Source organism: Paenibacillus sp. Mc5Re-14 (assembly GCF_001049835.1).
Lineage (GTDB): Bacteria > Bacillota > Bacilli > Paenibacillales > Paenibacillaceae > Paenibacillus > Paenibacillus polymyxa_C.
Map to the genome: position 1 here is coordinate 1,535,441 of NZ_CVPD01000001.1, position 57,671 is coordinate 1,593,111.

Genomic DNA, 57,671 nt, shown 5'->3' on the forward strand with positions numbered 1-57,671 from the left:
ACTGCTGTGTTCCTTCGGCTCCTTCTCAAACGCAAATGGATTCTGGAAAATACCACGCCCAATCATAATGCCATCTACTCCATATTGCTCAGCGAGCTTCAAGCCGGTCTGACGGTCCGGAATATCTCCGTTAATGGTCAGCAGTGTATCTGGTGCCACCTCATCACGAAGTTTCTTAATCTCCGGAATCAGTTCCCAGTGAGCGTCTACTTTGCTCATTTCCTCTCTTGTCCGCAGATGAATGGACAAATTCACAATGTCTTGTTTCAAAATATGGGTCAACCAGTCGCGCCATTCGTCTACGGCAGTGAAACCGAGCCTTGTTTTTACACTGACGGGCAGTCCCCCGGCTTTGGCGGCCTGAATGATATCCGCTGCGATTTCGTGACGGCAGATCAGACCGCTTCCCTTCCCATTCTCGGCTACATTCGCTACAGGACAACCCATATTAATATCGATGCCTTTGAAGCCTTCTTTCGCCATACCGATGCTCATTTCACGGAAATATTCCGGCTTATCTCCCCAGATATGGGCCACCATGGGCTGTTCATCCTCTGTAAAAGTCAAACGCCCGCGTACACTTTTGTTCCCCTCCGGGTGACAATAACTCTCTGTATTCGCAAACTCCGTAAAAAACACATCCGGTCTGGCTGCTTCACTTACGACATGGCGAAACACAACATCCGTCACATCTTCCATCGGTGCCAGTACAAAAAAAGGTCGTGGCAACTCACGCCAAAAATTATTCGTCATATCAAAAACTCCTCTATAAATACCAGGACAAATCTTTGGCCCCAAAATGGTAAATCTAACCTGTTCATGTCCTTGCTTCTTCTTCACATATAACATGTTTAAGCATCGTAGTTCAAACAGCAGTATATGTTAAGCATAGACATCTAAATGAGTATATCATACTCAATAGAAGAGCATACTTCCCAAAAGCTCGCAAAAAAAGGAAGAGCGCCGCCCCTCCTTGCCATCTTCTATAACGTACTGCGCCGCAGTTCATAAAAATACTGCACGACATAACTTCCCCCAGCCTATGCCGTTCCCAAGCGAATGGCTTAAAAAAAGAGCCGAGGAATAATATCCTTGACCCTTTTCGTCAAATTCTACACATGAATACCCAAAATTTTCAGCTGTTCATTGATTTTGGCTTCAAGTTCAGCGATTTCTTTTTTATCTTGCTCTAAAAGCTTACTCACTTCGGCAAGATCAATGACTTGTTCTTCTTCAAACGTATCCACGTAGCGAGGAATATTTAAGTTAAACTCGTTTTCTTTGATTTCTTCAAGTGATGCCACGTGAGCATATTTATCAACATCTACACGATTTCGGTACGTTTCGATAATCTTATTGATATTTTTATCAGTAAGTTTGTTTTGATTTTTACCTTTTTCAAACTCATTGCTTGCATCGATAAACAAGATGTCTTTTGTTTTACGATTTTTCTTGAATACTAAAATCGTAGTTGGGATGGATACGCCGTAAAACAAGTTGGCAGGTAAGCCTATAACTGTATCAAGATAGTTTTTCTCAATGATCGTTTGGCGAATCGCACCTTCCGCTGCACCACGGAACAAGACACCATGCGGTAATACAATCGCCATTGTTCCAGTATCATTCAGATGATACAAGCTGTGTAAAATGAATGCATAATCTGCCTTAGTTCGGGGAGCGAGTTTACCATATTCCCTAAAACGTGGATCTTTGAGTTTCGTTTCGCTATTGTCCCAATGAGCAGAATAAGGAGGATTCGCAACTACAGCATCAAATGAGCGTGGGTGGTCAGTTCCTTGGGCATCTGGTCCATCAGGCCAATCGCTTTCAAGTGTGTCAGCATTAGACAGAGTCATGTTATTAAATGAAACACCATGCATCATCAGATTCATACGAGCCAAGTTGTATGTTGTCGTATTCTTTTCTTGACCAAAAAATTTAATCGCCCCGGGTTTATCTCCACCAGGCAGCTCACCTTGAACCGTTAATAACAATGATCCCGAACCGCAAGTCGGGTCATATACTGAAAAGGTATGTTCCGATTCTTCTACATCGTCCGTTACAATTTTAGCCAATACTTTAGAAACTTCATGAGGTGTGTAGAACTCTCCACCTTTTTTACCTGCACTTGCTGCAAATTGACCGATGAGGTATTCATAGATTGCACCAAGAATATCCTTGTTATCTTCACCCTTGTATTCAATGCCATGAACAAGCTTTACAATTCGGTTAAGTGATTTTGCACGTTCATTGGTAGAAGAACCTAGACGCGAGTCTCCAAGATTAATGTCGTTAAATACGCCACGAAAATCTTTCGCAGCTTCTTTATTTAATTCAGCGTTTCGATTGAAGTTATCAAAAATAGTTTGATAATCACTTGGAATCACCATGCTATTATCAATCTTATGCACTAAAGATTCCCAAGTATCAAGCGGTGCAATGGCATAGCCTAAACTTGCAGAAATATCTTCTAAGTAGTCATTCAACTCGTCACCATTCGCTTGTTCTAAGTAAGCACTATTGATCGATTCACCAGCGGCAACATCAATAACATTATTTTCAACTAAATACTGTTCTTGGTGTTCTGACAGATAACGATAAAACATAAAGGCTAAAATGTAGTTTTTGTATTCTGCAGCATCCATGCTTCCACGAAGCTCATTGGCCATCGCCCACAGTTTTGTTGTAATAGCTTGTAGATTATTGCTCATATTGTTATTTTCCTCCTAGATAAACATTTGTTGTAGTAGTGCTTTCTTCTGTTCTTGTAAGTGTTCCAGCTTACGCTGATGAAGGGTGATGAGGTGGTCGAGCTGTTTGAAAAAGGTACCGATTTGCTTTTGTTCGTCCATTGATGGAACAAGAATTTCTGCATCTTTTATATCATTAGAATTAATGGATTCAAAGGTAGACCCAGTACTATATTTTGTCCAATATCCATTTTGTTTCATATTTCCAAGCAGTTGAAAAATAAATTCATTTCCCTTGATACCAGCTACACCTCGGCCTAAAACCACATCAAAGTCAGTCTTACCAACATCCCCGACTGGAGCACGTACACTTAAAATTAAATCACCTTTATCAGCTTGTTTAGTAATTTGAGTTGTCCATACTCTAGGAAACACTTTTCCGTTTTTCATATCAGCATTTCCTTGGACAAGAATATAGTCATCAGGATTCTCTGTATAATTTTCCGAATTAGGTGATTGTCCCATCGTAATATGAACTTCATCCCCCAACCTACGCTGTTCCCAAGCGTCAGTGAAACCAGGGAAACGAACTTCAGGAAAATCCTCGCCATTTTTCGGAAACATTTTTTGAAGCAATCCAGCCTTCAAATTTCTCACGTTATTTAACTTACGCTGATGAAGGGTGATGAGGTGGTCGAGTTGTTTGAAGAATTTTCCGATTGTAATCTGTTCTTTAATTGAAGGAAGCAATAACTTGTACGATTGGAGGGTTTTAAAATATAAACGAACTCGTGTCCCACCCTTTTTTTGCATATGTGAAAAGTTAGCAAAATCTTTTGAATTATTCAAATTAGAAAGGATAAACTCATCAAAAGCTTCCTGATTGGTAGTAAACACAGGATATTCTTTGCTTACAAGAACAGGCGTACCCATATTGTTTTTGTTGAAATGAAAAGTAGAGTCGTCTGACATATGTCGATAAGTTATATAATTTTCTGGAACCAGATGAAAAACTAATGTTTCATCTATACCACTCCGTGCACCAATAAAGTATTCGTTTTGTAAAAACAATCCTTTACGTGATGAAGTAACTATTGGATATATTCCTCCTTTAGTAAACTCATTGTGTTCTTTTAATAACTCCCCCAACTCACGCTCTTCCCAAGCATCAGTGAATCTAGGAAATCTTAATTTAGGTACATTTTCTTTATGTTCGCTCATGACTGCTCTCCCTGTATGGTCTTAATTACTCTATCAAAATCAGAAACTATTTTCTGATGCTTATTGAATTCTTTATACTCGCCAATAGCCTTTTCCTTAGCCGCACTTTGTGAAATGTGCTCATTTCCATCCAGGATTTCATAGCGATTGAATGTTAAGAATTCATCAATACTTTTTGCAAAGTCCTGCATGCCCAGTAAGATCTCGTCTTCGAGCAGACGCTCTACATAGTCGAAATACGCGGATACGTTACGCTCCAGACTGCGAATTTGTTTTTCCGATAAATAATTCTTCGCAACGGATACGTCAGATTGTAAGATACGGCCATCGGGCGAGTTCTTCCAAGAAGTGAGACCCATGTGTTCTTTATCTTTATCGGCACTGTCATAAACAATTTCAGCAGCCGTTTTGCCTGTAATGGCATAATGAAACTTGTTTTGAACTGTCGCATAAAACTTCTTGGTGATCTCTGCGTTCCTGTCATAGTCGTATGAAATTTCCGCAAATACATCTGATATTTGTTGCCATATACGTCGCTCACTTGCTCGAATGGAACGGACAGTTTCAATCAGCTCACGGAAGTAATCCTTGCCAAAAACATTCTCACCTTGTTTCATCCGTTCAACATCAATTTTAAAACCTTTAAGGATGTATTCTTTCAAGACATCCATTGCCCATATACGGAACTTTGTTGCCTTTTGTGAATTTACACGATAGCCAACTGATATAATGGCATCCAGATTGTAACATTTAACAGTGTTCGTCTGTGTCTTTCCTTCTATTGCACCATGTTGAGTGGTATTTTCCAAAATAGAAATAACCACTTTTTCATCCAATTCTCCAGACTGGAAAATATTCTTCAAGTGTTTGCTGATGGCTGGAACTCCAACATCAAAAAGTTGTGCAATAATCTTTTGGGTTGCCCAAATCGTTTCATCTTGAACAAGCACTTCGACTTTTTCATCGGCATCATACATTAAAAATTGTATTTCGTTCATCACAATCTCCCATCTGCAACCCTTATTGAACAGTTTCGACCAGGTTAACTTTCTGCCAACTCATCCGCTAGCTCATAAATTGCGTCTCGCAAACCGTTGCGATATTTCATTCTAGCTAAAGACTGCACGTTCTCATCATGAGCCAGTGTCATGTAGTCAGAGCTGGCTTGAGCGATAATATCACGAATTTGACCCGTGTCATCCAAATCTTTCTCTCCGTAGCGATGACGACTAAACAACTCTCGCATTTGAGCACTTGTGATAATATCAGTGATTCCCCACTTCACTCGGAAGTCAAGAAACCTTCGATCCAGGCTGACGTTGTTTGCTTGCTGGATAATATGTTCACTGTCACTCAGCTTCACAGGATACTTGAAGTCAGAGCCTGCAGGTGGGAAGTGACCTTTGATAATTGCAGTAGCTGCATTCATAATTTTAGTCGCATAGTTACGATCATCCAACCCATTCGCAAATTGGTTGATTTTTTCTTGCGTCTTTTTGGCTTCTTCATCTTTGCCTTCGTGGACTTCGTTCAATAATCGTTCCACGAGTTCAGTAAGATAATCGTAGTCTACTTTAACATCCTTCACATGTGTCATGCGCAGTTCGATTTGATAGATAGGGATTTTCTTCTCTTTAGCAATATGTGACTTTAGTTCATTGGTTAATACTGTTGTCAACATGACTTCTTGATCTGAAGTCATCCCTAACTTCTCTATTAACTCATCTCGATCATCATAGTTAAATCCGACTTTTTCACCATCAACTTCATCTGGATCATATTGCTTTAATTTTGCCATTCCTCTGTTATATTCACGGAGCAAATCGAGCATCTCGTCCTTTTTCTTTTCAGATGGAGGCAACTGTTGAAAATCAGATGTTAAGCTACCTAGCTTCCCCACCACTTCTTTCACTCCATTAAATACATGTTCAAATGGTTTAGCGATGATACCATCTTTCTGATTAGATTCACGTTGTTCTTCTTCAGACAAAATGGCTGAGTCTTTATTGGCATAAACAGCAAGTGCTTTATTCATTAACTTCTCATTTTGAGCAGGCCATCGGTAATTCACCACACGTCCCCATGGCTTCTCTTGCATATCTGCAATACGATTCGTTCTTGAATAGGCTTGAATTAACCCAGCACCTTTCAAGGTTCGATCCACATAAAGTGTGTTAAGTTCAGGTGCATCAAAACCAGTCAATAACTGGTCAACCACAATAACCAAATCGAGGAAATTTTGATCGGTGACCGATTTATTTAATCGCGAAGTCACGTCTTGGGTATAGCCAGAAACATCATCCATTCCAAAAGATGTGCCAAATTCAGCATTATAAGCTGTCATGGCATGGTGCAAACCTTGATTTGTGGCAAGCATACTATCATTGTTTGACGTGTTTTGACTAAATGTCACCGCAACTTTTAATGTTTGTCCGCCATTCTTCTTATTTTCTTCGTTGACACGTTGAAACTCCTTAAAATACATCATTGCCATTGGCGTACTTGCTTTACCACCACCCACATGAGTTGTGAACAAAGCATTATACTTGCCTTCATTAGAACGATTACGCCAATTTTTGAAAATGTCTTGCACTACTAATTTAATATGATCCGAATTTTCATCGTAGAAACTGGGTTCAACAGCATCATCCATATCTTCCTGGGAAAGATTGTTGATTTTCTCTTGAATTCGTTCTTCATTCCAGTTGGGATAACGTTCACGGTAGAACGCAGGAAGATATTGTTCTTTCATTTGTTTTTCGTCAATTGTTGTCTCAAAATCCACCTTGAATCCTAACACATTACGGTCAGCAATCGCTTCACGAATGGTATATGCATGTAATAGTGGACCAAAAATATCTTCTGTTCGAAGACCAGTGGTCGTTTCATCAAACATCGGTGTTCCCGTATAGCCTACCCAAGCAGATTTCTTAAAAGCCTTTTGGATATTCTTGAATGAGTCACCGCCAGTTGAACGATGGGCTTCGTCCACGATAAATACGATATTCTTATCTGGAGCTTGAAAGGTTTTGCGTTTTACCAAGGTATCCAGTTTTTGAACCGAAGTAACAATAATGCTGTTGTCTTTACTTTTAAGCTTACGACTCAAATCAGTCGTATTGTCTGTGTTCTGAACGCTACCAAACGTGTCTTCTGTCGCATCAGGATCATAGGCATTGTAATTTTCATTGGTTTGCTTAGTTAAAGCAATTCTATCCACAACAAAGACAACCTTGTCCACTTTCGGCATACGACTTGCCAGCCATGCCGTTTTGAAGCTTGTGATCGTTTTACCAGATCCCGTTGTATGCCAGATATAACCGATTTTATTGGTACCAAGTTCAAAATCTGAACGTTTCAAGCCCTCGATCACATTTTGTGTCGCATACACTTGATACGGACGCATCACTTTCAACGTTTGTTTGTTCTTTGTTCCGTCCAAAATCATGTAGTTAGTAGCCATTTGATGCGCCATTGGAATCGAAAGCATAGAATCAGCAAATTCTTTCCAGTTACGCACGATGGTATTGTCACTCTTGCGTTGCCAGTTAAAAGCAAAATCCTTATTAAATTTATCTGCCGTCGTATTCGCCATATACTTCACATTATTTGGTGTCATTGCCACCAAAATTTGCAAGGTTGAGAAAATATCACGATACTGATGATCTGCAGCATATTGCTGCATCTGATTGAGCGCTTCATCGACATTACGCGTATCACGCTTTTCTTCAATTTGAATGATTGGTAGACCATTAATCAAGAGAGTTGTGTCAAAACGACATTCTCTTTTTCCTGTGATCACTGATGGTCGTTTGATTTGATTGACCACTTGATAAACGGTATCTCCAGCCCCTATTTGTTTTTGGTCAAATACAGTAAGAAACACATGACGTCCATCATCTAAATCTATTTCGATTTGCGAAACCCCATTTAAACCATATAAGAACTGCCCTGCTTCATAGGGGGTCTGAATATCAGAGATAATTTTCTTAACTTGATTAAATTCCACCACACTTAACGGATGGTCAAGCGTATTCTGATTGTGTTGTTCCAGGATCGCCTTGAAATTATTCCAGAGTTGTTCTGTAGATTTAATATGCGGTTCGTATTTCCATAATTTTGTTTTCACTATGTAGCCAGCACTTGATTCTTTGATATCAAAGTTACCCGTTCTTTCAGGATGTTCTTGTTCTACAATTGTGCGACTCGTCAGGTATTGAATTAATTCTGTTTCAAATTGATTCTCGGTCATTTATTGATTGCCCCCTAAGCTTTTCTAATACTATGGTAGTTTCCAAATTTGCCGCTCTAATTTTCAATGCTTCTAGTCGCAATTGGCTGAAATAGAGTTCACCGATTATGCGCTGTTTTTCTATTGTTGGCAGATCTGGTAGCTCAAGCTCTTTCACTTGTTTCAGTGTGTATTTTAGAACTTGAGACCCCTGTAGCCCCTTTTGAAACTGTTTCTTAATGAATTTATCTTCATTAAGTAAGTAAACAAGATATTTTGAGTCAACCTTTTCATCAGTTACTAATTTAACGTAGTTTTGCGTGTATAGATATCCCTGATGCTTCACACCAACTATAGTAGATTTTCCCGATATCAAACTAAAAACAATATCCCCTTGACATAGCGTACTGACCATATCCAAGGTCCGTACTTGTTTGCTGTCACTACCATTAGAATCAATACCAACCAAATCATCTTCAATATCTTGTTGTCCATAATAGGTATAAAGTGGTGCTTTATCATCGAACACTTCTATAATCCTAAATTGCGGTGAACCACTCACGAACTCTACTATACTATCTAACTTCTTCATATAAATTCGTGCCTTTCTTAAATTAACTTTCGTTGTCGATACTTGTATCTTATAAGAATGTTTTTGAAAATGCAAGCGATATTTTTAATTTTAAAAAATTACGTTTTCTACATGTGTCGAGGCGATGGAAAGGATATATTTAACCTTATTGTATTTTTTATCTATTATAATAAATAGCCCTCTCAATATGTCTGCCTTCTGCATAATACATTCTTGCCAACTGTTTTCACCTCATCGAAATATCTCAACTAAATCAAAGGTCTATACACCTGAGGCAAAAAAATACTACAATTCATTTTTTATACCAAATATTCCATAATTAATCTTTACTTATTATACAATATCATATTTATGTGTAATATATGGAACCGAAAAAGCCCTTGAATAATACCAAGGACCTAATTTATTGTAAAGCTAAAATTATTACTTTGACTATTCGAGTTTGTAGCAAAGCTAGACAATGAAGAGAGGCTATTCAATCAACATCGATTAAAATTATTATCAAAGTAGTTTTTCATGATTGCGTTTACTATATATAACTCGTCGGATTTCTACAATATCATCAAAAACAACGTAGAATACAATATAATTCTCAACAACAAGCATTCGAAATTCATCCTTAAGCTTAAAGTTGTTTTTATAGAGATGTCCAGAGAAAGGAAATTGTTCTAACTTTGAAATGGCCCTATCTAACTTATCAACAAGATTAATTGCAGCTTGTGGTGCAGAAAGTTGTTCGCTTATATAATTAACAATCTCTAGCAAGTCTGATTGTGCTAGGGTGAGGTAACGTAATTTATACTTCTTTTCCATTAGAGGACTCCTTTAATTTTGATTACGTATTATGAATTCCTAATTTTTCAAGCAGTACTTGCTTTTGTATGACAAATCTTTCTTTAGTTTCTTTGATTATTTCTTCATATTCCTGTTTGTTGTATTTGAGTTTCTCACCTACTTCATTCATTAATTCTATAGTAAATGATGGGACTTCAAGTTGCTCTAATTTAGAGGGATTAATTAGTTTAATTGTAGTACCAGTTTGTAGACCATCAATCATTCTACGTCCTACCTCACTTTGTAAAAATTCATACAAAACATATACGTTGTACCGTTTAGGATCCACTCGAATAATCGATAAATTCCCGCTAATAAATGCCTTTTTATACGGCTCTTCGACAATGACAAACTTGATAGTTGAGCCTTTGGAAGTAATTAGAATATCCATTGGTTGAATCGCAAACTTTTCCAACCAATCTGGCTTTTTATAAGTTATTTTTGACTCTTCATCATAAGTAATTCTTCCATCCTCTATATCTTTAATATTTAGAAGATAGTGTGTAGTAGCTATAGAAAGTTCTTCATATTCCTCTTTAGACAATTGAACACCACGTCTAATCTCAGAAATCTCACCAAGCTTAACTGTTTGGTGAAATGAATTTTTAAGAATATCAAAAACTAAATATTCTTTTGAATTAAGACTGTACTTGTAGTGTCTGATTTTTTCAACATCAATAAATCTACAAAACCATTCTTCTTCTGTCCCAGTCCAATAAGCGTCAATTATTTTACTTATTCCATCTTCAGTAATAGTATGTTGATTTCTATTAATCTTATATGAATGCTCACTAGCATCTATAAACAATATTTTTCCAAGTCTACTTTTCGGCTTAGCTTTATTAAAAATGATTAACTCCGTACTAATACTAGTCTTAGAGTAAAGACTCTCAGGCAGCGTGATAATTGCTTCGATTAAATCATCTTCAATAATTGCTTTTCTTATGTTAACCTCAGTGCTTCTAACTAATGTTCCTTTTGTCCCAACTACAATGGCCTTGCCTTTCTCATTCAGATGATATAAAACATTCTGATAAAATGCCCAGTCAGCAGAACTCCTTGGCGGAATACCATACTTGTATCTAGGATCATTACGAGCGCTCTCACTATTCCATTTAACTCCAAATGGGGAATCTGATAAAATAAAATCAAAGGTTTGCTGCTCACCTTCTTTGCTCACAATGTCTAAAACATCTTTATTAATGATAGTTGTATTTGGCACTCTATTTACAATCATTAATAGCTTTGATATCAAACATGCGGAAACATTTATCTCTTCTCCATAATATGACATGCGGCTAGCTTCCTCTAGTGTTTCTAAACGACGAGACATCTCAAGAGCTACACTAGAAATCCCCGAGCAAAAATCAGCAAATGACTGAATATATTTAAAATCTACTAAACCCAAAGACAGTTTAGTTATCGCATCCGGAGTTTCATGTGTGCCTTCCTCTTTACTAAATTCAAATGCCAATAAATTAATAAGCTGAACAATTTCTTTTTGATCAATAAATTGAAAACTTCTTAATCTGTCTATCACTATTCTTAATGTCCGCATAGTAGAGATGCTGGTAAATTGAAGGGACGAATCAATAAGCCCCGTGAATATTCCCTTTAAATCTTCATTATGGAACTCCAATTGTTTGATTTTATTGACTAGATTATCAACTATTGAATTTTCTACTGGCTGCACCCAGTTCTGTTCAAATTTCTTTGAATTATTTTGTTCGAAGCTATCCAGGTAATAACTGGATACTACGACTAATAAAATGCGAACAGATTGCTCACTAGTATACAATCCCCTTAACTCATCAAGACATGCCTGCATTAATTTATTTAATTCAATTTCTCTATAAATCACAAGCACTCTCCTTCCCCTTTAGGTATAGGTATACCTAATTAAAATATCAAAAAAAATAGGTATTTATATACCTAAAATATATCTTAACATGGTGTAAATTGGTTTGTCAAACACTCCCAATACCTTTTGTATCCATCATATCACTAAAAACCGAGAGCAATCCCCGGTTTTCATGACACAACTTATTCCTCTTGTTTGGTGCTAATTTTCATTCTTAATTTATTAAAGACCTCAGCGTGGCTATAACGTAATTTCGAACTATCTGCCTCTAGCTCTGCCTCTTTCAACTTTATAAAAATCTCGTTATCGTGCTGAATATTCTCATATTGCTCAATGCTCATGACAACCATATCGCCATATCCGTTTTTTGTGAGGAAAACTGGCTCACGGCTCTCGTGAACAATTTTTGATATCTCAGTAAAATTATTTCGCAGATCGGATACAGGCCTAATTTGTGGCATAGAATCCCCTCCTTTACATATCGTTATATTATCATTATTATGATAACACTTCAACAATTCTAATTCATTTTGTAACTAATTTTGACCCCACCTCTATAAAGCGTCCTAAAAGAATACCTTTCAATATGAATCCGTATATCTATACCACCGACTTCTCATGCTTTTGAATTAATAAAATATATTCCCACACTCAATCCTAAAACGTTATTTGGAATGCAGGAATATATTCAAGTTGCTCTTAAACCCTCGTTCATCAATGCTTCTCATCTCGATATATTACTACTACGCACTCCACATGCACCGTATGCGGAAACATATCTACGGGTTGCACTTCCACTGTACTATACCCGCCATCCTCCAATATCCTTAAATCCCGCGCCAGTGTGCTTGGATTACAGGATACATACACCACGCGCTTTGGCTTCATCTCCAGAATGGTATCGAGCAGGCGTGGATCACAGCCTTTACGGGGCGGATCGACGACGATAACGTCGGCGGTGATGCCTTGCTCTTTCCACGCAGGAATGACATCTTCGGAGGCGCCTACCTCAAACTTTACATTACGCATTTCGTTCAATAGCGCATTACTCCGTGCATCGTCGATGGCTTCTTTGACGATCTCCACCCCATACACCTGGTCCGCATGCTGAGCGAGGAACAAGGAGATCGTACCGATGCCGCAATACGCATCAATTACCGTTTCTTTGCCTGTGAGTCCAGCGTATTCGACGGTTTTGCTGTACAGCACTTCCGTTTGTACGGGATTCACCTGATAAAAGGATCGTGCGGAAATCGCAAACTGGACGTTTCCAATGTAATCGTAGATCACTTCACGCCCCCACAGTACACGAGTCTCGTCGCCAAAAATAACGTTCGTTCGCTTCGTGTTCACGTTCTGACATATGCTTGCCACGTGTGGGATATGCTCACGAATACTGCCGACCCACGCTTCTGCGTGCGGAATATCTCGTCCATTCGTGACGAGCACCAGCATCATTTCACCTGTGCGAAAAGCGGTCTTCACAACGACATGGCGCAACAGCCCGCGTCCGGTTTCTTCATTATATGCACTGATGCCCAGCATTCGGCCAATCTCTTTGACACGTGCGACAACTTCGTCATTGCGCTCGTCCTGAATGAGACAGGTATTCATATCCACAATGCGATGGCTGCCACGTGCGTAAAAACCGCCGACAAGCCCGCCCTCGGCGACACCAATCGGCACCTGCGCTTTGTTGCGGTACCGCCACGGCTCACTCATACCGAGTGTAGGATGCACGACTACGCCTTGTACACGCGACATGTGGTCTGCATTTCCATCCGCAGAGTCAGCCAAAACCTCTGCAGTACGCTCACTGGACTCCGTAGTCACACTCAGCTTCCCGATGCGTTCCAGCACATCCACCACATGCTGTCGTTTCCAGCCCAGCTGCGCTTCGTAGCTCATATGCTGGAGCTGACAACCGCCGCATTGATCGTAGATGGCGCACGGAGCTGCAATCCGGTCAGGGCTAGCCTGCGCAATATCCAGCAGCTTGGCATAGCCATATTGTTTTTTCGTTTTCAGCACCTTGACCCGTACCTTTTCCCCTGGTAACGCGCCCGGAACGAACAGCGTAAAACCCTCAACACGTCCTACACCCTCGCCGTCATGGTTCATGCCGATGATGTCTATCACGGCCTCATCGTTCTTTTGCACAGGTAGGTCGCTACGCTCTGCACTAGACCGTTTACGATTGGAAGCTTCCTGACTCCGTCCGTCGTTACTCCGTTCATTTTTGGAAAAACGACGAGGTTTTCGTTCATTCTCCCCTTTTTTCCGAGGAAAATCGTCCATATTTTCATTTTTATTTTCGGTTCCAGCCCGAAGCATTCTATTCCCAACTCCAACTCGTGACTGTTCCAGTTCTTTGTCTTTTTTCGCCTGCATGGTCTTGTTGTGCTGCTTTCCTGGAACTGGAGTTACTGTTGCTGTATTCCGGCGGCTTTTTCCACGTCCGCTACGGTTATTTGTCATGGTTGTCACTTCTTTCTGTTCTTCTTTTCTCACTTATCTTCAATTAGCCATATCATTCAAATCGTCATCTAGACGACGTTTAACATCAACTCGAAAATGCCGTTACTCCCCACGGAGAACGGCAAGGACCGATATGTTTCCTACAAAAAAACAACTATCTTCTCTACGCTCTGTATATCGAACTGCTCAAATCAACAAAAACAGAACTATTTCCGTTGATTTCCTCACCGGAACACATTCAAATGATGCGGCAGATTCCGGAAGGTCGCTGGCAAGGTGCCTCCTAATTCGCCATCCAGGTTAAGCTGGACATAGCCAGGTGAGGTCACTTCCATGTAATCTGTTCTGAAGTAAACGATTTTCTTGTCCTGCAAATGCTCCCCGCGCAGGGCAAGTGTAACCAAGCGGATCATTTCCGCCAAATTGCATTTCCGCACAGCGATGACATCTAGCAGTCCATCATCTATTGTCGCCCCAGGAGCAAGCTTTTCAAACCCGCCGACCGAATTTGTATTCGCGATCAGGAAAAGCATAAATTCGTCGTGAATCACTTCCTGACCCGATGCCTTGATGATTAGCTCCTGTGGAGCAAGGCTGACCATTTTCTCCATACCTTTGAAATAGTAGGCCAATTGGCCAATCATCGTTTTGAGTTTGCTTGGAACTTCATACGTAAGCTCGGTTAAAGTTCCGCCGCCTGCGATGTTGATAAAGTAGCGGTCATTGGCTTTTCCGATATCCAACGGCTTCGGATTTTGGCGAATAACGAGGTCACAATAATCCTCCCAATGCCTGGGAATGCCCAGTGCTCTGGCAAAATCATTCGTCGTTCCCAGAGGAAACACACCCAGAGGCGGGCGGTTTTCCCTTTCAGCCATCCCGTTAATGACCTCATACAATGTACCATCGCCACCAGCGGCAATAATCATATCATAGCCACGCTCAACGGCCTCTGTTGCGGCACGCGTTGCGTCCCCTTCTCCTGTAGTTGCATGGCAAGAGGCCTCAATACCACCTTCATCCAGGCGCTGCAAGACATCCGCAAGGCGACGCTTCATTTCCTCACGCCCAGAGGTCGGGTTGTAGATTAATCTAGCTCTTTTCATTCCGTTACGCCACCCGTATATTTAATGATATTTATATTCACATCGCAGTTCATCACATTCAGTCTGTACAAAATATCATCATACTGGAAAAAGACCTCTTTTACAATAAAAGAAGCCATTCACTATCCAAATAAGGGAATTTCAGGTTGGAAACACTATCGCCAAGTTCAGGTTAATTATTATCGGTCCTTGCTTGTGTCTTCATGCTCTGTAACAGCTCACGAATTTGTCTGTCCATCCAGCTTGTGAGCAAAGGATGCGGCAATATAGGGTCTCCTGAATAACGGTAATCCAGCCCCTGTAAGCGTTTAGGAATCATATGACTTGTAAAATATCCCGAACTCAAAAACAGCGGCGCCACAATAACATCATGACCCCGCTCCTGATTCCAGTACGCCGCCTTGTCATGCACACCCTCAGGATTTAGCAAAGCGTGGTCCGTGATGATCCCACTCACGTTTTGCACCGTACGGGCCAACGAGGAAATCCCTTGCTCCCAGCGCTGAAGAAAGCCGTTGTGCGCGCTGCCGTGTCCTACGAGTAAAATGACCTCTCGCGCAGGATCGACCGACAACGGGCGAACCTTGTCCCACACCATGCGGGCAACATCTTCGCCGTCATCCAATGGACTGCCAAAATGCACACGTGCCTTCAATCGAAACGGTTCCAAATCTGTTTCTTTGTCTGGTGCAGCTTTGACTCCCAGCGCATAGCTAATCTCATCTATATGCGTACTGCCTGACGACACAAACAAAGGAATAACCAGTATATCTGTTACACCCAAGGCTTCCAGACGATCAATTCCATTTTGAATCAATCTTCCTTTAACCGTTTCCAAAAATGAAACCTCTATCGGCATTTTTTCCGGCAATTGAAGCTTTGCAACTGCCTGATCCACCTGTTCCACCCAATATGGCTCTCTAGAGCCATGGCTGATGACTAGTATCCCAGGGCTCCGCATTAGCGACCCAGACGTTCCAGAGTCATTTTATACCCGTCATTCCCATAGTTCAGACAACGCTTAACACGTGAAATGGTGGCTGTACTGGCGCCTGTCTCAGCTTCAATCTGATTATATGTGCTGCCTTTGCCAAGCATACGGGCAACTTCCAGACGTTGGGAGAGGGATTGAATTTCATTAATTGTGCACAGATCATCAAAAAATACATAGCACTCTTCCAAATTTTTAAGAGTTAAAATAGCTTCAAACAATTGATCAATACTTTTATCATTAAGCTTTTTAAGCTGCATAGATTATCATCTCCCAAAGGTTACAATCTCTCCTCATTGTACTCGACAAATAGTCAGTTTTTCAAGCATTAACGGTTTCACGCATTACAGAACAACATTACATGACTACAGAAACATACTGTGCGAATGCCCAAATCCGCTTTTATACCTAATTTCGGGACACGCGCCTAAACCCACTGTGCGTTTGTAACATACAGTAGAGTATCAATCTGCAAAGGAATGTGATCTCATGCCTGGACATTACTATCATCGGAGGGCGCAAACGCGTTCCATTTCCGATCCGTATAGTTCAACTCCTTATCCTGGACTCGATCCATACAGCGAGGTTCCGCAAGTCGATTCCTCCGCCGTGGTGCCCTATGAGGCACCAGCGAGTATAACAGATTCCGCCGTGGTCACGCCAGACCCCGCCCCAGCCAAAGGAGGGCTGCTTGGCGGTCTTGGTAATCTCAACGATATTAAAGGTATTATTGACCGTATGGGCGGTATTGACGGGATTGTTGCTACGGTCGGCAAGGTACAAAAGATCATGTCTAGCGTGCAGCAATTTGCTCCGATGGCAAAACTGATTATGGGCTCGCTCCCAGCATTCAACAAAAACGCAAGCAAAAAAACGACAACACCAATTACTGAGGAACTGGATGAATATACACCACCACGCCGACGCCGGAGAAAGACACAGCGCAAAAGTACCACTACCCCACGCAGACGTCCGCGCAAACGCACAAGAAAGTAGGCTATTTTATTTAAACCAACCTCGACGCATAAACCACACCACCATCGCAACACTCAATAAGAACATAAAGAACAGTACGCCAAAATATCCATATTTCCAGCCCAACTCGGGCATATTCGAAAAATTCATACCATAAATTCCTGCAATCAGCGTCAAGGGCATAAAAACAGTCGTAATTACGGTCAGCGTCTTCATAATTGAATTCATGCGATTGGAATTAAGCGATATGTAACTGTCTCTCAGGTCGGCTGTCATCTCGCGGTCGGCCTCCAGCATGTCCGTCAGCTTCAATAAATGATCATAGATATCAGTAAAATAAGCCATATGATCCCCCTGACCCTGCACATGCTGTGAATTCAAAACTCGGTACATCAGATCACGCATCGGTACGATCGTGCGGCGCAGCTTGAGCAACCTGCCACGCAGGTCAAATACCTGCTTCATTAATTCCTCTACCGATTCGTGTGCACCCAAACCTTCAAGCTCGGCTAATTCATCCTCAATGATGAAAAGGCTCGGAAAATAGTTGTCAACCAGCTTGTCCATCACCGTATAAGCTGCAGCCAGCGGTCCGCGAGACCATATTTTGCGTTCGTTCGCATGCTCGACAATCCGCTCCCAGGCCTGATCCAGCTCCTCTAGTTCATGATGGTGATATGTAACCAAAAAACGGCTGCTAATAAACATATCTACCTCTTCCGCCTCTAATGTATCTACATCAAGCGCATGTACCACCAGAAACTGTACATTCTCGTAATAATCCAACTTGGGACGTTGCAGAACATGCATACAATCCTCTACAGCCAGCGGGTGAAAATGAAAATAACTCGTCAGCAGCTCCGACTCGCGATCTGTAGGCTCGTTAAAGTCAGCCCAGATCCATATGTAATCTTCCATGACAATCTGTTCTAACGGTTGTCCCACCGTCACCTGATGATCATGATCTATAGTCAATGTACGTATCACCGTATGTCCCCCTAGCTTAAATACTGCCGTCTTATATGTCATTTATATTTTATATAAGCCATTCCACATTATACAAATCTCATGCTCTATATTTCCATACACTAAATAAGAAAAGGATATGCCAGGTTCAATCCCCCTAACATATCCTTAAAATAATTGGTCGTTATCACTTAAATCTTTTTCATTTCTTATACAGTTGTGGGATGCCCGGGTTCCACCATTCAAATCGAATGATGCTTACTCGCTATATCCCTCTCGGCGCAGCAAGCAAAGCGCTGCGCCAATTCCTCTGCCTATCTCCACCCATTTAAAAGTGGCGCGGGCTTTTGCGAAGAAAGGAGTAGGTTCAGCAAGTCGTAGCGTAGCGGTCCATTTGAATCTGTAGAAGCGCCAGCGTTCGCCTTTGCCCTTGAATTTTCACCATATAGGTCTTATATAATCGAAAAAATTCATAGGCAACAGCGATCGAAAGATCAAATGGATTGTGGAGCGTCTCACAACGAGCACCCCGACTCACATTCACAACCCTATCCCACTTACAATACCTTCTCCAAGAAACTTATAGTCCGCTCGTTTTTCGGATTACCAAATACCTCTTGCGGTGTTCCTTCTTCCACGATGTAGCCACCGTCCATAAATACGACACGGTCGCTTACTTCTCGCGCAAAGCCCATCTCATGCGTTACGATCATCATCGTCATGCCTTCGCGAGCCAGATCTTTCATTACGCCGAGCACTTCGCCCACCATTTCAGGATCAAGCGCCGAGGTTGGCTCGTCGAACAGCATAATGTCTGGGTTCATTGCCAGAGCACGTGCAATCGCCACACGTTGCTTCTGACCGCCGGAAAGCTGTCCTGGCAACACATCTGCCTTATCGGCCAAACCTACACGATCCAGCAGCTTCATAGCCGTCTCCCGGGCCTGCGCCTTCGTCTGTTTGCCCAGCTCAGTCGGTGCGAACATAATGTTCTTGAGCACCGTCATATGCGGGAACAGATTGAAATGCTGAAACACCATACCTATATTTTCACGGACCTTGTTAATGTCCACGTTTTTGTCACCCAATTTGTAGTCATCAACGATGACCTCACCAGCTGTAATTTCCTCCAGCATATTCATACAACGCAAAAACGTACTTTTCCCTGAACCAGAAGGACCAATGACGCATACAACTTCGCCTTCCCGTACTTGCATGTCAATGCCTTTTAGCACCTGGTTACTGCCATAGCTTTTTTTCAGGTTTTTAACGATAATTTTACCCACGGCGAACTCTCCCTTCAAGACGGTTGGAAATTTTGGTCAGGACTGTAATGACGATAAGATACATCACCGCAACGACCAGCCAAATATCAAAGGATTGGAACGTCCGCGCAATAATGATTTTGCCCGATTGGGTCAATTCAACCAAACCGATAACTGACAAAATTGACGTATCCTTCAACGTAATAACCAACTGATTGATAAACGACGGGATCATGATTTTCACAGCTTGTGGCAAAATGATCTTCAGCATAGCTGTCCGGTATGGCAAACCAAGCGAACGAGCTGCTTCCATTTGTCCCGGATCAATGGACTGAATACCCCCACGGATAATTTCGGTCACATAAGCACCAGCGTTTAGGGATAACGTCAACACCGCCGCGACAAAAAGCGGCATTTTAAAATCGAGTGCCTGTGGGATACCGAAGTAAATAAAGAATGCAAGTACGATCAGTGGAATACCACGGAATACATCAACGAAAACAGTTGCAATACCGCGGAACACCTTGTTATGGCTAACTTTCATAAAGCCGAACACTAGTCCCAGCACAAAGGCTACGAGCAAGGATACCAGGGTGTACAACAGCGTATTTCCCATCCCTTTAATCAACGCAGGCAGCGAAGCGGAAATGAGCTCCCAGCGGCTACGTTCTACAGGGGCCACACCTTTGCCGGATTCGCCAAGATATTTGGACATAATTTTGTCATATTCCCCGCTGTTGCGAAGATTCACAAGCCCTGCATTAAATTTCTCCAGCAGCTCCGCATTTTTGCCTTGGTTGACAGCAAAACCGTAAGAACCGCCTTTTTCCTTATCAGTCACCAGCTTAAGACCATTATTCTGAGTCACACCGTATGCCAGTACCGGATAATCATCAAAGCAGGCAACCGAGTTACCTGTTTTAACTTCATCATACATCTGAGAAGAATCGTCGAACGGAACTGTAGTAAAGCCATATTTCGCCTTAATGGATTCCGCGAACGTGTAGCCTTCTGTTCCTGTTTTGACAGCGACACGCTGTCCTTTCAAGTCCTCATAGCGTTTAATCGTATCATTATCCTTACGGACCGCCATGACAACACCTGAGTCAAAATAGGGTTCAGAAAAATCAAATTTTTGCTTGCGTTCATCGGTAATACTCATCCCGGCAATGACACCATCTACTTGATTCGTTTCAAGGGCCTGCACTGCCGCGTTAAAGCCAAGTGGCTTAATGGTATACTCAAAATTCTGATCCTTAGCAATAGCTGCCAGTAAATCCATGTCGATTCCGACAAATTTCCCATTTACATCTTCAAACTCAAAAGGCGCGAACGTTGTATCCGTGCCGATATCATACTTTGTTTTATTTTCTGCGTGAGCCACCACACCGAAATTACCGGCCAGGGCAACCACAGAAAACAAACAAATCATGAGTGCTATTAGTTTTCTTGGTTTTTGCATAAGATCCTCCAGTCAGTTGAACGGTTCAAAGTTTTCTGTTTATTCTACAGGAGTTATTAAAAATTGACTACTTTGATGTCAGGTATTTTTTAAAAAACATCTCATGGAACTATCTGGATGTGTGAACTCTGAAGATGTATTTTTGCCCCAGAATGCCAATAAGCCCCTGCCGCAAAAAGCGGACGGAAGCTTATTGTGTATCCTATATTGTATGTTCTTTTTCAGGGATTCATGAAGAAAACTAGAAAAGAATTTTGAAAATTAAACCTGACAACAGCGCAGAAATTGGAATCGTTATTACCCAGGTAATTACAATACGACCAGCTAATGACCAGCGAACTGCGCTAAAGCGCTTCGCAGAACCAACCCCCAAAATTGCCGAAGTTATTGCATGTGTGGTACTTACTGGCAAATGGAGCAAGGTGGCTGTGAATATAACGGAAGCCCCCGAAACGTCGGCTGCGAATCCATTAATTGGGTCAATTTTAAAAATTTTGGTTCCCATCGTTTTGATGATCTTCCAACCACCAATAGACGTACCCAGTGCCATAGCGGTTGCAGCTGAAATTTTCACCCACATGGGTACTTCCAAATGGTCTTGATAACCTGCGGAGACGAGTGCGAATGTGATAATCCCCATCGCCTTCTGAGCATCATTCGTACCATGCGTAAACGACTGGATAGCTGCCGTAATGACCTGCATGGTGCGGAAACCTTTGTTCACTGTATGTGGACTGCGATAAGCAAAAATGTATTTCAAAATCATCATCACAATGTAACCGACAACAAAAGCAATCAACGGGGAGAAAATAAGCCCCTCAACAATCCCGATGAAGCCGCTCCAATTTAATTTATCCTGTCCCGCACCTACATACACCGCCCCTGCCAACGCACCAATCAATGCATGAGAGGAGGATGAAGGAATACCAAACCACCAGGTTAGAAGATTCCAGATAATCGCAGCGATCAGCGTCGCAATGACGATATCAATACCGTTGGTTAATTTGGTAGGGTCAGCAACACTTCCACCAATGGTTTTGGCAACCCCAGTGAACATGATGGCCCCAAGAAAGTTCATAACCGCAGCCATAATAATCGCACGTCGCGGCGTCAATGCACGGGTCGAGACCGAAGTCGCAATCGCATTCGCGGTATCATGAAACCCATTGATAAAATCAAATGCCAGAGCAAGAAAAATAACAATACCTAATACCAGTAAACTTGTATCCATGTAACAGGACTCCCTTACGAGTTACGCATAATGATGGATTCCAGCATATTTGCAACATCCTCGCATGAATCCGTTGTATTTTCAAGGCGTTCGTACAATTCTTTACGTTTAATCAGCTCAATAGGATCAGTTACAGTTGCAAACAGGTTTTTGATGCAAATACGCAATAATTCATCCCCCTGATTTTCCAAATCATTTAGGCGAATGGTGTATTCACGAATAGCCAACAATTTTTTCTGTGAAAGCAAATGTACAGCCTTCTGAATTTCGTAAGCTGATTGACGCAAAATATCAGCGAACTGCACAATATACTCGTCCGGCTCTGTAATGTTGTACATATAAAAACGAGAGGCTGTCGCTTCAAGACCATCCAGCACATCATCCATGGTCGTTGTCAGTTCCATGATGTCGTCGCGTTCCAGCGGCGTAATGAAGGTCTTGTTCAACTCAGTAATAATCGTGTGTGTGTAATCATCACACTTATTTTCATACTTCTTCATCTCATTGGTAAACAAAGTCACATCTTGAAAATTTGAAGTATGTTGGGCAAAATAATCGGCTGCTTGCACGATCGTATCTGCCATATTTTCCAACGTCTCGAAGAATATATCCTTTTTCTTCAATCTCATAACGATTACCCCTTTACGAAAATATCCGCAACCTGTTTCGACTGCAATAGACAACCTTTGCTATCTTATCACACTCATCAATGTTTTTGTAATGTTTGTAAAAGCAAATTTCTAGATATACGTATACAATGCCCGACATATAGAGTCATTATCCGACAATTTTTTCCTAAATAGGTGTATTACGTTTTCTAATTCGCTTCAAACGTTACATGTTCCGTTAGTGAAGTATCTGCAGGTACTACATGTATATAGGATGTACCTGGTGTTAACGGGATTTCAACCCCATTTTTCATAAACCGAATCGCATCGCCAGATGTATGCTGCCATTCAGCACGTATTAACTGTCCTTGTTGAAACACCATGGCCTCTCCGCTACCGTCCAGTTCAACACTTAGTCTGCCTACATCATCTAGCGTTCGATGCCTCGTGCTCATCACAATAACATTAGCCGCTGAGAGCTGTTGCTTATTATTTTGATCTAGATGTGACTTTTCGTTCACAAAACGCTTATATCGTTGATCGGCTTGATCATAGGTATAAGATACGCGATAGCTTTTTAGCAAAAACCGGATGTGCACAGATGCGGCACTCTCGTCCACCATAACTGGAGTTTCGCCGGTTTTAAGATAAGGATACACTGGAACTTCCGTCTGCTTGGTATATCCTTTGCTTTCGCTTCCTTTACGTAGCCTGCTCACATCTGTGTATAAATTATGTGGTGGACGACGGTCTTTGCTTCGCCAAAAATAAGCCCCTCCATTTGAAATCTCATCCAGATGCTCCTTCCGCTGCTGCTGTAAAATCGCATAGGCATCTGTACTTCCCCCTGCATGTATCGGCAACGCACCATAGGTTTCGCCCAGTTCAATCAAATACGGCCGAATACTGCGGACCGGACCGATCTTCACATCTCCACCATGACTTTGGAAAAAAGCTACCAAACGGGTAATTCCGCCTTCTGCAAGAACCTCATATACCATGTCTGCCTGGCTAAGCCCTGCCTGTGGACGCGCAGCCGGGGCATTGTTAATCATGACAGCCAGTGGCCGCTCCAAAACAGGCTGCTCCACCGGAAGCCCGGTAAGCGGAGCTGTAAATACCGGAACAGATGGCTCCTTAGGCGGTTCAAGCACCTTCTTCTCTGTTTCTTGCTGGGTCGGTTGGGGAACGGATTCAGATTCACCCGTATTGGACAAAGCAGAACAAGATATCATTGTCATGCATAACAGAGCTGAGGCCATCACACGCAACCAATGATTTCGTTGAAACATGGGCCCGGACAAGTTCATCCCTCCACATCGTTATTTTTCTCATTATAAGCTTTATTTCCTGTTTTTGTCTTGATTGAGGCATTACCTCTCTATAGAATACTTATCTAAAGACATTAAAATTTAAAAAATATTTAGAGTTTGTGATTTTTATCACAAATAACTGTAACTGAACCTAATACAATAAAGGTGTAGCAAAGATGATCATCCCAAACAAAATGAAATACAACCCATCATTATAGATTAAGAAAGAGGAGTGATTTGAATGTTTAACAACTGGTTACGTGAGAACAAAGTAGCAATGTGGCTGCTGACTGTAGTACGGGTTTATCTAGGTTATGAATGGATGACCCACGGACTTGAGAAGCTGACTGGCGGATTCGATGCAGGTGGATTTATTTCGGGGGCCATTGCTAAAACAGGCGGAGATCACCCCGCTGTACAAGGCTGGTGGGGATCGTTCCTTGAAGCCTTTGCCATGCCGAATGTCGGTTTGTTCAACGTCCTGATCCCATTGGGTGAGTTCTTGGTCGGGGTTGGCCTGCTGCTTGGTACATTGACTACACTGGCTACTTTGATGGCTATGGTTATGAACTTCTCGTTCCTGTTCTCGGGTACAGTAAGCACCAATGCAATCTACCTGCTGGTTGAAATCTTCCTTATCGTTGCTGGTGCAAATGCCGGAAGAATCGGCTTTGACCGTTGGGTACTGCCCTTCCTGCGTGGACTGTTTGGTAAAAATAAAGATACTTATCAAACGGACCCCAATCGAAAAATAGCTTAACTATCCAAAAAACAACCGTTATCCTCTGGAAAATGGTTGTTTTTTTGTTCAGCCATGCTGCTTCTCTTTAATGTGTGGCTATGCTGCACCCTCCTCTATTTAAGTGAACAAAGGAGTCCTCAAGTCCATCCTGACTTGGAGACTCCTTTTTCGGGTTCATCTTTCCCCCGAACGTTTACAAGTTGGATACAACATGGAATGTTCACGATACATTTACCCTGTACACTACAGTTACATCAAAGAACCTAATGGAGGGTTATACCATGAAAAAAATCACCAAAGCCTATCTCATGCTCGCAGCAGTAACTTTCACAGTACAGACGATCGGATTGGGATCTACGACATCAGCCAAAGCAGCGACATCTACTACAATATCTCAAGCAGAAGTTGTACAACATATTTTCCAAAACCTTCGAGCAGCTACTTCGCCAACCAGGCAAGCTACCTCAGGCATTCATTTATTTGCAAAAACATATTCAATCCATTCCTGCCTCTCAAGCTACCATCCTAGTGCTACATTTAGAAAATGCACAGAAACAGCAATTGGATTCATATGCACAGACCTTATATCCGACCTCTGTTCAAACTAAGATTAATCAAGTCTATAAACCCGGTGATTCGTTCACTAATGTAATCAGTCGGACAAACGATGCAAAACTGAAAAAATTACTCACTCAATCCAGAGATGCCGGCTACAAACTTGAAACCGCAGAAGGCATGTTTTACCCAGTCATCAACTATGAAAAATATAAAGTATTCGGAAATGACATTACCGCAGATATCCGCAGCTATATTGACATCATGGCAACGGAATCTGGACAGCCGGCTACCAAGGATGCGGCATTACACATCGGTTATCAACAGTTAGCCGGAAGGGTGCTGGCGCAAGAGTCATTTATAACCCAATATCCACATTCCAATCGTACACAGGCAGTGAAATCATTACATGATCTCTATTTCTTCTATACTTTTTATGGTACGAACAATACACCACTATTCGATGATGACACCGGGAAGATTCGCCCCAATGCCAAAAAAGGGTATCAGCTCGTCATTCAACGCAACAGGGATTCGAAGAGTACCTACATTCAAAAGCTGAAGGCATTTATGACACTATTGGATCAAAATGAAGATAAGCGAACTCCGAAAGTATCCGCCTGGCTAAAAAAGAACGTGCCTGCTAATTAATCACAGAAGAACACACCAAAAGAACTTCCAACCCCACACACCATGTGGTTTCGGAAGTTCTTTTTCTTACATTTACAGATCATTTTCTTGACCAAAAGCCCAACAATTGAGGCTCAATGAGCCAAGGACATACGACTGAAAAAGCTTACGCGCGGAGCGATCATGATCGGCAGCCCCCATCACGTAAAACAAAGGCGAAAAGTGCTCTATTCCATACGAAGGAACCGCCTGCTTGGCATATGGAGCCTTCTTGTCATATTGGAACAGATGACGCAAATTCCAGTCTTGAAGCTGCTGTGCAATCCAGTCATCATATTGAACGGCCCAATCGGCTGGCTCACTCGTCTGCTTGAGTGTCCGCAAGTTGTGGACCAAGCCTCCACTACCAAGGATCAAAATCCCTTGTTCACGCAGTGGCGCCAGCATCCGTCCAATCTCATATTGCTCCTGAGGATCGCGCCGTGAATCAATGGATAAGGGTACGACCGGTATGTCCGCATCAGGATATATATGCCGCAAAACCACCCATGCTCCATGATCCAGTCCCCGGTTCCGAACCGGCTGGTGGAACAGGTTATGCTGACTGAACAGATGCCCTATCTCCTCATACAGCTTTGGATCGCCTGGTGCAGGGTAATCAAGTGAGTACATTTCTTCGGGAAAGCCGTAGAAATCGTGCAACGCTGCATGCTGATCATCCGCGCCGATACATTGATCGGGGCTATCCCAATGCGCGGAAAAAATGATGATTCCTTTGGGTCGGGGCAGGCTCGCGCCCAGCTTTGCAAGAAAGCTGGTATATGCGTTATTTTCTACAGCCAGTGTCGGTGAACCATGCGCAACAAAAATTGAGGGTAATGTCATCGCTGCCAACCTCCACACGCCAGTATAGTGTTACTCTTTCATTTTACTCCGGCGGAGGCGCAATTTCCAATACAATCCGTTACACCCTGAAATCAGATCATCCAGTGCTGCCAATCCCGTTGAATATTTTCCTGTTCATCCAGCCATTCCAGTGTGCGGTCAATCAGCTGTTGCCGCTCTTTACCTGACGAGAAAGTGTGATCTCCCTGGAAAATAATCTCCTTATCACAGCGTCCCTCTGGACGCATCCAGAATACCTTTTGAAACAGAAATGCATAATCCACAGGAATGATATCATCCGAGGTGCCATGAATAACGAGCACATCACCGTTAAATTTAACGGCCTCTTGGAACGGTTGGAATTGAGCTAATGACTCAAAATAAGCTGGTGTGAACTTATAGCCCAAGTAGTCTGCATGACCGGTTTTAACAGACTCGTCGTACACGCTTCGCTCCGTAATTTTGACAATGTCGTTGAACGGATAGCCGACAGCTGACCAAAGGACCAGGTTTTGTACTCTCTTGTCCCGAACGGCTGTGAGCAGGGCAACAGCGCCCCCCAAACTGTGACCGATCAGCGTCACCTTGGTCGGGTCAATGTCCGCGCAATTCACGGCGTAATCCAACACTGTGCGTGTCTGATTGATCATGGATTCGAGCCCCTGCTTGCCGTATTCACCCGTACTTTCCCCACAACCGGCAAAGTCAAAGCGCAGTACAAAATATCCACCTTCGGCCAATTCACGCGCAGTCTTGACGAACAATCGATCGACTCCGATACGATTGCCCACAAAACCGTGACAAATGACAACGAGCGGAACTCGTCTCTGACGTCCTCCCTCATTCGTACGGTTTGGATAATGAATTGTTGCGGCCAGCTCCTCATGTTCAAAACGAATTCCAATTTGCCGTTCCATCCTGATTCCCCCTGTTTCAAGCTTCACTAAAGCATTTTATCATTCAAACTCATATAGTAACGTGGAATATCCATCCAGAATATTCATTCACTTTAATTCCGATAAGTTTAATAAGTTTTATAGTAAAGTCAGTCTATCATCGCCCTGCTTCCTTGTCAACCTGTCAGTTCATACCGGGATGGAAGTAAACAAATGGCGCTCCCCGATGTGATGCCGGAGAACGCCATACTACTCGCTTATTAGAGTGCATTCGCTACATTAGAGTAGACGACTTGCTACTCGTAGCTGTGCCTGAACATTTGGTGGGTTTCGACTCGTCCCTCCCACTCCAGTTTACAAGAGGCGCCGTTATTTTGATCCTCATGCCACAGGCTGCGGTAGCTCTGTTCACCCAGTTCACCTGCAAATTCTGTGTCCTCAGCCAATTCAGTATCGTCCAATATACGGTACGTTGGAGATGTCCCTTGAACGCTTCGGTGACTCACGTTTGCAAGCAAGGCTTCCCCGCTATTCCCGTTCGGAGCACCTGTCAGTCGTTTTTGGACCGAATAATCTGCCTGGTTCTCCAGTTCCATGATGCCACATCCTCTCAACGTTTTATATTCAGGTTGCTCCATGTGCTCACCCTTTATCCAGTTTGAGGAGAATGCAGCGGTAATATACATAATGGATAAAGCCTTTTGCCATCCGGCGTTTCCTCACGTATACTGTCTTTGTTACAAAATGGCGATTCCAGCAGCTTGGGATACGATCATAAAGCAGGAGGAAGCAATGAATAAAGCAAAAAATTATACACTTATTGCCTGGGTTGCCTTGTCCATGTTTTTCTTGACACAGGCGATTATTGGTTGGTTTATCACATTTACAGGCGGGGATATCAAACCTTTTGAAAAAATTAGCCTTTCCACCCTCATCATCATCGCCGCAGGTGCCATTCTGCTGGTTGAAGCACTGATGAATTTCATGGATCGTCCGGAAGAAGGCGAGGAGACTCAACAGCCAGACCATGCTCCCGCGAAGCCCCAAATGAATTTCAAATCCATCTTGATGTATGTAGTACTGGTTGTTGTCATTCTTGTCGCCGGACTTGCGCTACGCAGTGTGCTGCCGGTATTCAAAATCTCACCTTGGATGAATTTAGTGCTTGCGGCTATTGGCTTTATTGGACTCAAACCGATTTTTCTGCGTAAAAAACGTTCATAACCTCGCAATTCTCACAGTGCTGGAGCCGCCTCATTACGGAATCGTAGCAGCTCCTTTTTTATTTGCAATCAGCCATCTGACTCGAAGCTTGGGAATCGTCAGAAAAGCCGTATCCCCACCTGCAAGAAGATGCATGGGGAATACGGCTTGATGTACTTTCGCATTTATTTGGAAAATAGTTGTTCTGCATTATCCAATGCAATTTTGTGCCCCATCGCGGAATAGTCCAGCCAAGGCTGTCCGTTCAACATGTAGACATGACCTTGCTTCACAGCTTTGAGTCCTTGCCATACTGTATTTCCCTCCAGCTGCTTATATACCTTTTGGGCATCCGCACCTTTACTGATAATTACCAGGATGGCATCAGCATCGTAATCTGGCAAAACCTCTTGAGACACAACCTGGTAGGCCTTATTAATCTTTTCCACACCTTTAGCTGGCTTCAAGCCCAAATCCTGATACAATAGCGGTCCTACTGGACGCTTCATCCCCATGACACGAACTTCTTTCGCTGTGACACGTACAGCCATGACAGTCCCGTCTCCGATTTTGGAATGAATGAGCTTTTTGACCCGTTCCCTCTGTGTATCATAATCTTTCAGAAAAGTGTCTGCCTGTGCTTCATGTTTAACCATAGCAGCTATTTTTTTCAATTGATCTTTCCATGTACCTTCATCCAAATCAAAAACCTCGGTCGGTGCAATTTTTTCAAACTTGGCCACATCGGTTCCCGAATATTTTTTGTCGAGGAAAATATGATCAGGTTGAAGCTCCAGTACCGCTTCCATATCGGGGTCTGTGACAACCCCCAGCTTACGAGTATTTTGAAGACGATCTTTTACATGGGGCAAAAAATCCTTCACATCTCCACCAATAACCGAACCCGCTGGAGTAATGCCCAATGCTAGCAGATTGTTCGTCAAATGAATAGACATGGAAGCAATACGCGAATCCGCACTCATGGTGGTTTGGGCACTATCGGCTGCTTTCGTACTACTAGCTTGTTTGTCTGCTGTTTGCCCACAAGCAGACAGCATGATCATGCATGCAACAAGAAACAGGGCTATCCACGAACGTTTAAACCCTGAACCCTCAAATCTATTTTTTCTCATGAATATTCTCTCCTATACTATAGAAGCTCTATTTTTAATGTTCGATCCTCAACGCTTCTATTTCGTTGTTGTTTAGCATGCTGCATCATGTGCAGCTTTGGGTTTCATATGTAACCTAATCCTATTGTCATTTGGTTCGGGACAACAAGAATAAAAAATACGGAGCTCCTACCACAGCAACCACTACACCTGCTGGAATCGCATTCGGCTGAAATACCGAACGACCAATCGTATCTGCCGTGACCAGAATGACGACTCCAACCAAAGCGGCTACTGGCAACAAATGCTGATACATCGGTCCAACCAAACGGCGAGCCAGATGAGGCGCAATCAGCCCAATAAAACCGATACCTCCGGCCATGGATACGCTGGCGCTCGATAGAGCCACTGCTGCGCCCAGCAGTATCAAGCGCTGGCGTTTTACACTTGTACCGATTCCAGCTGCGGTCTCATCACCCAGCGACAGATTATTTAGGCTACGTGTCTGCGATAGAACGTAGGGCAATACAATGACAATCCATGGCAGTAAAGCCACTGCATGTATCCAGTCCCGTCCCCATACGCTGCCAGCCAACCAACGTGCGGTAAATGCGTACGTATCCTCATCCAACCGCAACGACCAATACAGCGTTATGGCGCTGAGCCCTGAGGCTACACCGATACCGGACAGGATTAGCCGCACAGGCACGATTCCTCTGCTGCCACTATAGGACAGCATAACTATCAGCACCGCTGCGACGACACCTCCTGCAAAGGTAAACAAGGGGATGAACAAGGCTGCTGATCCTTCCAGATCGCGAAAAAAGCTGACATACATCACCAGTCCTAAAGCAGCCCCCGCATGAAGGCCCAGCACTCCCGGATCTGCGAGTGCGTTTCGCGATAAGCCCTGCATGACCGCCCCGGCTGCACCCAGTCCCGCTCCAGCCAGTACCGTTACAACCATCCGCGGCAGCCGGTATTCAAACAGGACCATATGGTCACGTCCGCTGCCTCCGCCAAAAAGTGTATCCAGCACGCGTAGCGGTGGAATACGAATCGTTCCGGTATTCAAACCCAGAACAAGGACAGCAAAACTGATTCCAGCCAATACGAAGCAAACGAGCCAAGCCTTGGTCGTTCTTGTATCCCCTGCCCCTAGAGAGCGTCTCACTATAATTCCCTCCTTTCCTTACGGGCGAGAAAGAGGAAAAAAGGTACTCCGATAAAAGACACCATAATTCCAATAGCTAGCTCCTCTGGCGGATTCGCCATTCTCGCTCCCAAATCAGCCAGCACTAGCAGCACGGCTCCCAATAATGCAGACAATGGTACGATCTGGCGATAATCCACACCGATCAGCTTGCGAGCAATATGTGGCACGACCAAACCTACAAAGCCGATGGCCCCGGCAGCCGATACAGAAAGTCCAGCTAGGACCACCACAGTCAGTAGCCCCAGCAGCCGGATACGCCGGAGATTTAATCCCAGATTCAGCGCTACCTCATCGCCCATTGAAATCAATGAAATGGAGCGTGCGAGCCCCATAGACCAAGCGATCACAATAAGCAAAATCGGTGCAAGAATCTCGAGCTGCGACCATTTGATTCCGGCAACACCACCCGCATACCAGTAGGCTAGATCCTGACTTAGATCAAAATAAATCGCAATTCCCGAAGTCATGGAACCTAACAAGGCTGCTGTCACAGCTCCAGACACCGTTAGTCTCATGGGTGTCAATCCTCCCGGCGCGGAAGCTCCTAGTCCGAATACCAGTAAGGTACTCATCAGTGCCCCCAGGAACGACAAAACAATTAACGTCCCATAAGGTAGATCAGGGAAAAAAGCAAAGCTCACTGCAACTACAAACATCGCTCCTGCGTTAATGCCCAGCACACCTGTATCCCCTAGCGGGTTGCGCGTGATTCCTTGAATCAGAGAGCCTGCAACCGCCAGCGCAGCCCCAATGACAGCTGCACCGAGCACACGCGGCAATCGCAGTTCATGAATGATCTGATGGGTCGTCAGCGAACGATCATAGTGAAACACTGCTGACCACACCGTGCTTATGGTCAGATCCTTGGCTCCTAAGGAAATGGCAGCGAACATGGCCAAAGCCAATAATACAGCCGAAGCTGTGAACAACAACGCCTGCCGAATCCTGCCCGCTCGGAGCACCGGACGGGCTATAAAGGCTACTTCAGGAGCGTTCCTCTCTGTCGAAGCTGTATGTTTGTCCATGCTGTCTTTAGACTGCATTCGGTGAGGTCACTCCCTCCATACCTGAAAGCCATTACGACTTTCATTACAATAAACGCCAATGATAATGATTATCAACTTGATTCATAATAGCATGTTTCTATGACATTGCAAGCCAAAAACTGTTCCCCCGTGGGAGGAACAGTTTTTAGATATATCTATGTGAGATCACTTTTACGATAATTTCAAGTAACCCTCTATTTAGTACGTAGGCCAACCTGCCGAATCCCATTTCAAATCACTAATCAGAAGCTTTGGATTTCCGCCATCAGTGGCATCATAGGCATGACGCGCAATCACACTGTTGTTATAGACAGATTGTCCGCCTGGTCCCTTCCAGCGGTCATTCCCCGCATCCAATATCGTTCCACCGCCGTCCATCAGACTTTTTCCGCTCTTGTCCACATACGGCCCAGTGATACTGGTCGAGCGACCATAAATGATTTTGTAATTACTGTCTACGCCTTTGCAGCAGTTATCAATGGAAGCAAACAGATAATAATAGCCATTGCGGTATGTAACATGCGGTGCTTCCAAACCACCAGCCGTACGTCTAGCAATAGAATAAATCTGGCCTGTAGGCTTCATCGTATTCTTATCCAGTCGAGTCACTTTCAAGCCTGAATTCCATGAACCGAAGGAAAGCCATGGGTTACCGGAAGCATCAATAACCAGATTCGGGTCAATAGCATTATAATCGTCAGAATCCGTCGTACGCAGCACTAGTCCATCATCTCTCCAGCTTCCCGCGCCAATGCTCGTTGCTGAAGTTAAGCCAATGGCCGAAGTGCGCGATCCAAACGTAGAAATGGAATAGTAAACCCAGACACGTCCATTGTACTTTTGAGCATCCGGTGCCCATACATCATTAGTCTTTTGCTTAGGTACATACGATTTCCACCAAGATGGTGGCGACAAGAAGATTTGCGGCAATCTGTAAAAATTGCGTCCGTCATCCGATCTTTGAACCTGTATCCCCTGCCCTGTGGAGAAAATATACCATGCATTTCCTTCCTTGGTGATGGATGGATCATGTACTGCCACATCGCCTGTTAACGCCCAATGCTCGGCCGATGTGGACGGCACCACGGACAGCAACAAAGCAGCCGAAGTTACGGCAGCAAATGCTGTTCGGGCGAATTTACCCTGTACTGATTTTTTCCATGCTTTCAACATTCTTTCGCACCTCCAAATTAATATTCTATAATGAAAATCAGGTGATACGCTTATTACATTAGTGTTTATACTTATGAAGTTACCCATATATTAACCTATCAACTTCAGTTTTGTAAACGCTTTATTTCAAATAAAAAGAAATTTATAAACTACGCATAACATTGCATATACAAAAAAAAGAGCCCGTAGGCCCTTGTCAGATAAGCATATTAAACAAATTCTCATTTTTGTTCAATTCCGTATAGTTAAGCCCTTTGCGATTCATTCGTTCAATTAAAGGAAGATAGTCTTCCTTGTGTAACAATTCAATACCGACCAGCGCCGGGCCATTTTCTTTATCATTCTTTTTCGTATACTCAAACCTAGTAATGTCATCGTCCGGTCCAAGCACTTCCTGAAGAAACTCACGCAGTGCCCCTGCTCTTTGCGGGAAATTCACCATGAAATAATGTTTTAGCCCTTCGTATATTAGGGAGCGTTCCTTAATCTCCTGCATACGATCAATATCGTTATTGCCACCACTGACGATACAGACTACTGTTTTGCCTTGAATCTGCTCACGATACAGATCAAGTGCTGCTACAGGCAGCGAGCCCGCAGGCTCCACAACAATCGCATTTTCATTATACAGCGCCAGAATCGCTGTGCATGCCTTGCCTTCCGGTACCTTCACAATATCATCCAAGGTATATTTACAAATGTCATACGTTAACTGACCCACTCGCTTCACCGCAGCCCCGTCAACAAACTTGTCTATTTGCTCCAGTGTAACGACCTTGTTCAAACGCATCGCTTCCGTCATTGATGCTGCGCCCAGGGGCTCTACGCCGATTACTTTGGTGGTCGGACTCACAGTTTTAACATATGTGCTTACGCCTGCCGCCAAACCGCCGCCGCCAATCGTCACGAACATATAGTCCGCAGGTGTATCCAGACTCTCCATCACTTCCATCGCAATCGTACCATTACCCGCGATAATTTTCGGCTGATCGAACGGATGGATGAAGGTCATTCCCTGCTCGCTACACACCTTCATAGCCTCGTCATAAGCATCGTCAAATGTATCTCCGGTCAAAATAACCTCTACACTGTCTCCGCCAAAGCGACGTACCTGCTTCACCTTCTGATTAGGCGTTGTGCTCGGCATAAATATTTTACCGTGGATGCCGAGCGCGTTACATGAAAAAGCCACGCCTTGTGCATGATTACCCGCACTCGCACACACGATCCCTTTTTCCATCTGCTCAGGAGTCAAGCTGCGGATCATGTTGTAAGCTCCACGGATTTTAAAGGACCGCACAACTTGGAGATCCTCTCGCTTCAGATACACATTACAGTTATATTTGGCCGATAGGACGGCATCCCTCTGTAAAGGTGTACGAACAATCACCTCACGCAGCATATGATGCGCCCGTACAATATCCTCCATGCCAACGGTTGACGCCGTGGCCGGTTCAGTTTTCTGGGTTTCTGTTGGTTCCATAGGTTCTCCACGCTCCGCCTGAATATTTCTGTGTATTTGAAATCTTTCAAACATCATACCACGTTTACCTATAGCTTGTGCAGTTGATAGCCATGAAAATGAGAATGAAAATCATTGAATCCATAAAAAAAGCAGGTCGAGACAATGCCCGACCCGCCTTTCCTGACTCTATACATTTCAGTATTCAATCGACTCATTCAGCACCGTAATGATTACCCTTTTACCCCGCCTGCAGTCATCCCTTCAATAAAGTAACGCTGGAAGAACAGAAACACAACGAGAATCGGCAGAATAGCCAGGACTGATCCGGCAATCAACACATCATAATTGTTGCCATATGGCGTCAGCAGACTGGACAGACCGATTGGCAGTGTCAGCATGTCGTTAGTACGCAATACGATCATCGGCCACAGGAAGTTATTCCAACTGTTCATAGCCTGTAAAATAGCCATTGCCGCAAAGGCAGGTGCCATCAGAGGCATCATAATCCGCACAAAAATACCATACTCTGAACAACCGTCAACTCGTGCAGCATCCATAAAATCCTTGGGTACTCCGCTCAAATATTGACGGAAGAAAAAGATCGGAATCGGTGCAACGACAAACGGCAAAATTACACCCCATACCGTATTGATCAGCTTCATACCGATCATTAGTTTGTAAAGTGGCAGCATGATAATTTCTACCGGGATCATCATCACGACCAGCACCAATGTAAAAATCACATTTTTCAGTCTAAAACGATACATCTCCAGGCCATACCCGACCATTGCGGACAATATCAGACATAACACCGTAAACAAGACGGTAATGACAAGACTATTCCAGTACCATTGAAAATAATCCGTCGTCCCCTGAAAGATGAACGCATAGTTTTTCAAGGACATGATGGCCCACTCCAGCTTGAGATTCAAACCGTAGCGCAGCAGCTCCGTTGATGGCTTGAATGAGGCAAGCGTCACGGCAAATAGCGGAAACAGGGCGAACCCGGCAAATAGAATGAACAAGACAACGAGAAATGCGGATAACGGGCCATTTTGTTTCTGAGCCATCGCTTAATCCTCCTTCCGAAACATGCCAAAAAATTTGAGCTGGATCAGGTTCAGTACTAATGTGAATACGAGCAATACAATGCCGACTGCCGCTCCAAAGCCCATACTATTCTGTTCCAGACCTTGGCGATAGAGATAGCCAACAATCGTTAACCCAATATCATTCGGGGAGTTATTTCCGTTCCACAACATATAGCTCTCGGTGAACATGGATAACCCGGCATAAATACTAATCGTAAATACGTAGATCGTCACGGGTTTCAGCATAGGAATCGTAATCCGCCAAAATGAATCGAAACGACTGGCTCCATCAATCTGTGCAGCTTCATACAACTCGGGAGGAATGTTCTGGAGTCCCGACATGTAGTACAGCATATTTACGCCTAGCCATCTCCATAAGGCCAGCACGATCAACGCTAAAAAGCCGGTGTTCGCGTTCATTAGCCATTTGTAAGGCTCAAGACCGAATAACCCCAACAGAGAGTTCATCAACGAGCCGTCCAATTCCCCAAACATGAGTCGGAAGATTGTTCCTGCTACCACCACTGAGGTTAGTGCGGGTATAAACATCACGGAGCGAAACAGCCCTCTGCCCGGCATTTTAGGCGAATTCAGCAATACCGCCAGTACCAGTGGCAGAGGAATCAGCACGACCAGTGTAAGCAGCGTGTACAGGACGCTGTTTAATATCGCTTTTCCAAATGTAGGATTCATTAAATCCTTATAATTTTCCAGGCCAACGTAAGTTGTTATCCCCGGCAGAACTTCCTGAAAGCTCATAATGACCGTCGAGATGACCGGATACGCAAAAAACAGTGCAAAGGACAGTAAAAATGGAAGGACAAATACATACGGTGCCGTACGACTGGAATGAATAAATCGGCTCCATTGACTTCTGGTCGGACGCTGAGTTTTTGGCGGCTGACCTGTCGGTACATTAGCGTTCGTATGAACGGGCGTTGCCATGAATCTCACTCCCTTTCCTGTTGGGGTCTATCTCAGTTCATCTGCTAGCTCATGCAGCACCGTGGCTGGATCTTCGCCACTCTGTAGTGTCCGATAAAGTATTTTATTGCGTACAGCACTAGCGATGTCAGGCGTTTTCGGTCCGATATGCACCGCATTGATCTCATCTTTGACTTCGATCAGCGTGTCAAAAATATTCGTTCCGAAATACTCCGTAAATTTATTTTTGGCTTTGGCTTCCGGCATGGTCCACACTTCACTGCGGATGGGATCAAACCCTAGCTGCTTCCAAATCTCCACATTCCCTTGCTTGGACAGCTTGGCAAAGGCTAGAAAACGCATCGCCAAATCCTGGTGCTTTGACTGGTTCGTGACTACCGTTCCGGTCCCGCCCATACCTGCTGAGCGATAGCCGCCTTTTTCCCACGCCGGCATCGGTCTAATGATGATTTTTCCTTTCAAGTCAGGCATGTAATCCGTAAAACGTCCCATATACCACATCGGCATCCACACCGAAGCGGCCCCGCCTTTGTTCATAAACCCGTAGTATTCCTCCATATGATGCCCACCGCCCGGTGCGGGAATAGCGATCTTGTCTTTTATCATCTGTTGGATAAACTCAAGTGTTTTAATATTGGTTTCGTTATCCAGCGTCAACTCGCCCTTATCATCCAAAAAATCTGAATTTTGCTGTGAGATCATCGGCCAGTAGCTCCACAGGTCATTGGTCTCCAAGGTTGCCATCGGCTTGCCCGCTTTTGCCAGCACTTGCTTGCCAGCAGTAGCATAGTCTGCCCAGGTAACGATGGAATCCGGGTCTACCCCCGCCTGATCCATAATCTCTTTATTGTAATACATCACTTCGGCTCCAACGTGGAAGTCAATGCCGTAATACTTACCGTCTTTGCCGTAAATCTGTACTCTGGAAGGCACAATGTTATTGATCTCAGGGTCAATCACCGGATTGAGCGGGACCAGTTGCGGTATTCCTTTGAGGAAATTACCAATCTTGTTCACCTCAATATCCGCGATATCCGGCGCTCCCACCCCTGATTGCAACGCAATCGAGAGCTTGCTGTGGTGGTTGTCATAAGGAAATGTATTCGCTTTCAAATTAATCAATTCATCAGGGTGCTGTTGGTTCCATTGGTCAGCCATTTGCAGAAAAAACTTCTCATGCAGTTCATTGAAAGTCCACAATACAAGTTCTGTTCCCGGCCCATCCTTTTCATCGCTCTTGAAAGAACAACCTTGCAGCAGTCCAGCCATCAAAACCACCGCCATAAGCATCAAAGCCATGCTTTTTCTTCGCAGCAGCATATCCTTCCCCCTTCGCATGATGAAATCCTAATTCGTAAATGATTGCGCTTTCTTTTATTATTTAACATCAATACAAATTAGTTTACAACAACATTATTCAAAAAAATTCGTTTTTGTGTAAAACAGATCTCATTGCATTATAGGGGGAAAATGAATTGGATGGGAATATGATGATTTCTGCATAAAAAAAACGACCCAACTTCAATTGAAACTCGGAGTTGGGTCGCGCTATGTTAACTACTCTTGCGAATGTGCTGCTTCGTCTTTCACTTCTTCTCGAAATGATCTAATACTTTGTTTACGACGATTATTTTTTTCTTCGATCTGCTTACGCTCCTCATTGCTGATTTCAGAGGAAAATTCGTTTAGGTATCCTTCAGCCTCATGAAGATTCTGCAATGTATTCTGAATATTTTGTTGCAAATGCTCCACATTATCTGCTCGATTATCCGGTTTTGCCATCGGTTTAACGCCTCCTAATCATAGAATCGCTCACTAGAGCGCTAAACCGTAGCTTGATCGTTATCGAGTTATTTTATACATTAAAATGCTTTCCAAACCATAGGCCTGCTGCTTCGGCTTCAGTGCGAGTCAATTGATGACCATTGCGTTCCAAGTAGGCTTCCACCTGCGCTCCGGCCCCCTCCAGCAGGGCTTGCAGCTCCTGAGATTCCGCCGCTGGAACAATCGGGTCATTTTCACCAGAAGACAGAAATACAGGGACACCGTTCAAGTCCGGCAGTTGCAGCCCTCGCAATGGCACCATGGCATGATGGAGAATGGCCCCACGTAGCGCTTTTGCATCATGAAAGAGCATACTGGCCGCTATGTTGGCTCCATTGGAATAGCCCAGAGCCACCACGTTGTTACGGTCAAAATCATATTGCTCTGCAGCTGAATCTACAAATTCGCTTAGTTCTTTGGTACGAAATACGAGATCCTCAATATCGAATACCCCCTCAGCCAAACGGCGAAAGAAGCGCGGCATCCCATTTTCCAATACATTACCTCTCACGCCCAGCACAGACGCTCCCGGTGCTACCATATCAGCCAAAGGTAGCAAATCTTGTTCATTCCCGCCGGTACCATGCAACAGCAAAATAACCGGGGTTTGCGGATCATTTCCTTTACGAAAGACGTGTTTCATATCTATTCCCTCCTCTAATTAACTTTAAATTAAGAATCTTATTTTTTGTATAAATTGATTATAGCCCATTTCACTGCTTTATACAAACATAATTGACCTCGTTCATTTTTTCTAAAATGATGTCTTGTTCCATTGACATGTAGTATAGCTGTATTTTACTATGGTGTTAGATATTTAGAATATTATCTAAATATCTAAAGGAGGAAATGTATTTTGAACGATGCCTTCAAAGCTTTGGCTGATCCGACCCGGCGTACAATCTTGCAGCTTTTAAAGGAAAAAAGCATGAGCGCAGGCGAAGTAGCTGAACATTTTCAAATTAGCAAACCCAGCATCTCCCACCATCTCAATATCCTGAAGCAGGCTGGGCTGGTGCTGGATGAACGACAGGGGCAAAACATTATCTACACCCTGCATACAACGGTTGTGGCGGATGTGATCGGTTGGATGTTCAGTATCGCCCACTCCGATACCCCTGCGAAAAAAAATAGGAATCATATTAAGGATGGGGAGGAATCTGAATGAAATTTCGAACACCTTGGAGCTTGACGGATGTTTTGACAACTTTGATTGCCTTATCACCCGCCATAGGCGCTATACTGCTGTACGACCGACTGCCCAATGTTCTAGCCTCGCATATTAACTTTAACAATACAGCAGACGGGTATACGAGCAAAAGTGGTTCTATTATCATGCTCGTGTTGTTGGGCCTAGTCCCGCTGGTCATTCGATTGGCACGCCACATGGACCCCAACAGAGCTAATTATGAGAAATTTTCAAAAGCCTATGAAGTTACGCGTGCAGGTATTTCTGTAGTTCTCGCTGTAGCTGGATGGGGAATGCTGCTGTATAACCTGAATATACGACTGCAAATGAATGCTATAATTTTAGGGTTAATAGGCCTGATGCTGATGGTGATGGGGAATTATATGACTCAGGTACAGCCGAACTATACGTTCGGTATCCGCACGCCGTGGACTCTGTCTAATCCCGAGGTATGGCGTAAAACGCACCGTTTCGGGGGGCCTATGATGATGCTTGGCGGTGCTTCAGCGTTGGTGGCGGCATGGGTAGGTGGAATGGCGGGAGTAGTCATTTTCCTAACCGTACTGATCATATCCGTTATCTCTCCTGTACTCTATTCTTACTTGTTGTATCGTAAGCTAAACAAGTAAATAGACAAAGCCACACCTGAACCTAAAAAAGGAACCTCCCAAACCGCGATAAAAGCAGAATGGGAGGTTCTTTATACATCTACATATTCAATTAAAACAACAGTTTATCGGGATGGGTGCCTACACGCTCATCCAGATGAAGACCATTGATTCGGTCAATATCCTCAGTCGTCAGTTCAAAATCGAACAATTCGGCATTTTCGCGGATACGATGCGTGGTAACCGATTTGGGAATCGTCACAATCCCCCGATCCAGATGCCAACGCAAAATAACCTGAGAAGTCGTTTTGCCGTATTTAGCAGCAATCTCAACAATGTCTGCTTGCTCCGTCAGTTTCCCCTTCATCAGAGGACTCCACGATTCAAGCTGGATCTGATGCTCCCGGCAGTATTGATGCAGCTCTTGCTGTGTCAGACGCGGGTGAAGCTCTACCTGATTAATAACAGGCACAATATTGCTGTCTTTCAGGAGGTCTTCGAGATGGTGAATTTGGAAGTTGCTTACTCCAATTGCGCGTACACTTCCTTCTTCATACAGCCGCTCGAACGCCTTCCAAGTTTCCTTGTACTTGTCCTTGCCAGGCCAATGAATGAGATACAGATCAATAATGTCCAGGCCCAGCCGTTTGCGGCTTTCCTCGAAGGCACGCAGTGTTGAATCGTAGCCCTGATCTTGATTCCATAGCTTAGTGGTCACAAACAGATTTTCTCTGGCTGCTCCACTGTCACGAATGGCTTGTCCGACCAGTTCCTCATTGCCGTAGATCGCCGCCGTATCAATGTGACGGTAACCGACTTCAATGGCTGTTTTGACTGCTTCGTAGACCTCATTACCTTCCGCCTTGTACGTACCAAAACCAAGCCAAGGCATCTGAACTCCGTTATTTAGTAAAGCTGTATCCGCAATGTTCCCCATGTCTATCTCCTCCTATTCTTAGTTATATATTATCCAACAGGATAATTACAGTTTAGTCGCATCCTGAAAAGCATTCACTTCAAGTGGAGCAGCCAACAATTCTTTAGCAGCAGCAACAAATGCCTGGAAATGGGCAGACTTGTTATGGAAATCTACAGCAGCAGCATCCTTCCACTCTTCCACCATCGTAAATGCGTTGGGATCATTCAGATCCTGCATTAACGTATAGCGGACATTGCCCTCTTCAGCTTGTGATGCGCTGATCAACCCTTGGGTTTGTTGCAGAAATGTTTCTCTTTTTTCTGGTAAAACTTTCATATCGGCATGAATAATAATCATAATATTTTCCTCCTCGCATTATGTAACTATTTCTATTATAGACCATTCTTTCGATAGATTAAAAGTGCGGCCGTTTCTGAAATACAGTAAAATGAATCGTATTGGGGAGTTGATCGGCTGATCAACTGCTCCTATATTTTGTTTAGTGGCGGTGAAGGCATGTGCGTTTTCAGACAAAATTAATGGTATTCATATCCCTTCTAGTGCTAGTCGTTACCGGACTGTTGGGATTATCCTTGCGCTATATGATTACCTCCGCCTTGTATGAAGAGATTGGGAAAAGGGCGCTGACCGTAGCCAATACGCTTGCGGTAGATGCACAGGTCAGGGATGCTCTAGAACAGACCGATACAACGCAACTACGTGCGCGGATCAACGAGGCAGTGAAGCCCGTTCAAGCCAGCAGTGGGGCTGATTTTATTACAATTGCAGATCGTCATCTCATTCGTCAATGGCATGTTAACCCGGAACGCATCGGACAGCCTATGATGGACCCGCTGAATACTAAGGTGCTGCAAGGGCAGTCCTTTATTACGGAATCCACCGGCTCTCTCGGACCGTCACTGCGAGCCAAAACCGCAGTCTATAATGAACAAGGCCAAGCTATCGGACTCGTTTCTGTAGGTTTTCTGATGACAGATGTGGCGCAAAATATTCGTACATACACATATACATGGCTATGGTTCATGATAGGCGCGCTGATGATCGGCATATTAGGAAGTTTGATTATAGCACGACGGGTACGGCGCGAACTGCATGGGCTGGAGCCAGTAGAGATTGGACGGTTGTATCAGGAAAAGCAAGCCATTCTCGAATCCATAGGCGAAGGGATTATCGCGGTTAATAGCAGTGGACAAGTCACACTTGCCAATCCACAAGCCGTCCGTTTGCTGGGCCTTCCCCCGGAAACTAGCCTCTATGGATGCGAGCTTCGTCACTTGGCGGGCGCCGCAGATCAGCTGGCAGATGTGCTTGCTACAGATTTTATCGAGAAGAATCCAAGCATGAAGCCCGATCAGGAACAGAACGTATTCAATGAAGAAATTGAGATCCAACAACGAGTCGTAGTCGTCAGCCGTGTGCCGATCAAGGATCGATTCGGACGAATGCTGGGCACGGTTGCCAGTCTGCGCGACAAAACAGAGCTGCTTCGCATGACGCGGCAGTTGACGGAGGTCAAGGATTATGCGGATGTGCTGCGATCACAAACACATGAATATACCAATCGGCTATATCTCATATCCGGTCTGATTCAGTTGGAGTGTTATGACGAAGCAGTGGACTTTATTACTCAGGAATCGGAGGAGTATCGTGTACATCGTTCCGTTTCCTCTTCTCTTTCACCTGATTCAATCATCGCCAGCCTGCTGATCAGCAAGAAAAAACAGGCGTTGGAAAAAGGGATTGTACTTCATTCATATATTAAAGGAGCATTTTCAACTCCGTCTCCTACGTTGGAGTGGTCGCTTCTTGCTGCCATTGCCGGAAACCTGCTGGACAATGCTATGGAAGCAGTTGCGATAGGCTCTATACCTGACGGACAGGTATGGTTCCGGCTTGAAGAAATGACTGAAGCCATCATCGTCGAAGTTGCAGATAATGGATCGGGTATTTCAGAGGATATCCAGGAAAAACTGTTCGTTAAGGGAGCATCAACCAAAGCAGAGGCAGGACACGGATATGGCCTCGCTCTCGTGCAGGAGTACACCGAACGAATGAGTGGCTCCATAAAAGTACATGAACGGCCTGGTGGTGGTAGCATTTTTGAAGTGTACATTCCTTTAAATAGGACAGACACGGGGAGCAATAATGCAAAAGGAGGTTACGTCCATGAATGAGCGGGTTTTATCGGACATTGAGGTTCTTATTATTGAAGATGATCCGCGTATTGCGGAGATTAACCGACGATTTATTGAAAAGGTGGACGGGTTCACTGTATGTGCAATAGCAACGAACGAATTTGAGGCAAAGCTTCAACTAGATGTTCTGCGTCCGTCTTTAGCCGTGCTGGATGTTTATTTTCCCGATACGAATGGTCTAACCCTGCTATCGTTCATCAAGCAACACTATCCGGGTACAGATGTCATTATGCTGACTGCCGCCAAAGAAGCTGAAACTGTGGTACAAGCGGTTCGCGCAGGCGTATTTGATTTTATCGTAAAACCGCTCGTATTCGAAAGATTGCGAGCGACCTTAGAGGAGTATGCCCGTTTTCGCCGCCAAGTCACAACATGGCAAGAGGAACAAGCTACGGTGGAGCAATCGGAAATTGACCGTCTACTACAAAGCGCGGGCACGGGTCGGATGACGAGTAACGGAGTCGGAGACCTATGGGCCAAAGGCATTGATAAAGTCACTTGCGAAAAGGTGCTTGATCTCCTGAATCGACAAGGTGAGGTTACTACGGGTACAGTGGGAATTGAGCTAGGTATGAGCCGATCTACCGCCAGAAGGTATCTGGAGTACTTAGTGGAAAGTGGCGATGCGCACCATGATCAGGTATACGGGACTGTCGGCAGACCGGAGCGTATCTATCGCAGACGGCAGGAAAATGCATAATCCCCGAATTTTGCTGCCAGGTCTGTCCTTTCCGCGCTCCTCGTTGCTTGTGACTTTTATGAACTTAATTCATTTAATAGACTAAAATGGTTTAAATGATCACATTATTTACGTCCCTCTTCCCGGTTGCTAGAATGGTCAACAGTTAGTTAATTGATAATGATTATCAGTTTCTCTGGTAAGCATATTTGGAACGGGGGACAATACATGGCAACACCAAAACAGCCACTACCACTACGCACAGGCATGCTGCTTGCAGCGATTCTGGTACTACTGACAGCCGTTATGGCGGGATGTGGAGGCCAATCACAAAATAATAATGCAGCAGCACCTCAAACCATAGGCGACACTCGAACGATCAAACATGAGATGGGAGAAACCAAAGTTACAGGCAAACCTAAAAGAATCGTAACGTTGGAATTCTCTTTTGTCGATGCCGCTACCCAACTGGGTGTGATGCCTGTCGGCATAGCTCAGGAAAATGAGGATGATATCGATGGGCTGCTTGGAAAAAAAATCGACTTTACACCTGTCGGCACACGCAAACAGCCGAACCTGGAAACGATCAGCTCCTTGAAACCCGATTTGATTATTGCTGATCTAAACCGTCATAAGAGCATATACAAAGAACTAAGTGAGATTGCTCCTACCATTGTTCTTAAGAGCCGCAATTCCTCTTATGAACAAAACCTGGCATCCTTCGGCGTTATCGCTGACGCGTTGGGTGAGAAGGAAAAGGGTGAGCAAATTCTCGCAGCACATAAAGCTACCATGGCAAAGCTGAAAGAAGGCATCCAAGCTGGTGAGTCACGCAGCGTATTGCTTGGGGTATTCCGTTCGGATTCACTATCGGCTCACGGCGCTTCATCTTTTGATGGACAACTGCTGGAGCAAGCAGGCATCCACAATGCGCTTCAAAATACAAGCGAGCCTACAGTCAAGCTGACACTGGAGCAGATTGCACAAGCTGATCCAGATGTGATCTTCTTGGTGGAAGCCGATGAGAAGCTGCTTGCGGAATGGAAGCAAAATCCGTTATGGCAAAACATTACGGCCGTGAAAAAAGGGGAAGTTTACGAAGTAAACCGGGCACTGTGGACCCGGTACCGTGGACTCGGCTCTGCCGAGAAAATACTGGAGCAAGCGATTTCGCTTCTGTATCCCGCGCAAAATAAAGGAGACGGCTCCCGTTGATCGGACAAGCCTTACGCGACCGGCTAAATAAGCCGGTCGTCTTTGCACTTCTATTCGCGCTGCTGGCTGGACTGCTGCTGAGCGTGGCAATTGGCCCAGTCAGGATGGACATCCCCACCATGCTGACTGCGCTGTTCACCGAGCATCCGTCCAAGGATCAGCTCATTATCTTGACGATACGCCTACCACGTGCCGTCATTGGCCTGATCGTCGGCGCCGGGCTGGCCGTGGCCGGAGCGCTAATGCAGGCCATCACACGCAATCCGCTGGCTTCGCCGCAGGTTTTTGGAGTCAGCTCTGGCGCTTCGCTGGCTGTCGTCCTGTCGGTCGTGCTGCTGCCGAATATCGGGTCGTCCGGCAGCATTTATTTTGCTTTTGCTGGAGCGATCGCAGGCGGCTCCTTCGTATACGCACTGGCCGGAACGGCGGGCATGACGCCAGTCAAGTTGGCCCTTGCCGGGATGGCAGTGCATCTGCTGCTGGCCTCTGTCACTCAGGGACTGCTCGTGTTTAACGAGCAAATATCCGATGTACTGTATTGGCTCGCCGGAGCCATCGACGGGTCCACTTGGGCCGATACGCGTCTGGTGCTGCCCTGGTTCGCCGTCGGTATGATCCTTGCACTGGCACTGGCCCCCTCGCTATCTGTGCTTAGCCTCGGTACAGAGGTCGCACAGGGACTGGGGCAAAATGTACGTCTTGTCCGCTTACTGGCCTCAGCCTCAGTTATTATGCTGGCAGGCTCTGCTGTAGCAGTAGCCGGGTCTATCGGCTTTGTGGGCCTGATGGTGCCGAATATCATCAAGGTGTTTACAGGCGATAATTACAAACGGGTCATCCCCCTGTCTGCAATCTGCGGAGCTCTGCTGCTGACATATGCAGACGTGCTTGGACGATTTATTGCCTTTCCTTATGAATCGCCCGTTGGTATCGTAACCGCGCTGGTGGGCGCGCCCTTCTTTTTATATCTGGCGCACAAGAACGGGAGGGCTTCACGATGAAAAAGCTGTGGATTTTACTCGTGTTAATGCTGGGTGTTTCCTTTGTAGCTATCGGCGTGGGTAGCACCTACATTACACCCGCTGAGCTGATCGCCGCTCTGACTGACCGAAATGCCTCTTCCTGGTTCATCGTTCACCATTACCGACTGCCTCGTGGCCTGCTGGCCATCATGGCCGGTGCTGGCCTTGCAGTAGCTGGCGTGCTGCTGCAAGGTATGATCCGCAACCCACTGGCTTCGCCGGATGTGGTGGGTGTATCCAAGGGAGCCGGCTTTGCTGCGGTTCTCGTCATCGTGCTGCTCCCCTCATCCCCCGTGGCGCTATTGCCTGTAGCTGCCTTTGTCGGTGCCGGATTAGCTGCACTACTGCTCGTACAGCTTTCGATGAAGGGGGGCATGCGTCCTAACATGCTAGCCTTAACCGGGCTGGCGGTAGGTGCTATTTTTCAGGCTGCAACCGATTATATTCTGGTCAAATATCCACTTGAAGCCAGCGATACGCTGACTTGGCTAGCTGGAAGTCTGTGGGGCAAAGGCTGGGATGAAGTATATGGACTTTTGCCATGGTTAATTGTATTGCTGCCTCTAGCCTATACGCTACAGCGCAAGCTGGATATTATGAGTCTGGATGAGGAAAGCTCCGCTGGCTTGGGACTTAGCGTGAAGCGTATGCGCACAGGATTGCTGGCCGTATCCGTGGCCTTAGCTGCTTCCTGTGTCGCTGCCATCGGCTCCATCGGTTTTATAGGACTGCTGGCACCACATCTGGCGCGGCGTTTGTTTGGCAATCGCCACCGCTATCTATTGCCCGGCGCAGCCATGATCGGTGCCCTGATTCTCGTCCTTGCCGATGCGCTCGGACGGGGGCTGAAGCCGCCGCTCGAAATTCCTGCTGGCATCGTGACAGCCGTGATTGGCGCGCCCTATTTCCTGTATCTCTTGCTACGGGAACGCAAACAAAAAAGCAGCGGATAAAGGACAAGTTCTCCATTACAGCTAAATGCTGCACGATAACGTAGCGTTTAGCTGCATTACCTCCCAACCTGTACACCGATCTCAGATAACATAAAAAAGGAGAGTCAGCCTGTATATAACACAGGCTGACTCTCCTCACCCCTCAACACTTACGCTGGATAGGGTACTTCTGTTCCATTCAAAATGAGGTGCATCCGAATTTCCGCTTTTAAGGAGTCGGATACTGCACAATATTTTTCCTTACCCATCTGAATCGCTTTCCATACACGGTAGTCTGGAATATCTCCGTCCACGTGGAATGTCAGATCAATCGCTGTAAATCCCGTTGGCATTTGTTCCTTGCGCGTACCTTCTGCATCAATATCAATTCGCTGAATGTCCGACAAAAAACGATCCAAAATCATCGTAATATCAATACCGATACATCCCGCCAGACCCGCAAGCAGCAGTTCCATCGGTGTCATCCCTTTACCATCACCGCCATAAGCCGCCGTAGCATCCATCCCTACGAAATAACCGGATGGTCCTTCCGATGTAAACGCGCGTTTGCCGTGCCAAGTTGTAGATACTTTCATGTTCAATTGCCTTCTTTCCATCTTAGTAATCTATGATTTATTCTCGATCTAACTTAAAATTCGCTGATTTGACGCAAAAACTTTTGTGTCCTCTCATGCTGGGGAGCATCAAAAAATGCCTGTGGCGCAGCCTCCTCCACAATGATACCGTCCGCCATAAATACAACCTTGTCCGCCACCTCACGGGCAAATTTCATCTCATGAGTCACGACGACCATTGTCATTCCGTCTTGAGCCAACTCTCGCATAACCCCTAGCACTTCACCCACCAGTTCGGGATCAAGCGCCGATGTCGGCTCGTCGAAAAGCATAATCGCCGGGTCCATCGCCAGTGCACGTGCAATAGCTACCCGTTGCTGCTGTCCACCCGACAGACGAGATGGGTGTACATCCTGCTTATCCAGTAATCCCACCCGCTTCAATAGCTGTTGTCCGATAGACATAGCCTTGTCGCGCGGCATTTTCTTTACTGTCAGCAGTCCTTCAATGACATTGCCGATTGCTGTTTTATGCGGATACAAATTGAATTGCTGGAACACCATCCCCGTCTGCTTGCGAATATCACGAATGGCCGCTTGGCGGGCACGAACAGGAGATGTAGCATCAACCTCAATCCCGTTCACCTCAAACTTGCCGGAAGACAGCTCTTCTAGACCGTTCAGACAGCGCAGCAAGGTACTTTTACCAGAGCCGCTGGGACCGAGCAATACGACGATTTCACGAGCGGCAACCTGAAAATCTATGCTTTTCAGAACCTCTACCTGTCCGAATCGTTTACCTAATCCGTTTGTTGTTATCATCATCTATCATCTCCACCTTAATAAGCTCGAGCCAGACGCTTTTCCACCCGCTCCAGTATAGCGGAGAATCCAATGCTCATAATCCAATACATCAGGGCAATTTCGAGCAGAAACGGCATGTAGAGCAAATACTGCGCCTGTAAAAGCTGTGCCTGCCGCATCAATTCACTGACCCCGATAACTGACACCAGCGACGTTTCTTTAAGCATACCCACGAACGTATTTCCCATCGGTGCTATTGCAATGCGTACCGCCTGCGGAAGAATGATACGCCACATCGTTTGACCAGGCGACATTCCCGTAGCATAAGCGGCCTCGGTCTGTCCCTGCGGTACGGCTAAAATAGCTCCACGGAACGTCTCCGATAAGTACGCCCCTGTATTAATACTGAGCGCAAGACAAGCAGCCGTAAGCGATCCGAATGATATTCCGTAATCATCCAGACCATAATAAATGACCGCAATCTGCACCAAAACCGGCGTTCCCCGGATGATCGATACATACATGCGGGCCAGCCACCGAACAGGTCGATTCCCTTTCAATCGGGCTACAGCAACAACCAGACCAATGATTAGACCAAACAGCATAGAAACAATCGTTATATACAGCGTATAATAAGCACCCTTCAATAAAAAAGGCACGTTCTCCCACATTAATTCGAGCATCGGTTATATTCCCTTCTTTCAGACGAGTGGCCCCATGTCAGCATAAAAGCCAAGACTGGAGCCAGACGCCTGTAACAGGCTTACGTTATTCTTTTGGCTCCTCGCCAAACCATTTTTTAAAAATTGTTTTGTAAGTGCCGTCTTCCTTCATTTCCTTTAGAGCCTTGTTCAAGGCTGCCTTCAGCTCAGGAGTTTTCTGGTTAATAGCTACAGCCGCCTGATCCGATTTAATCGGCTCGCCTACAGCTTTAATTTGAAATCCGTTTTTGTCGATAATGGGCTTAAGAGCATACAGATTGTTAATGGTTGCATCAATACGACCAGAGTTTAGATCCTTCAATGAAGTAATGACATCATCATATGTTTTGATCTCAAAATCGCCTACCTTTGGCAGCACTTCGTTGCGCAGATAAGACTCATCATTTGTTCCCAAGCCGACACCAATCGTTTTGCCTTTAAAGTCTTCCAACGTCGTAATGTCATTGGTTTTACTGTTCACGATAATATTCACATTATTGGTGATATAGGGATCTGTGAAGTCAATGGCCTTCTTACGATCCTCTGTAATCGCCACCTGGCTAACCACTGCATCGAATTTTTTCTTTTGCAAACTTGGAATCAGTCCCGAAAATTCTTGTGCCGTGAACTCCGCTTTTACTCCAATCCGTTTCGCTAATTCTTTGGCAATATCCACATCAAACCCGTCCAACTCCTTGTTGTCGTTCAAGAAATTGTACGGCGGGTAAGTACCCATCATGCCTACCTTCATTACATCGGCCTTCTTGATGGCTTCGAGCTGATTGGCGGCTGCCTCGTTACTGCTGCCTGCTCCATTGCTAGTATTCGAAGCTTCTGGCTTTGTACCGCAAGCGCTCAGCACAAGGCTAAACAATGCCAGAGCCATGAGTGTAGTCACCAAGAATCCTTTTTTACGTGTTTTCATGTATCGTTCTCTCCTGTCTAGATGTAAATGTTTAAGTTTGTATGTGTAATTGGGCTATACTATTTGTTGCCCACTACTCATTCATGCGATGTTGACCGTCTAGCTTTGGCCTAATAGTCCGTAAAATTCAAAATTAGCAGCCTCTTCTGCCAATCTTGTAGCGGATACCTGCTTGATGTGGTCATGTGTTCCCTCTGAACCGAATAGCCAGCGTATAATGACACCTTCAATCATGCTCATGAGTAGTGCTGCCCTCAATTCGACATCTAATTCGGCAGGCAACATGTTCAGCTCGATCGCTCGCTCCATATTGCGCCGGAATGCAAGCTCCATCGCAGTCCTTGTTTCACGGATGCTCTGCCTCACTGGTTCATCGACACCACTGCCGATCAGCAGCAAACCCATCAGATAACGGTTCTCGAATGCAAAATGAAATAGCCGAACAAACAGCGCTTCCGATGCCTTAACCATATCAGCCAGCGTTCCCGCATCACGGCGATACCCCTGCCCGATCGCTGACAAAAGCTGTTCACGACCTGTAGCGATAATCTCCAGCGCCAAGGCCTCTTTACTTTTAAAATGCCAATAAAATGTGCCTTGAGCTACTCCTGCCTCCACCACGATATCTGAAATCTTCGTTTGGTGATAACCCTGCTCAGCGAACCGCTTTAACGCAATGTGAAGAAGCTGTGTTCTGCGGTCTGTTTCTTCTCCCCCGTGGTCAACAGGTGAGTCATTCGAAAGGGTTTTGGGCTGCTTCGCCTTGCGTGGCTGCATGGGTTTCCTCCTCCCGATTGATCAGTCAGTCAGTTTTGTATTTTTAATCCTATAGGATAAGTATACATTTGTCAAACGAAAAAGAGGACCTCCGAAGAGGTCCTCTGTATCCTATATATTGCTGTTATAGCAATGCTTTTGCCGCAATGTCTGTACGGTTTTGCTTGCCTTCAAAGGTAATATGAGCAGCCTGTTCGTAAGCTTTGTCCCGTGCCTCGGCAATGTCACGTCCCAAACCAACCACGCCTAACACGCGTCCGCCGTTCGTGACCCACTCACCCTGTTCGTTGATGCCTGTTCCGGCATGGAAGACGATAGCTTCGTTTGCCTGGTCCAGTCCGTGGATAGGTACTCCTTTGGCGTAAGCTGCAGGGTAACCCCCGGATGCCAGTACCACACACACCGCAGCTTCATCCTTCCACTCGATCTCTACCTGATCCAGCGTGCCGTTCACAGCAGCGAGAAAAATATCGAGCAAATCGGATTTTAGTCGAGGCAATACGACTTGTGTTTCTGGATCACCAAAACGTGCATTAAACTCAATGGTCTTCGGCTTGCCGTCCGGCGAAATCATCAGTCCAGCAAATAAAACACCACGGAACGGGCGTCCTTCAGCAACCATAGCCTTGGCCGTCGGCTTAATAATCGTCTCAATGGCTTCCTCAATAATGGAATTGGCTATGTGAGGCAGCGGGGAATATGTTCCCATGCCACCTGTGTTGGGTCCTTTGTCACCATCAAAAACCGGCTTGTGATCTTGCGCCGCTGCCATCGGCCGTACCGTTTCACCGTCAACAAAGGAAAGAATCGACATTTCCTGTCCAGCGAGGAACTCCTCGATCACGACCTGTGCGCCCGCTTCTCCAAATACCTTTGCCACCATAATATCGGACAGAGCCCTTTCCGCTTCCTCCATTGAGTAAGCGACTGTCACGCCTTTGCCTGCTGCCAGTCCATCGGCCTTAATGACCACCGGGATCGGCTGGTCCTTTAAGTAGGCATGTGCTTCCTCATAGGTATAAAATTTGCGATAAGTTGCTGTCGGAATTTGATATTTATGCAGCAAATCTTTCATGAAGATTTTGCTGCCTTCAATTTCCGCCGCATTTTTACGCGGTCCGAATACTGGGATGCCTTTGGCTTCAAAGGCATCCACAATGCCGTCTGCCAGCGGATCATCGGGGCCTACCACGACCAGTCCGACTTTTTTGGATTCCGCCAGTTCTGTCAGCGCGTCAAACTCACTCACCGGAATCGGCACACACTCCGCTAATTGTCCAATACCAGCATTACCTGGCGCACAATAGATTTGTCCGGCCTTGGGGCTTTTCTTCAGCGCCCACACAATTGCATGTTCGCGGCCGCCCCCTCCGATAACCAAAATATCCATTCAGGTGATTCCTCCCGCTCCCAGTATGATCGTTCAGGTGTGCTGCAACCACAACACTCACGCAACTTAGTGCTTGAAATGACGTACGCCCGTAAAGACCATAGCAATGCCATATGCGTTAGCAACCTTGATGGATTCTTCGTCTTTGATAGAGCCACCCGGCTGAATGACTGCCGTGATGCCTGCTTTAGCTGCCAACTCCAGCGTATCGCCCATCGGGAAAAATGCATCCGATGCCAGTACCGCACCTTTTGCTTTGTCACCGGCCTGCTCGATTGCAATCTTGGCTGCTCCGACACGGTTCATTTGTCCTGCGCCTACGCCAATGGTCATATTATCTGCCGCCAGTACAATGGCGTTGGATTTCACATGTTTAACCACTTTCCAGCTAAATAAAAGTTGTTTCAGTTCCTCCTCGGATGGCGCGCGCTCTGTTACAACCGTAAGTGCATCCGGGTCTACAGCATGAACGTCATTTTGCTGAACAACCATGCCACCTTCAATGGAAGTCACAACGAAACGGCTTTTCGCCTCAGACGGGGAAAGCTCACCCAGATCAAGCAAACGGATATTTTTCTTTTTCGTTAAAATCTCCAATGCTTCTTTCGTGAAGCCCGGTGCCAATATAATTTCCAGAAAGATTTCACTCAGCTTGTTCGCTGTATCACCATCAATAATCCGGTTAGCCGCAACGATGCCGCCAAAAATCGAAGTTGGATCTGCTGCGTAAGCTTTGCTGTATGCTTCATAAATACTGCCGCCAATACCCACACCGCAAGGATTCATATGCTTAACTGCAACTACTGTCGGCTCGCTGAATTCTTTGACGATTTGCAGGGCTGCATTAGCATCATTGATATTATTGTAAGACAACTCTTTACCGTGAAGTTGCTTTGCTGTTGTCAGTGTACCCTTGGCCGCCAATGGCTCACGGTAAAACGCAGCCTGTTGATGAGGATTTTCGCCATAACGCAAATCCTGAATTTTTTCATAGGTTACAGTATAACGCTCAGGCAGCGGATCGCCTGTCACATTCGACAAATAATCGGAAATCAAAGCGTCGTATGACGCCGTATGACGGAACACTTTTGCAGCCAAACGCTTACGAGTATTCAGCTCCGTGTCGCCATCCTTACGTATTTCCTCCAGTACAGTGCTATAGTCATCAGCATCGACCACTACACTGACAAAAGCATGGTTTTTTGCCGCTGAGCGGAGCATCGTTGGACCGCCGATGTCGATATTTTCAATCGCGTCCTCATAGGTTACACCGGGTTTGGCGATCGTTTCCGCAAAAGGATACAGGTTCACAACGACCAGATCGATATAATCCAATCCAAGCTCCTTCATCTGGCGCTGATGCTCTTCATTATCCCGAACAGCCAGCAAACCGCTGTGTACCGCAGGGTGGAGTGTTTTAACACGTCCATCCATAATTTCTGGAAATCCCGTTACCTCTGAAATACCGATGACAGGAATACCCTCCTTCGACAGCAAGCTGCTCGTTCCCCCTGTCGAAACGATCTCCACACCCAATTTGGACAACTCACGGCAAAACTCTACGATTCCCCGTTTATCTGATACGCTGACGAGCGCTCTTTTAATACTCACCCTGTCTCCTCCTTTAGCTCTTTCAGAATTTTGCAAATTTCTCTTCTATCAATTTATTTCCCGAGAAATATCGGAAAATGCCTGTACAGTATCCTTGTTAGGACAATGATATGACAAATTACAGTTATCTTTAGAGAAGTGAGTTCACCTTGCGGCCATTCAATTGGATTTTGCCTTGGGCCAGTCTGCCAACTACCTCTGGATATAGCTGACGTTCCACGGATTGAATGGCTACGGATAAGGATTCCGCTGTATCATGATCGTGAACTGCCACGACACGTTGGGCAATAATCGCCCCAGTATCCATCCCCCCGTCCACAAAATGGACGGTGACCCCACTTACCTTGACCCCATAGGCTAATGCCTGTCCAATAGCATCTTTCCCTGGAAATGCCGGAAGCAGCGACGGATGAATATTAATGATTTTCCCAGCGTACGCATCAACCATGACACTAGATAGCAAACGCATATAGCCTGCTAACACGATGAGATCAATCGATTTCTGCTCCAGCAAAGCCACTAATTCACGCTCATAGTCTTCTCGGGCAGGATAATCTTTAGGACGAAAAGTATGACAGGCAATTCCAGCTTTCTGTGCTCTAGCTACAGCAGGAGCCCCAGGCTTGTCACAGATGAGCAGTTCTACCGAGGCGCCGCCCAGTTCACCCCGCGCGGCCGCATCCACCAAAGACTGAAAGTTCGTCCCTTCGCCTGATGCAAAAACAGCAATCCGGTACTCGTTCATTACACCTCGGCTCCTGTAAAGGTCACGATAGAGCTGCCTTCCGTTACTTTTCCGATCACATACGCAGCTTCACCCTGTTCCTTCAGAACTTCCAGTGCGGTCTGTGCGTGCTCTGCACCGACAACGATCACCATTCCAATCCCCATATTGAAAGTCGTGAACATGTCTTTGTTGGAGATTTCGCCTTTTTCCTGCATGAGCTGGAAGATCGGAAGAATCGGCCAAGTGCCGTATTGTATATCCACATTGACGTGATCCGGTAACACTCTAGGGATATTTTCAATAAAACCGCCACCAGTGATATGCGCCATGCCTTTTACTTTTACCTTATCCAGCAATGCCAACACAGATTTCACATAAATTTTCGTAGGCTCCAGCAGTACATCGCCCAGTTTGCCATTCAAGCCTTCGATTTCATCATGCAAATCATAACCTTGCTGTTCCAATAACAGCTTGCGAACTAGGGAGAAACCATTACTGTGAACGCCACTGGAAGCTAGTCCGATTACGGTATCTCCAGGAGCAATGGAACTGCCGTTAATGATTTTGCTTTTATCTACAATCCCTACCGTGAATCCGGCAATATCATATTCGCCCTCGCTGTACATCCCCGGCATTTCTGCGGTTTCACCGCCGACCAACGCACAACCTGACTGGTGACAGCCCTCGGCAATACCGGCGACAATCGCTTCGATTTTCTCAGGTATAACCTTGTCACAGGCGAGATAATCGAGAAAAAAGAGTGGCTCCGCGCCCCCTACAACAATGTCGTTTACGCACATCGCAACTGCATCAATGCCGATGGTGTCATGACGATCCATTGCGAAGGCAAGCTTCAGCTTCGTGCCGACACCGTCAGTACCGGACACAAGTACAGGCTCCTCGTACTTATCTTTATTCAGACCGAACAATGCACCGAATCCGCCCAAGTCCGTGAGCACTTCTGGACGGAAGGTACGTTTAACGTGCTTTTTCATCCGTTCTACTGCTTCATTACCAGCAGCGATATCTACCCCTGCGTTTTTGTATGCTTCGGACATTCATGAACACTCCTTCAAATGATTGACCCTCCTAAGTCCTCCCTAGCAGGGAGGATTCCATGGGGCTGCTCCCCCTGGACCCCTCAAGAGTCGGTCAGATGCGTAGGATTGGGTGCTGCTTGGTGGTGGTTCGTGCTGTGAGTCGCGTGTTTTCCTTTGTGAGTTGCGGGTCTTCCCGCAATTCACAAGGACACGCTTTGATGCGTGGCCGCCTTTGGTAGTGACGGCGGCAGGGGCACGTCCCGGGCTGTTTGCTTTGCAAAGTCGGGGACGTGCCGGTCAAAGAAGTGAGCAGCGCCAACGGGCGGCTTACTTCTTTGACCCTTGAGGCAGGCAGCTGCGCCCTGCCTGTTAAAAACTCATGGCATGAATTAGTTATGCCATGAGTTTTTAACGGCCTTACCTATCCTCTTCCCTGTGGGAACAGAAGAGGTACAGGCACTGCTGCAAAATGCTGCACACCTGAGGAACGCAGCGATCGTAAGAACCTTCCACACGCGGAGTGGCCCCCTCAGAACCACCATCCCCATGCACCTCTGTACCTCTTTTGTTCCCTATACTAACAACTACACCCGAACTTTTCTTCGCCTTTGAAATCTACCTGTGTCGGATAATCGTTATCGAAACAAGCCAGGCACAAACCGCCCTTGTAATCCTGTTCGTTATGTCCGCCTACTGCGGCAATCAACCCTTCGGCGCTCATAAAGAAGAGCGAATCAGCGTTAATCTCTTGCCGAATTTCCTCTACGGTTTTGGACGAAGCGATCAGCTCCCGACGGTCCGGCGTGTCGATACCGTAGAAGCACGGGTTTTTGAAAGGCGGCGAGGTAATACGTACATGTACTTCCAGTGCGCCCGCATCTCGCAGCATATTTACGATTCGACGAGACGTGGTGCCACGAACGATAGAGTCGTCGATCATAATGACCCGTTTACCTTCAACCACACGGCGTACGGCGCTCAGCTTCATTTTCACACCCTGCTCGCGCAGCTCCTGACTCGGTTGAATGAAGGTACGACCGGTATATTTATTTTTAATCATGCCCAGCTCATAAGGAATACCTGTTTGCTCTGCATAACCAATTGCAGCCGAAATACTGGAATCCGGTACACCGGTCACCAAATCAGCATCGACAAAAGCCTCCAGCGCCAGTTGGCTGCCCATCCGTTTGCGTGCAGCATGAAGATTAGCTCCGTTCAAATCACTGTCAGGACGAGCAAAATAAATATACTCCATCGCACACAGCGCTTTACGCTGCTTATCTTCCGTATAGCGGTCTTCGTGCAGTCCATTTTTATCCAGTATCAACAGCTCACCTGGCTCGATATCGCGCAACAGTTCTGCACCAATCGTTTCCAGAGCACAGGATTCGGATGCAAACAAATAAGCATCTCCCAATCTGCCCATCGTCAATGGACGCAAGCCGTTGGGGTCAGAAGCCACAAGCAGCTTGTCATTGGTCATAATAAGGAAAGCAAACCCACCGACAATACGCTTCAATGCATCCTTGGCAGCCTCCACCAAATCCTTGGACGATCGGGCGATCAAATGAGCTACTACTTCGGTATCGCTGGTCGTTTGAAAAATAGACCCACCCTGCTCCAACTCATGCCGGATTTGCAAAGCATTTACGATATTTCCGTTCGTCGCTACCGCCAGATCACCATCACGATACTTGAACACCAAAGGCTGTGCATTTGTCAGCTTACTGTCTCC

55 protein-coding genes (2 of these 55 running past the window's edge) are annotated in these 57,671 nt (G+C 45.2%); 11 read left to right on the top strand and 44 right to left on the bottom strand.

Annotated elements, in window-relative coordinates; genetic code table 11:
* The 13 genes from BN1546_RS06955 to BN1546_RS07015 form a co-directional block, all read right to left on the bottom strand.
* A protein-coding gene (locus BN1546_RS06955; protein WP_090736805.1) for a tRNA dihydrouridine synthase crosses the window boundary here: on the bottom strand, nucleotides 1-753 show its 5' portion. The gene continues 237 nt to the left of window position 1, outside the view; only the first 753 of its 990 coding nucleotides appear in the window; its start codon is at nucleotides 751-753; the stop codon falls past the left edge of the window.
* Between the two features lie 359 nt (nucleotides 754-1,112).
* Entirely contained in the window at nucleotides 1,113-2,711 is a 1,599-nt protein-coding gene (locus BN1546_RS06960) for a type I restriction-modification system subunit M (protein WP_090736808.1), read from the bottom strand.
* Between the two features lie 15 nt (nucleotides 2,712-2,726).
* Nucleotides 2,727-3,911 carry a restriction endonuclease subunit S gene (locus BN1546_RS06965; RefSeq protein ID WP_090736810.1) on the bottom strand — a complete coding sequence of 395 codons (1,185 nt, stop codon included), beginning with the start codon at nucleotides 3,909-3,911 and terminating at the stop codon, nucleotides 2,727-2,729.
* Entirely contained in the window at nucleotides 3,908-4,909 is a 1,002-nt protein-coding gene (rhuM, locus tag BN1546_RS06970; RefSeq protein ID WP_176702327.1) for a RhuM family protein, read from the bottom strand. The genes BN1546_RS06965 and rhuM overlap by 4 nt, the downstream gene beginning before the upstream one ends.
* A 44-nt stretch (nucleotides 4,910-4,953) precedes the next feature.
* Complete coding sequence (locus BN1546_RS06975) at nucleotides 4,954-8,163, bottom strand: type I restriction endonuclease subunit R (RefSeq protein WP_090736815.1); 3,210 nt, start codon at nucleotides 8,161-8,163, stop codon at nucleotides 4,954-4,956.
* Complete coding sequence (locus tag BN1546_RS06980; RefSeq protein ID WP_090736817.1) at nucleotides 8,144-8,734, bottom strand: restriction endonuclease subunit S domain-containing protein; 591 nt, start codon at nucleotides 8,732-8,734, stop codon at nucleotides 8,144-8,146. The genes BN1546_RS06975 and BN1546_RS06980 overlap by 20 nt, the downstream gene beginning before the upstream one ends.
* Before the next feature lie 501 nt (nucleotides 8,735-9,235).
* Complete coding sequence (locus BN1546_RS06985; RefSeq protein WP_019686196.1) at nucleotides 9,236-9,547, bottom strand: type II toxin-antitoxin system RelE/ParE family toxin; 312 nt, start codon at nucleotides 9,545-9,547, stop codon at nucleotides 9,236-9,238.
* A 22-nt stretch (nucleotides 9,548-9,569) separates the two neighbouring features.
* The gene (locus BN1546_RS06990; protein ID WP_090736820.1) at nucleotides 9,570-11,429 is read right to left on the bottom strand and encodes an N-6 DNA methylase; all 1,860 of its coding nucleotides are present in this window, start codon (nucleotides 11,427-11,429) and stop codon (nucleotides 9,570-9,572) included.
* A gap of 182 nt (nucleotides 11,430-11,611) precedes the next feature.
* On the bottom strand, nucleotides 11,612-11,890 hold the full coding sequence (locus BN1546_RS06995) for a type II toxin-antitoxin system Phd/YefM family antitoxin (protein WP_019686194.1): 279 nt from the start codon (nucleotides 11,888-11,890) through the stop codon (nucleotides 11,612-11,614).
* A gap of 253 nt (nucleotides 11,891-12,143) precedes the next feature.
* Complete coding sequence (rlmD, locus tag BN1546_RS07000) at nucleotides 12,144-13,907, bottom strand: 23S rRNA (uracil(1939)-C(5))-methyltransferase RlmD (protein WP_090736822.1); 1,764 nt, start codon at nucleotides 13,905-13,907, stop codon at nucleotides 12,144-12,146.
* A gap of 224 nt (nucleotides 13,908-14,131) precedes the next feature.
* On the bottom strand, nucleotides 14,132-15,013 hold the full coding sequence (locus BN1546_RS07005; protein WP_025677329.1) for a diacylglycerol kinase: 882 nt from the start codon (nucleotides 15,011-15,013) through the stop codon (nucleotides 14,132-14,134).
* Nucleotides 15,014-15,185: 172 nt separating this feature from the next.
* Nucleotides 15,186-15,974: a sirohydrochlorin chelatase gene (locus tag BN1546_RS07010; protein ID WP_090736825.1), complete on the bottom strand. Its 789-nt coding sequence runs from the start codon at nucleotides 15,972-15,974 to the stop codon at nucleotides 15,186-15,188.
* Nucleotides 15,974-16,264: a YerC/YecD family TrpR-related protein gene (locus tag BN1546_RS07015; RefSeq protein ID WP_007428885.1), complete on the bottom strand. Its 291-nt coding sequence runs from the start codon at nucleotides 16,262-16,264 to the stop codon at nucleotides 15,974-15,976. Before BN1546_RS07015 ends, BN1546_RS07010 begins: the two co-directional genes overlap by 1 nt.
* Before the next feature lie 229 nt (nucleotides 16,265-16,493).
* Between BN1546_RS07015 and BN1546_RS07020 the strand changes: the two genes are divergently transcribed.
* The gene (locus BN1546_RS07020) at nucleotides 16,494-17,000 is read left to right on the top strand and encodes a tyrosine protein kinase (RefSeq protein ID WP_090736827.1); all 507 of its coding nucleotides are present in this window, start codon (nucleotides 16,494-16,496) and stop codon (nucleotides 16,998-17,000) included.
* Between the two features lie 6 nt (nucleotides 17,001-17,006).
* Here the strand turns inward: BN1546_RS07020 and corA are convergent, their stop codons facing one another.
* The 6 genes from corA to BN1546_RS07050 form a co-directional block, all read right to left on the bottom strand.
* Nucleotides 17,007-17,966 carry a magnesium/cobalt transporter CorA gene (corA, locus tag BN1546_RS07025; RefSeq protein ID WP_090736830.1) on the bottom strand — a complete coding sequence of 320 codons (960 nt, stop codon included), beginning with the start codon at nucleotides 17,964-17,966 and terminating at the stop codon, nucleotides 17,007-17,009.
* Between the two features lie 536 nt (nucleotides 17,967-18,502).
* Nucleotides 18,503-19,231, bottom strand: coding sequence for an amino acid ABC transporter ATP-binding protein (locus BN1546_RS07030; protein WP_058710740.1), 729 nt, complete (start codon nucleotides 19,229-19,231; stop codon nucleotides 18,503-18,505).
* Entirely contained in the window at nucleotides 19,224-20,672 is a 1,449-nt protein-coding gene (locus BN1546_RS07035) for an amino acid ABC transporter substrate-binding protein/permease (protein ID WP_064962574.1), read from the bottom strand. Before BN1546_RS07035 ends, BN1546_RS07030 begins: the two co-directional genes overlap by 8 nt.
* 241 nt (nucleotides 20,673-20,913) lie before the next feature.
* On the bottom strand, nucleotides 20,914-21,903 hold the full coding sequence (locus tag BN1546_RS07040; protein ID WP_040102097.1) for an inorganic phosphate transporter: 990 nt from the start codon (nucleotides 21,901-21,903) through the stop codon (nucleotides 20,914-20,916).
* A 14-nt stretch (nucleotides 21,904-21,917) separates the two neighbouring features.
* Complete coding sequence (locus BN1546_RS07045) at nucleotides 21,918-22,532, bottom strand: DUF47 domain-containing protein (RefSeq protein ID WP_040102098.1); 615 nt, start codon at nucleotides 22,530-22,532, stop codon at nucleotides 21,918-21,920.
* Nucleotides 22,533-22,720: 188 nt separating this feature from the next.
* A complete protein-coding gene (locus BN1546_RS07050) occupies nucleotides 22,721-23,815 on the bottom strand; it encodes a DUF3048 domain-containing protein (protein WP_090736831.1) in 1,095 nt (364 codons plus the stop codon).
* Nucleotides 23,816-24,065: 250 nt separating this feature from the next.
* On the opposite strand from BN1546_RS07050, the gene BN1546_RS07055 reads away from it, so the two are divergent.
* Together BN1546_RS07055 and BN1546_RS07060 are read left to right on the top strand one after the other, a co-directional pair.
* Nucleotides 24,066-24,584, top strand: coding sequence for a DoxX family membrane protein (locus BN1546_RS07055; protein WP_090736834.1), 519 nt, complete (start codon nucleotides 24,066-24,068; stop codon nucleotides 24,582-24,584).
* Nucleotides 24,585-24,971: 387 nt separating this feature from the next.
* Nucleotides 24,972-25,772, top strand: a complete 801-nt coding sequence (locus tag BN1546_RS07060; protein WP_255305274.1) for a hypothetical protein — start codon at nucleotides 24,972-24,974, stop codon at nucleotides 25,770-25,772.
* 72 nt (nucleotides 25,773-25,844) lie between these two features.
* Here BN1546_RS07060 and BN1546_RS07065 read toward each other — a convergent pair whose 3' ends face one another.
* From BN1546_RS07065 to BN1546_RS07075, 3 genes are all read right to left on the bottom strand, one after another.
* Nucleotides 25,845-26,636, bottom strand: a complete 792-nt coding sequence (locus BN1546_RS07065; protein ID WP_013369511.1) for a dioxygenase family protein — start codon at nucleotides 26,634-26,636, stop codon at nucleotides 25,845-25,847.
* A 92-nt stretch (nucleotides 26,637-26,728) separates the two neighbouring features.
* On the bottom strand, nucleotides 26,729-27,553 hold the full coding sequence (locus BN1546_RS07070) for an alpha/beta hydrolase (RefSeq protein WP_040102100.1): 825 nt from the start codon (nucleotides 27,551-27,553) through the stop codon (nucleotides 26,729-26,731).
* 275 nt (nucleotides 27,554-27,828) lie between these two features.
* On the bottom strand, nucleotides 27,829-28,128 hold the full coding sequence (locus tag BN1546_RS07075) for a hypothetical protein (protein ID WP_013369509.1): 300 nt from the start codon (nucleotides 28,126-28,128) through the stop codon (nucleotides 27,829-27,831).
* A 196-nt stretch (nucleotides 28,129-28,324) separates the two neighbouring features.
* Between BN1546_RS07075 and BN1546_RS07080 the strand changes: the two genes are divergently transcribed.
* Entirely contained in the window at nucleotides 28,325-28,756 is a 432-nt protein-coding gene (locus tag BN1546_RS07080; protein WP_025677306.1) for a hypothetical protein, read from the top strand.
* Between the two features lie 164 nt (nucleotides 28,757-28,920).
* On the opposite strand, the gene BN1546_RS07085 is transcribed toward BN1546_RS07080, so the two are convergent.
* From BN1546_RS07085 to BN1546_RS07130, 10 genes are all read right to left on the bottom strand, one after another.
* Nucleotides 28,921-29,868 (bottom strand): ABC transporter substrate-binding protein, encoded by a 948-nt coding sequence (locus BN1546_RS07085; protein ID WP_013369506.1) that lies wholly within the window; start codon nucleotides 29,866-29,868, stop codon nucleotides 28,921-28,923.
* A 127-nt stretch (nucleotides 29,869-29,995) separates the two neighbouring features.
* On the bottom strand, nucleotides 29,996-31,021 hold the full coding sequence (locus tag BN1546_RS07090; protein WP_058710745.1) for a FecCD family ABC transporter permease: 1,026 nt from the start codon (nucleotides 31,019-31,021) through the stop codon (nucleotides 29,996-29,998).
* Entirely contained in the window at nucleotides 31,021-32,106 is a 1,086-nt protein-coding gene (locus BN1546_RS07095; RefSeq protein WP_090736837.1) for a FecCD family ABC transporter permease, read from the bottom strand. The genes BN1546_RS07090 and BN1546_RS07095 overlap by 1 nt, the downstream gene beginning before the upstream one ends.
* A 201-nt stretch (nucleotides 32,107-32,307) precedes the next feature.
* Complete coding sequence (locus BN1546_RS07100) at nucleotides 32,308-33,282, bottom strand: glycoside hydrolase family 43 protein (protein WP_013369503.1); 975 nt, start codon at nucleotides 33,280-33,282, stop codon at nucleotides 32,308-32,310.
* Nucleotides 33,283-33,478: 196 nt separating this feature from the next.
* Nucleotides 33,479-34,765, bottom strand: coding sequence for a threonine ammonia-lyase IlvA (gene ilvA / locus BN1546_RS07105; RefSeq protein WP_090739138.1), 1,287 nt, complete (start codon nucleotides 34,763-34,765; stop codon nucleotides 33,479-33,481).
* Between the two features lie 212 nt (nucleotides 34,766-34,977).
* Nucleotides 34,978-35,817 carry a carbohydrate ABC transporter permease gene (locus BN1546_RS07110; protein WP_090736839.1) on the bottom strand — a complete coding sequence of 280 codons (840 nt, stop codon included), beginning with the start codon at nucleotides 35,815-35,817 and terminating at the stop codon, nucleotides 34,978-34,980.
* Between the two features lie 3 nt (nucleotides 35,818-35,820).
* Entirely contained in the window at nucleotides 35,821-36,783 is a 963-nt protein-coding gene (locus BN1546_RS07115) for a carbohydrate ABC transporter permease (RefSeq protein WP_013369499.1), read from the bottom strand.
* Between the two features lie 27 nt (nucleotides 36,784-36,810).
* Nucleotides 36,811-38,103, bottom strand: a complete 1,293-nt coding sequence (locus BN1546_RS07120; protein WP_090736842.1) for an ABC transporter substrate-binding protein — start codon at nucleotides 38,101-38,103, stop codon at nucleotides 36,811-36,813.
* A gap of 237 nt (nucleotides 38,104-38,340) precedes the next feature.
* Complete coding sequence (gene tlp, locus BN1546_RS07125) at nucleotides 38,341-38,565, bottom strand: small acid-soluble spore protein Tlp (RefSeq protein ID WP_013369497.1); 225 nt, start codon at nucleotides 38,563-38,565, stop codon at nucleotides 38,341-38,343.
* A 73-nt stretch (nucleotides 38,566-38,638) separates the two neighbouring features.
* Nucleotides 38,639-39,250 (bottom strand): alpha/beta hydrolase, encoded by a 612-nt coding sequence (locus tag BN1546_RS07130; RefSeq protein ID WP_090736845.1) that lies wholly within the window; start codon nucleotides 39,248-39,250, stop codon nucleotides 38,639-38,641.
* 213 nt (nucleotides 39,251-39,463) lie between these two features.
* Between BN1546_RS07130 and BN1546_RS07135 the strand changes: the two genes are divergently transcribed.
* Together BN1546_RS07135 and BN1546_RS07140 are read left to right on the top strand one after the other, a co-directional pair.
* Entirely contained in the window at nucleotides 39,464-39,775 is a 312-nt protein-coding gene (locus tag BN1546_RS07135; RefSeq protein WP_025676831.1) for an autorepressor SdpR family transcription factor, read from the top strand.
* A complete protein-coding gene (locus tag BN1546_RS07140) occupies nucleotides 39,772-40,425 on the top strand; it encodes an SdpI family protein (RefSeq protein ID WP_090736848.1) in 654 nt (217 codons plus the stop codon). Before BN1546_RS07135 ends, BN1546_RS07140 begins: the two co-directional genes overlap by 4 nt.
* A 91-nt stretch (nucleotides 40,426-40,516) precedes the next feature.
* Here the strand turns inward: BN1546_RS07140 and BN1546_RS07145 are convergent, their stop codons facing one another.
* Together BN1546_RS07145 and BN1546_RS07150 are read right to left on the bottom strand one after the other, a co-directional pair.
* Nucleotides 40,517-41,341 carry an aldo/keto reductase gene (locus BN1546_RS07145; RefSeq protein WP_040102106.1) on the bottom strand — a complete coding sequence of 275 codons (825 nt, stop codon included), beginning with the start codon at nucleotides 41,339-41,341 and terminating at the stop codon, nucleotides 40,517-40,519.
* Nucleotides 41,342-41,386: 45 nt separating this feature from the next.
* A complete protein-coding gene (locus BN1546_RS07150) occupies nucleotides 41,387-41,680 on the bottom strand; it encodes a putative quinol monooxygenase (protein ID WP_017426184.1) in 294 nt (97 codons plus the stop codon).
* Between the two features lie 161 nt (nucleotides 41,681-41,841).
* Here BN1546_RS07150 and BN1546_RS07155 point away from each other — a divergent pair, with 161 nt between their 5' ends.
* The 5 genes from BN1546_RS07155 (at nucleotide 41,842) to BN1546_RS07175 (ending at nucleotide 47,408) form a co-directional block, all read left to right on the top strand.
* Complete coding sequence (locus tag BN1546_RS07155; protein WP_058710749.1) at nucleotides 41,842-43,518, top strand: ATP-binding protein; 1,677 nt, start codon at nucleotides 41,842-41,844, stop codon at nucleotides 43,516-43,518.
* Nucleotides 43,511-44,239, top strand: a complete 729-nt coding sequence (locus tag BN1546_RS07160; RefSeq protein ID WP_090736850.1) for a response regulator — start codon at nucleotides 43,511-43,513, stop codon at nucleotides 44,237-44,239. Before BN1546_RS07155 ends, BN1546_RS07160 begins: the two co-directional genes overlap by 8 nt.
* Nucleotides 44,240-44,446: 207 nt before the next feature.
* Entirely contained in the window at nucleotides 44,447-45,433 is a 987-nt protein-coding gene (locus BN1546_RS07165; protein WP_090736851.1) for an ABC transporter substrate-binding protein, read from the top strand.
* Complete coding sequence (locus BN1546_RS07170; protein WP_013369488.1) at nucleotides 45,430-46,434, top strand: FecCD family ABC transporter permease; 1,005 nt, start codon at nucleotides 45,430-45,432, stop codon at nucleotides 46,432-46,434. The genes BN1546_RS07165 and BN1546_RS07170 overlap by 4 nt, the downstream gene beginning before the upstream one ends.
* Nucleotides 46,431-47,408: a FecCD family ABC transporter permease gene (locus BN1546_RS07175; protein WP_013369487.1), complete on the top strand. Its 978-nt coding sequence runs from the start codon at nucleotides 46,431-46,433 to the stop codon at nucleotides 47,406-47,408. The genes BN1546_RS07170 and BN1546_RS07175 overlap by 4 nt, the downstream gene beginning before the upstream one ends.
* 149 nt (nucleotides 47,409-47,557) lie before the next feature.
* Here the strand turns inward: BN1546_RS07175 and BN1546_RS07180 are convergent, their stop codons facing one another.
* The 10 genes from BN1546_RS07180 to purF form a co-directional block, all read right to left on the bottom strand.
* Entirely contained in the window at nucleotides 47,558-47,983 is a 426-nt protein-coding gene (locus BN1546_RS07180; RefSeq protein WP_090736853.1) for an OsmC family protein, read from the bottom strand.
* A 53-nt stretch (nucleotides 47,984-48,036) separates the two neighbouring features.
* Entirely contained in the window at nucleotides 48,037-48,786 is a 750-nt protein-coding gene (locus BN1546_RS07185; RefSeq protein WP_013369485.1) for an amino acid ABC transporter ATP-binding protein, read from the bottom strand.
* Nucleotides 48,787-48,800: 14 nt separating this feature from the next.
* Nucleotides 48,801-49,448 carry an amino acid ABC transporter permease gene (locus BN1546_RS07190; RefSeq protein WP_040102109.1) on the bottom strand — a complete coding sequence of 216 codons (648 nt, stop codon included), beginning with the start codon at nucleotides 49,446-49,448 and terminating at the stop codon, nucleotides 48,801-48,803.
* 85 nt (nucleotides 49,449-49,533) lie between these two features.
* Complete coding sequence (locus BN1546_RS07195) at nucleotides 49,534-50,391, bottom strand: transporter substrate-binding domain-containing protein (protein ID WP_013369483.1); 858 nt, start codon at nucleotides 50,389-50,391, stop codon at nucleotides 49,534-49,536.
* A gap of 99 nt (nucleotides 50,392-50,490) precedes the next feature.
* Nucleotides 50,491-51,168: a TetR/AcrR family transcriptional regulator gene (locus BN1546_RS07200; RefSeq protein ID WP_090736855.1), complete on the bottom strand. Its 678-nt coding sequence runs from the start codon at nucleotides 51,166-51,168 to the stop codon at nucleotides 50,491-50,493.
* Nucleotides 51,169-51,292: 124 nt separating this feature from the next.
* Nucleotides 51,293-52,558: a phosphoribosylamine--glycine ligase gene (gene purD, locus BN1546_RS07205; protein WP_090736857.1), complete on the bottom strand. Its 1,266-nt coding sequence runs from the start codon at nucleotides 52,556-52,558 to the stop codon at nucleotides 51,293-51,295.
* A gap of 66 nt (nucleotides 52,559-52,624) precedes the next feature.
* Complete coding sequence (purH, locus tag BN1546_RS07210) at nucleotides 52,625-54,169, bottom strand: bifunctional phosphoribosylaminoimidazolecarboxamide formyltransferase/IMP cyclohydrolase (protein ID WP_040102112.1); 1,545 nt, start codon at nucleotides 54,167-54,169, stop codon at nucleotides 52,625-52,627.
* A gap of 130 nt (nucleotides 54,170-54,299) precedes the next feature.
* Nucleotides 54,300-54,914, bottom strand: coding sequence for a phosphoribosylglycinamide formyltransferase (gene purN / locus BN1546_RS07215; protein ID WP_090736859.1), 615 nt, complete (start codon nucleotides 54,912-54,914; stop codon nucleotides 54,300-54,302).
* The gene (gene purM / locus BN1546_RS07220) at nucleotides 54,914-55,954 is read right to left on the bottom strand and encodes a phosphoribosylformylglycinamidine cyclo-ligase (protein ID WP_025675375.1); all 1,041 of its coding nucleotides are present in this window, start codon (nucleotides 55,952-55,954) and stop codon (nucleotides 54,914-54,916) included. The genes purN and purM overlap by 1 nt, the downstream gene beginning before the upstream one ends.
* A gap of 559 nt (nucleotides 55,955-56,513) precedes the next feature.
* Nucleotides 56,514-57,671 carry the 3' portion of an amidophosphoribosyltransferase gene (gene purF / locus BN1546_RS07225; RefSeq protein WP_013369475.1) on the bottom strand. It continues 324 nt past the right edge of the window, so 1,158 of the gene's 1,482 nt are visible here — the last part of the coding sequence; its start codon lies off the right edge, out of view; it ends in the stop codon at nucleotides 56,514-56,516.

Excerpts from the sequence above, each read along its gene's own strand:
- BN1546_RS07080 (WP_025677306.1), top strand. The coding sequence starts at position 28,325 with ATGAATAAAGCAAAAAATTATACACTTATTGCCTGGGTTGCCTTGTCC.
- BN1546_RS07095 (WP_090736837.1), bottom strand. The coding sequence starts at position 32,106 with ATGCAGTCTAAAGACAGCATGGACAAACATACAGCTTCGACAGAGAGG.
- BN1546_RS06975 (WP_090736815.1), bottom strand. The coding sequence starts at position 8,163 with ATGACCGAGAATCAATTTGAAACAGAATTAATTCAATACCTGACGAGT.
- tlp (WP_013369497.1), bottom strand. The coding sequence starts at position 38,565 with ATGGCAAAACCGGATAATCGAGCAGATAATGTGGAGCATTTGCAACAA.
- BN1546_RS06960 (WP_090736808.1), bottom strand. The coding sequence starts at position 2,711 with ATGAGCAATAATCTACAAGCTATTACAACAAAACTGTGGGCGATGGCC.
- BN1546_RS07085 (WP_013369506.1), bottom strand. The coding sequence starts at position 29,868 with ATGAGAAAAAATAGATTTGAGGGTTCAGGGTTTAAACGTTCGTGGATA.
- BN1546_RS07160 (WP_090736850.1), top strand. The coding sequence starts at position 43,511 with ATGAATGAGCGGGTTTTATCGGACATTGAGGTTCTTATTATTGAAGAT.
- BN1546_RS07190 (WP_040102109.1), bottom strand. The coding sequence starts at position 49,448 with ATGCTCGAATTAATGTGGGAGAACGTGCCTTTTTTATTGAAGGGTGCT.
- BN1546_RS07165 (WP_090736851.1), top strand. The coding sequence starts at position 44,447 with ATGGCAACACCAAAACAGCCACTACCACTACGCACAGGCATGCTGCTT.
- BN1546_RS07040 (WP_040102097.1), bottom strand. The coding sequence starts at position 21,903 with ATGGATACAAGTTTACTGGTATTAGGTATTGTTATTTTTCTTGCTCTG.
- BN1546_RS07150 (WP_017426184.1), bottom strand. The coding sequence starts at position 41,680 with ATGATTATTATTCATGCCGATATGAAAGTTTTACCAGAAAAAAGAGAA.
- BN1546_RS07055 (WP_090736834.1), top strand. The coding sequence starts at position 24,066 with ATGTTTAACAACTGGTTACGTGAGAACAAAGTAGCAATGTGGCTGCTG.
- BN1546_RS07140 (WP_090736848.1), top strand. The coding sequence starts at position 39,772 with ATGAAATTTCGAACACCTTGGAGCTTGACGGATGTTTTGACAACTTTG.
- rlmD (WP_090736822.1), bottom strand. The coding sequence starts at position 13,907 with ATGACAAATAACCGTAGCGGACGTGGAAAAAGCCGCCGGAATACAGCA.
- BN1546_RS07015 (WP_007428885.1), bottom strand. The coding sequence starts at position 16,264 with ATGCAGCTTAAAAAGCTTAATGATAAAAGTATTGATCAATTGTTTGAA.
- BN1546_RS07180 (WP_090736853.1), bottom strand. The coding sequence starts at position 47,983 with ATGAAAGTATCTACAACTTGGCACGGCAAACGCGCGTTTACATCGGAA.
- purN (WP_090736859.1), bottom strand. The coding sequence starts at position 54,914 with ATGAACGAGTACCGGATTGCTGTTTTTGCATCAGGCGAAGGGACGAAC.
- BN1546_RS06980 (WP_090736817.1), bottom strand. The coding sequence starts at position 8,734 with ATGAAGAAGTTAGATAGTATAGTAGAGTTCGTGAGTGGTTCACCGCAA.
- BN1546_RS07005 (WP_025677329.1), bottom strand. The coding sequence starts at position 15,013 with ATGAAAAGAGCTAGATTAATCTACAACCCGACCTCTGGGCGTGAGGAA.
- purM (WP_025675375.1), bottom strand. The coding sequence starts at position 55,954 with ATGTCCGAAGCATACAAAAACGCAGGGGTAGATATCGCTGCTGGTAAT.
- BN1546_RS07130 (WP_090736845.1), bottom strand. The coding sequence starts at position 39,250 with ATGAAACACGTCTTTCGTAAAGGAAATGATCCGCAAACCCCGGTTATT.
- BN1546_RS07195 (WP_013369483.1), bottom strand. The coding sequence starts at position 50,391 with ATGAAAACACGTAAAAAAGGATTCTTGGTGACTACACTCATGGCTCTG.
- BN1546_RS07100 (WP_013369503.1), bottom strand. The coding sequence starts at position 33,282 with ATGTTGAAAGCATGGAAAAAATCAGTACAGGGTAAATTCGCCCGAACA.
- rhuM (WP_176702327.1), bottom strand. The coding sequence starts at position 4,909 with ATGAACGAAATACAATTTTTAATGTATGATGCCGATGAAAAAGTCGAA.
- BN1546_RS07185 (WP_013369485.1), bottom strand. The coding sequence starts at position 48,786 with ATGATGATAACAACAAACGGATTAGGTAAACGATTCGGACAGGTAGAG.
- BN1546_RS07070 (WP_040102100.1), bottom strand. The coding sequence starts at position 27,553 with ATGGAACGGCAAATTGGAATTCGTTTTGAACATGAGGAGCTGGCCGCA.
- BN1546_RS07010 (WP_090736825.1), bottom strand. The coding sequence starts at position 15,974 with ATGCGGAGCCCTGGGATACTAGTCATCAGCCATGGCTCTAGAGAGCCA.
- BN1546_RS07145 (WP_040102106.1), bottom strand. The coding sequence starts at position 41,341 with ATGGGGAACATTGCGGATACAGCTTTACTAAATAACGGAGTTCAGATG.
- BN1546_RS06995 (WP_019686194.1), bottom strand. The coding sequence starts at position 11,890 with ATGCCACAAATTAGGCCTGTATCCGATCTGCGAAATAATTTTACTGAG.
- BN1546_RS07035 (WP_064962574.1), bottom strand. The coding sequence starts at position 20,672 with ATGCAAAAACCAAGAAAACTAATAGCACTCATGATTTGTTTGTTTTCT.
- BN1546_RS06985 (WP_019686196.1), bottom strand. The coding sequence starts at position 9,547 with ATGGAAAAGAAGTATAAATTACGTTACCTCACCCTAGCACAATCAGAC.
- BN1546_RS07175 (WP_013369487.1), top strand. The coding sequence starts at position 46,431 with ATGAAAAAGCTGTGGATTTTACTCGTGTTAATGCTGGGTGTTTCCTTT.
- BN1546_RS07120 (WP_090736842.1), bottom strand. The coding sequence starts at position 38,103 with ATGCTGCTGCGAAGAAAAAGCATGGCTTTGATGCTTATGGCGGTGGTT.
- BN1546_RS07020 (WP_090736827.1), top strand. The coding sequence starts at position 16,494 with ATGCCTGGACATTACTATCATCGGAGGGCGCAAACGCGTTCCATTTCC.
- BN1546_RS07115 (WP_013369499.1), bottom strand. The coding sequence starts at position 36,783 with ATGGCAACGCCCGTTCATACGAACGCTAATGTACCGACAGGTCAGCCG.
- BN1546_RS07075 (WP_013369509.1), bottom strand. The coding sequence starts at position 28,128 with ATGGAACTGGAGAACCAGGCAGATTATTCGGTCCAAAAACGACTGACA.
- BN1546_RS07110 (WP_090736839.1), bottom strand. The coding sequence starts at position 35,817 with ATGGCTCAGAAACAAAATGGCCCGTTATCCGCATTTCTCGTTGTCTTG.
- BN1546_RS06965 (WP_090736810.1), bottom strand. The coding sequence starts at position 3,911 with ATGAGCGAACATAAAGAAAATGTACCTAAATTAAGATTTCCTAGATTC.
- BN1546_RS07065 (WP_013369511.1), bottom strand. The coding sequence starts at position 26,636 with ATGACATTACCCTCAATTTTTGTTGCGCATGGTTCACCGACACTGGCT.
- purD (WP_090736857.1), bottom strand. The coding sequence starts at position 52,558 with ATGGATATTTTGGTTATCGGAGGGGGCGGCCGCGAACATGCAATTGTG.
- BN1546_RS07045 (WP_040102098.1), bottom strand. The coding sequence starts at position 22,532 with ATGAGATTGAAGAAAAAGGATATATTCTTCGAGACGTTGGAAAATATG.
- BN1546_RS07200 (WP_090736855.1), bottom strand. The coding sequence starts at position 51,168 with ATGCAGCCACGCAAGGCGAAGCAGCCCAAAACCCTTTCGAATGACTCA.
- ilvA (WP_090739138.1), bottom strand. The coding sequence starts at position 34,765 with ATGGAACCAACAGAAACCCAGAAAACTGAACCGGCCACGGCGTCAACC.